The sequence below is a fragment of the Streptomyces sp. NPDC093591 genome (genome assembly GCF_044764885.1).
Classification (GTDB): domain Bacteria; phylum Actinomycetota; class Actinomycetes; order Streptomycetales; family Streptomycetaceae; genus Streptomyces.
This window is the reverse complement of record NZ_JBIWIY010000021.1, coordinates 1-55,639: the sequence shown is the minus strand read 5'-3', so window position 1 is coordinate 55,639 and position 55,639 is coordinate 1. Positions and strand designations below refer to the sequence as shown.

Below are 55,639 nucleotides of genomic sequence, written 5' to 3'. Positions count from 1 at the left end.
CCCCACCAGCTCAACGACCTCGGCGGGGTCGTGGGTGGTGAGGGGGCGGTCGTAGCGGGCGACGATCTCGCTCCTGAGGGTGGTGACGACGCCGTAGACCATGTCCTCGGTGATCTTGAAGCCGATGAAGGAGCGGGATTCGGCGACGACGTCCAGCGGCTGGGACGGGCGGCCCTGACGCACTTCCGCCGGGGCGCCCGCTTCGGGGACCTCGACGAGGAGGCCGGACTCGATCAGCGGTTTGGTCAGCCGGGTGAGGCTGCCGGCCGACAGATCGAGCCGCCGGGCGAGTTCGGTGCGCGACACGGGGCCGCCGAGGAGGACCTCGATCGCCACCGAGCGTTCACCGGGGCTGAGGGGAAGCCAGCTGGCGGCTACTGCGGTCATGGTCGTCAGGCTCCCACATGATTTTTTTCTCCACAAAAGCAACCGCGCCAGTCTAGAGCGGTCGACATGACCCGGTGAAGATGTTTGCACGCCCCTTGACGGCTGGATTCTTCCGCCACAAAAGTAAGTGGCCGAGGACGAGCCGCAGACGAGGGAGTCTCCCGATGACCATCGCCTCCAGCAGCCCTCCGTCGCGTCTGCCTTTGGGCGACGCCGAGGGGGCAGGGATCAAGTCGAGGACGCGGGCCCGCTCCCGCGAGGACCGGGGAGACGGGTGGCTCGCCGCGGTGTTCGTCGCTCCGGCGATGCTGGGCTTCCTGGTCTTCCTGCTCTGGCCGACGCTGCGGGGCGTCTATCTGAGCTTCACGCGCTTCAACCTGCTCACTCCGGCGGAGTGGGTGGGCCTCGACAATTACGTGCGGATGGTCAACGACCCGATCTTCTGGAACTCGCTGACGGTCACCGTCGAGTACGTCTTCATCAACATCGGCGTCCAGACGGTGGCGGCGCTCGCCATCGCCGTCCTGCTCCAGCGGCTCACCCAGTCGGCGCTGCTGCGGGGCATCGTGCTCACCCCGTATCTGATGTCGAACGTCGTCGCCGGCCTGGTCTGGCTGTGGATCCTCGACACCCAGCTCGGCATCGGGAACGAGATCATCAGCGCCCTCGGCGCGGACCGCATACCGTTCCTCGCCGACGAGACCTGGGCGATTCCCACCATCGCCCTGATCAACGTCTGGCGGCACGTCGGCTACACGGCACTGTTGCTCTTCGCCGGTCTTCAGGCGATCCCGAACGACATGTACGAGGCCGCGAAGGTGGACGGCGCGAGCGAGTGGCGCATGTTCTGGCGGATCACGATGCCGTTGCTGCGTCCGGTCCTGGCGGTCGTTCTGATCATGACGGTGATCGGTTCGTTCCAGGTGTTCGACACGGTCGCCGTGACGACCGCGGGCGGTCCGGCGAACGCCACGAACGTGCTCCAGTACTACATCTACGGTTCCGCCTTCGGCCGCTTCCAGTTCGGCTACGCCTCGGCGATGTCCGTCGCCCTGCTGGTCGTGCTCAGCGCGATCACCGTCCTGCAGTACCGGCTCACCCGGGCCGGCCAGACCGACCTCGGCTGACGGAAGGGAGACAACGAGATGGCTGCCGTGACCACGACGACCGTACGGCCGGTCAGGCGCAGGTTCTCCCCGGGCCGGGCCGCCGCCTGGGCCCTGATGGGTCTCATCATCCTCATCACCCTGCTGCCGTTCTACTGGATCCTGCGCACCGCGCTCTCCACCAACGCCGGCCTGAGCGCCGACCCCACCGATCCGCTGCCCGTCGACCTCACCGGCACCGGCTTCCAGCGGGCCCTGGGCCTGCAGTCGGCCGAGGAGGCGGTCGCGCAGGGCGGCGCGGGCGGCGGGCTCGACTTCTGGCGCTACCTGCTCAACTCGGTGATCGTCTCGACCCTGATCACCGGGTGCCAGATCTTCTTCTCCGCGATGGCCGCGTACGCCTTCTCACGCCTGCGCTGGCGCGGCCGCGACAAGGTGTTCGCCCTGTTCCTGGCCGGGCTGATGGTGCCGACCATCTTCACGCTGCTGCCCAACTTCGTGCTCATCAAGCAACTCCACCTGGTGGACACGCTCTTGGGCATCGCGCTGCCCAGCCTCTTCATGACCCCATTCGCGGTGTTCTTCCTGCGGCAGTTCTTCATGAACATCCCCCGGGAGGTCGAGGAGGCCGCCCTCCTCGACGGCGCCGGGAAGGTCAAGGTCTTCTTCCGGGTCGTCCTGCCGATGGCGTCCACGCCGGTCATCACGCTGGGCGTGCTGACGTACATCACCTCCTGGAACGACTACTTCTGGCCGCTGATGGTCTCCTACAGCGACAGCTCGCGTGTGCTGACCGTGGCGCTGGCGGTCTTCCGCGCGCAGACCCCGGCGACCGGCGTCGACTGGTCGGGGCTCATGGCGGCGACGCTGATCGCCGCGCTGCCGATGCTGGTGCTGTTCGCCTGCTTCGCCCGCCGCATCGTCAGCTCCATCGGCTTCACCGGGATCAAGTGAGGGAACACGCATGCGTATTCGTAAGCTGACCGCGCTCGGCGGAGCGCTGGCCCTGTCCCTGGTGGCCGGCTGTGCGAACGGCGGCTCCGCGGGGTCGTCCGCGAACACGGTGACGTACTGGCTGTGGGACGCCAACCAGCTGCCCGCCTACCAGGCCTGTGCCAAGGGGTTCGAGAAGGCGAACCCCGGACTCGAGGTCAAGATCACCCAGTTGGGCTGGAGCGACTACTGGACCAAGCTCACCGCCGGCTTCATCGCGGGCACCCAGCCGGACGTGTTCACCGACCACATCCAGAACTTCGGCCAGTTCGCCGACCTGAAGGTCCTCGAACCGCTCGACGACCTCGGCATCAAGGACTCCGACTACCAGCCGGGACTCGCCGCCAACTGGATCGGCCAGGACGGCCACCGGTACGGCGCCCCCAAGGACTGGGACACGGTGGCGCTCTTCTACAACGAGAAGATGGCCCGGGCCGCCGGGCTCACCGCCGAGCAGCTCAACAACCTGGCCTGGAACCCCAAGGACGGCGGCACCTTCGAGAAGGCCATCGCCCACCTGACGATCGACCGGAACGGCAAGCGCGGTGACGAGCCGGGCTTCGACAAGGACAACGTCAAGGTGTACGGCCTCGCCACCAACGGCGGCGGCTTCGGCGACGGCCAGACGCAGTGGAGCAACTTCGCGGCCTCCGCCGGCTGGAGCTACCTGGACAAGCCGCGCTGGGGCACGAAGTACCAGTACGGCAGCGAGACCTTCCAGTCCGTCATCAAGTGGTACTTCGGTCTCGCGAAGAAGGGCTACATGCCCCCGCTCTCCGACTACAACATCCAGTCCAACCAGGCCAACACCCAGGTCGCCGCGGGCAAGGCCGCCGCCGCGTTCGACGGTGCCTGGATGATCTCCACCTACACGGGCTTCAAGGGCCTGGACATCAAGAGCGCGCTCACACCGGTCGGCCCGACCGGCAAGCGCGCCACCATGATGAACGGTCTCGCCGACTCGATCACCAAGGCCGCCAGGAACAAGGAAGGCGCCCGTAAGTGGGTGGCGTATCTGGCCTCCGACGAGTGCCAGACCGTCGTCGGCAAGTACGGCGTCGTCTTCCCCGCCACCCCGGCCGGGACCAGGGCAGCCGTCGCGGCGTACGACAAGAAGGGCATCGACGTCTCGGCCTTCACCGAACCCGTGGCCGACAAGAAGCGCTTCAGGACCTTCTCGTATCCGATCGCCAGCTACTCCGCGGACATGACGGCGCTCATGGCGCCCGCGATGGAGGACATCTACGGCAATGGAAAGCCCGTGAGCAGCCTCGAGAAGACCAACGACCAGATCAACCTCATCCTCGGCCAGTGAAAGGCACCCACTCCATGACGTTCTCCCTCGGCATCGTCGGCGCCGGCCAGTTCTCCGGCCAGTTCGCCACGCTGTTCCAGGCCCACCCCGGCGTCAGCGACGTGTACGTCACCGATCTGCTGCCCGAGCGGGCCGAGCAGCTCGCCGACGCGCAGGGACTGGCCGGCACCTTCCCCTCGTACGAGGCGATGCTGGAGTCGAAGGCCGTCGACGCGGTCGCGATCTTCACCCAGCGCTGGACCCACGGGCCGCTGGTCCTCCAGGGTCTGAACGCCGGCAAGCACGTCTACTCCGCCGTCCCCATGGCGATCACCGCGGAGGAGATCGCCGCGATCATCGACGCGGTCAAGGCGACCGGGCTGACGTACATGATGGGTGAGACCAGCGAGTACAACCCGGCGACGGTGCACGCCCGCAACCAGATCGCCGAGGGCGCCTTCGGGCGGCTCTTCTACGCCGAGGGCGACTACGTCCACGACATGGACCTGGGGTTCTACGAGGCGTACCAGTACAGCGGCGGCGAGAACTGGAAGGCGACCGCCAGCTATCCCCCGCTGCTGTACCCGACCCACGCGGTCGGCGGTGTGCTGGGGGCCTGGCGGACGCACGCGGTGAGCGTGTCGGCGATCGGGGTCGTGGACGACCGCGGTGACGGTGTCTTCGACAAGTCCGTCAGCCAGTTCGGCAACGACGTCTCCAACGCGACCGCGCTGTTCGAGGTCGCGGGCGGCGGGTCGTTCCGTACGAACGAGTTCCGGCGGGTGGGTTACCCGTCCCACATACGGGAATCCCGATTCCGCTTCTTCGGCACCGAGGCCAGCATGGAGCAGCTCGCCACGGTTGCCCTCTGGCAGGACAAGAAGGGCGTGAAGGACATCAGCGAGCTGCTGGAGCCCAAGCCGACCATGGCTCCTGACGACCCGTCACTCCAGCACATCGCCCCGGATCTGCGGGCCGCCTTCACCTCGGGTTCGGCACCGGTGCACGACCGCTCCCGGCTGCCCCGGGAGTTCGACCACCTGCACAACGGGCATGAGGGCAGCCATCACTTCCTGGTGGACGACTTCGTGACGGCCGTCAACACCCGCGCCCTGCCGTCCGTGAACGCGTGGGTGGCCGCCCGCTACACCCTGCCGGGCATCGTCGCCCACGAGTCGGCGCGGCAGGGAGGGGTCAGGCTGGAGATCCCGGACTTCGGAGACGCCCCCGAGGCGTGACGTTCCTGCGCGAGCCGGGTGCCTGAGCTGGATCAGGTGCCCGGCTTGCGGCCGTACACGAAGACGTCGTCGCCCTTCTTCAGCAGCGACCAGTACTTCTTGGCGACGGTCTTGGTCATGTTGACGCAGCCGTGGGAGCCCGGCGGGTTCCACATGCTGACGCCGACCGAGTGGAAGGCCTGGCCGCCGTCGAAGAACTGGGAGTACGGCATCGGCACGTCGTAGATGCTCGACACGTGGTCGATGTCCCGCCAGTAGATCTTCTTCAGGCCGGTGCGGGTCTCGTAGCCGTTGCGGCCGGTGCGGACCGGTACGGGGCCGTAGACCAGCCTGCTGCCGTCCTGGATCCAGCTCAGCTGGAGCGTGAGGTTGACGCAGGCGATGCGGCCCTTGTTCGTCGGGCACTTGCCGTCCTTGTTGGGGTTGTTCCCGACGGCCTTCTGCTTGTTCATGAGGTCCATCACGCCCCAGGTGACGGGGCCGGCGTAGCCCACGTTCGGGGTGATGCCGTGCTTGTTCTGGAAGGCCTGGATGGCCTTGCAGTCGGCGGCGGACTGCCTGCCGTCGACCGGTCGGCCGAGGAACTTCTCCACCTGCTTCTGGTACGGCCCGGTCTGCGTCGTACAGCTCGCGGCCTGCGCCGGCGCGGCGCCGAGTGCGAGCGTGAGCGGTGCGACCAGTCCTCCGGTGATGCCGAGCGCGACTGCTCGCCGTCTGCGTATGTCCGCCATGACCAGGCCTCTCCCCATCCGGTTCGTGCGTTCTCTGCCAGCTAGACAGGTCCACGGGGTGGTGGGTTGTGGGCCTCGTGCGGCTGTGACCAAACGGTGAAATTGTCCCTGGGCCGCCGCTGTGCGCCCCGTGCTCGCCGGTCTGACCGAGCGGCCGGTCGTGCACCTGGACGGCGCGCCGGTCGGTGGGCGCCCGGCTTCTCGGAATGGCTGGGCGAGCGCGGCGGCGTCTGTGTCGTCCGTCACGGGGCCAAGGCACTCGCCCGATCCATGTGCGGTCGGGCGGCGCCCCACTCCAGCGTGCTCATGGCGCTGTCTGCGCTCTGCATCGGCCGGGACCGGCTGCACCGTCTGCCACCGCCGGCCCAGCGGGCGGCCGGAACCGGGCGTAACGGCATCATGCCCCGGGCGGGCGGCCAACGTCCTGGAGCCGTCCGCCGGGTGATGTTTGCAGGTCGGTGGCCGGGGCCCAGTACGATCCCCGTTCATGGATCCGGCCGCGGTGTCTCCGTCCCCAGCCAGCATCAGCCTGCGTCAGTTGCTGATGGCCCTGGGTGACACCCTGGTGGAGGTGCAGGCCGCACCCGCCGGGCTCGATGTCGAGATACGGGGTGTCGCCCTGCTCGATCCGGAGGATCCTCCGACTGCTCAGCCGGGTGAGCTGGTCCTCGTCATCGGTGCCCGGGGCCGCGCCGCCTTTCCCGCGCTGCGGGCCGCCGCCCGCGACGGGGCCACCGCCGTCGTGGTCAAACTGGACGGTCCCGGTCAGGCCGCGGTGATCGGCGAGACCGCCGCCGAGGCCGGGGTGGCGCTGCTCTCGCTGCGCAGCGAGGCGCGCTGGGAGCAGGTGAACGCGTTGGCCCGCGCCGCCCTCGACGACGCCCCTCCGGGCCTCTTCGGCGAAGGGGCCGAGGAGGGCGACCTGTTCTCGCTCGCCCAGACCACCGCCGTCCTCACCAGCGGCATCGTCAGCATCGAGGACGCCGCCAACCGGGTGCTGGCCTATTCGCGCTCCACCGACTCCGACGAGATCGACGATCTGCGGCGGCGCTCCATCCTCGGCTGGCAGGGGCCGGAGGCGTATCTGGCGAAGCTGCGCGAGTGGGGCGTGTTCCAGCATCTGCGCTCCAGCGACCAGGTGATCGGTATCGACAGCCACCCGGAGCTGGGGATCCGCCGTCGGCTCGCGGTGGCCATCAGGTCCGGGGACCGGCAGCTGGGCACCATCTGGGTGCAGGAGGGCTCGGCGCCCCTGTCCGAGCACTCGGAGCAGGCACTGCTGGGCGCCGCCCGGGTCGCCGCGCACCACCTGGTACGCCGCCGCCGGGAGCTCTCCGAGGACCTGACGCTCACCCGGACCCTGCTGGCCGGGCTTCTGGAGGGGAGCACCGGACCACAGCCGCTCGCCACCCACCTGGGATTCGACGCCACGCTCCCGGCCGCCGTCCTGGGGTTCTCGTACGGGACCGCGGGCGTCGTCGCCGCGCCGGAGACGAGTCATGTCGGCGCCGCACCGGAGCTGGCCCACACCGAGGTCACCAACCTGATCTCGGTGCACATCGCCGCCCGGCACCGCAGCGCGCTGGTCACCCAGCTCGACCCCCGTATCTACGTGCTCCTGCCCCAGCTGCCCCGCAGCGTCGGCACGGACACCCTGCGCGGCTGGTGCCAGGAGATCACCGACGCCGCACGCCGCCACCTGGGGCTGCCGCTGCGCGGCTCGGTCGGCTGCCTGGTGCCCGGGCTCGGCGACGTCCCGGAGTCACGCCGGGAAGCCGACCGCATCCTCGACGCCATGATGGGCGCCGACCTCCCCATCGCGGTCGCCGCACTGCCCGACATCCAGGCGGAGGTCCTGGTCAGCGAGATGCTGACGCTGCTCACCGCCCATCCCGAGATACGCGATCCACGGCTGACCTCCCTGGTCCGGCACGACAGCCGGCACCAGGGCCGACTGGCCGAGTCCCTGCTGGCGTATCTGAACTCCTTCGGTGACGTGCGGGCGGCCGCGGCCCAGCTGCACGTGCACCCCAACACGCTGCGCTACCGCCTGCGCCGGGCCGAGGAACTCACCGGCATGGACCTGAGCCGTCCGGACCAGCGCCTGCTGGCCATGCTCCAGCTGCGGCTGCCGCCGGCCACCTGACAAGGCCGCCGACCATCTGACAGCGCTTGCGCATTGGCCGTTCGCACAGGCCTTGAGGGCGAGTTTGTTCGTCCTTCACAAACACGTCGCCCCCCGGCCCCTCATACGCTTGCGCAAATCCATTTCCACAAGTGATACGGCTCACCTCCCACGAGGAGACGGAGCGAGGCTCCACGCCGTGATCGCTTTCTCCGGGCGCCCACTCCCCGCAAGGCCCTCCCCATCACTCAATGGATGTCGACATGACTACACGTCCCCCTGGCTCGGCCACCCCCACCGCACCGGCCCCACTCGCTCAGCCTCCGCAGCAGGAAGGTCTGCGGGCCGGTCTCAAGAACCGCCACCTGTCGATGATCGCCATCGGCGGGGTGATCGGCGCCGGCCTTTTCGTGGGCTCCGCTTCCGGTATCGCCGCCGCCGGGCCCGGCATCCTGGTGTCGTACGTACTGGTCGGTGCGCTGGTCGTCTTCGTGATGCGGATGCTCGGCGAGATGGCCGCGGCCAATCCGACCTCCGGTTCCTTCTCCGCCTACGCGGACCGGGCACTCGGGCGCTGGGCGGGGTTCTCGATCGGCTGGCTGTACTGGTTCTTCTGGGTCGTGGTGCTCGCCGTGGAGGCGACCGCGGGTGCCGTGATCCTTGAGGGGTGGGTGCCGGCCGTACCGCAGTGGGCCTGGGCGCTGATCGTGATGGTGGTGCTCACGGCCACGAACCTGGCCTCGGTCGGCTCGTTCGGCGAGTTCGAGTTCTGGTTCGCGGGCATCAAGGTGGTCGCCATCGCGGGCTTCATCGTCCTCGGCGGCCTGGCGGTCTTCGGTGTGCTGCCCGGCTCCGACCACGCGGCGACCGGCTTCGGCAATCTGACCGAGCACGGCGGCTTCCTGCCCAACGGTCCGGGTGCGATCCTCACCGGCATCCTGCTGGTCGTCTTCTCCTTCATGGGCAGCGAGATCGTCACCCTCGCCGCCGGTGAGTCCCCGGACGCGCGGCGGGCGGTCGCCAAGGCCACCAGGAGCGTCATCTGGCGGGTCGGCGTGTTCTACGTCGGCTCGATCCTCGTCGTCGTCGCGCTGCTGCCGTGGAACGACCCCTCGATCGCCAAGCACGGTTCATACGTGGCGGCCCTGGACTCGATCGGCATCCCGCACGCCGGGCAGATCATGAACGTCGTCGTGCTGACGGCGGTGCTGTCCTGTCTCAACTCCGGCCTCTACACCGCCTCCCGCATGGCCTTCTCCCTCGGTCAGCGGGGCGACGCTCCGCAGTCCTTCGTCCGCACCAACGCCCGCGGTGTGCCGACGGCCGCAATCCTGGCCTCGGTGGCCTTCGGTTTCGTCGCGGTCGCCTTCAACTACCTGTGGCCGGACACGGTCTTCCAGTTCCTGCTGAACTCCTCGGGCGCGGTCGCGCTCTTCGTGTGGCTGGTCATCTGCTTCTCGCAGCTGCGGATGCGGGGGATCATCCTGCGCGAGAGCCCGGACAAGCTCGTGGTCCGGATGTGGCTGTTCCCCTATCTGACGTGGGCGACGATCGGGATGATCTCGTTCGTGCTCGTCTACATGCTCACCGACGACAGCGAGGGCGGCGGCCGCAGTCAGGTCCTGCTCTCCGTACTCGTCGCCGCCCTGGTGATCGCGTTCTCGCTGGTGCGGGAGCGGAACCGGCGCGACAGCGCCGAGGAAGCGGTCGCGCCCCGGTAGTCACCGCGAACCGCCGTACAGCGTTCCCGGCTCCTCGCCACCTCGACGGGGAGCCGTCCGACGGGCCGCTCATGCGTCTGCCCGCCCCCGTGTCCCCGCGTGGAAGCCCGTGTTGACCGCTGTCAGCCCGCCGTCGACGGTGAGGGTGGTGCCGGTGATCCAGGCCGCGTCGCGGGACGCCAGGAAGGCGACGGCCGCGGCGATGTCCTCGGGTTCGCCGACCCGCCCCAGGGGGTACAGCGGGCGGATCGCGTCGAGCTCCGCGTCCCGCCCCTCCCACGCCGAGGTGCGCACCGTGCCGGGCGTGACCAGGTTGACGCGGACGCCGCGGGCGGCGGCGTGGCCGGCGAGGGTGCGGGTGAGGGAGCCGAGGCCGACCTTGGCGGCACTGTAGGCGTGGTTGCCGAAGTCCTGGAGGCCGTTGACGGAGCCGATGTTCACGATGGCGCCGTGGCCGGTGGCCGCCAGGTGCGGGAGGGCGGCGCGGCAGCAGCGATAGGTACCGGTCAGGGTGACGTCGAGGTCGCGGGCCCACGCGTCGTCCGGACCGTCCTCGAAGAGCGGGGTGTCGGGGGTGCAGGAGGCCGCGCTGTTGACCAGGACGTCGAGGGAGCCGAAGGTGCCGACGGCGTGGGCGACGGCCGCCTCGACGGACGCACGGTCCGCCACGTCGCACACGAGCGCCTGCGCCGCAAGGCCGTCCTCCCGCAGCGTCGCCGCGGTCTCCTCGGCCTCCGGCCCGTCCCTGTCGGTCACCAGCACCCGGGCGCCCTCCTGCGCGAACCGTCGGGCGGTGGCGGCGCCGATGCCGCGAGCAGCGCCGGTGACGAGAACTCCGTGGCCCGCGAAGCGTGTTGTGTCCGTCATGACGCCGAACCGTACTGCCGCAGTGATCGTCCGGGCAGATAGCGTTCCGCCATGTCCGCGTTCATTCAGCAACTCCCCGCGCTCATCGGCGTCGTCATCGGCGCGCTCGGTTCGTATCTGGTGGTCGTGCGGGGCGACCAGGTGAGGTTCCGGCGGGAGCAGGCGGCGCGCTGGGAGGAGCGGCGGCTCGCGGTGTACGCCGACTACGCGCAGTCGGTGAAGAAGACGGTCACGGTGACGTACCGGGTCGCGGCCGAACTCGGCAACGACCCGCACCCGGATCCCCTGCCCCTCGAGGAGGCCAAGCCGCTGCTGGCCGACGCCACCACTCGCCGGGACCCCTCGGGTGAGGCACTGATCATGCTGGGCAGCCCCGAGGTGGTCGACAAGGCACGGACGTGGGTCGTGACGGCCATGGAGATGGAGCGGTTCGTGCGCGAGAGCAGGAGGGATCCCGAGGCCTGGCGGGCACTCCTGGAGCGGCAGCGCGCCGGACGTGAGGGCTACTACACGGCGGTGCGGGAGGACCTCGGCCTGCCGCCCGGCCACTCCGCGCGCTGGCCGCTGCGCACGGGCGAACCGGTGCCGTCTCAGCGGTAACCCGCCGTGTCCGCCGGCTTCCCCGCGTCCTGGACCTCGACGAGATACCGCCACGCGTCGGGGCGACTGCCGTCGAGGTCCGTGAAGCCGTAGACCTGTGCGAGCTGCCCGCTGGAGAGGGACGCGCCGTTCCAGCGGGACACGCCGGGGTCGGCGGCGAGGGCGGCGACGGCGCGGCCGACATAGCGCGGCGTCTCGGAGATGGCGAAGTGCGGGACGCGTTCGAGGGCGTAGCGCCAGTTGTCCTCCCGCACCCCGAAGGCCTCCAGCATCATCTCCGAGCGCAGCCAGCCCGGGGTCAGCGCGACGGCCGTGGCGCCGCGCGGTCCGAGTTCGTGGCCGAGGGAGAAGGCCATGCGCAGGACGGATGACTTGGCGAGGTCGTAGAAGAAGGAGCTCCGGTAGTGGTCGCCGTTGTAGTCGGCCGTGCCGTCGGTCATCTCGACCACCAGTCCGCCGGGGTGGCGCAGGAGCAGGGGCAGGGCGTGGTGGTTGGTGATCGCGTGGGTCTCGACCGCGAGCCGCAGCAGCCTGAGGCCCTTGTCGAGGTCGTGCTCCCAGATCGGGCTGTCCCAGGCGAAGAGCTTCTCGCCGCCCCAGATGTCGTTGACGAGGATGTCGAGGCGGCCCTGTTCGTCCGCGATGCGGTCGACGAGGGTGCGGACCTGTGCCGGGTCGAGGTGGTCGGTGGGTACGGCGACGCCGTGGCCGCCGGCCTCGGTGACCAGGTCGGCGGTGTCCTCGATCGTCTCGGGGCGGTCGTACTCCGAGCGCCGGGCGCGGGTACTGCGCCCCGTCACGTAGACGGTGGCGCCGGCCGCGCCGAGTTCGACGGCGATGCCCCGTCCGGCTCCCCGTGTTGCCCCCGCGACCAGTGCGACCTTGTCCTTGAGCGGCAGTGACATGTCCGGCCTCCCGACCCTGTACGAGCGATGTCGCTATCGAGGGTGCCGGGGAAGCCGGACATCTTCTGTCGTCTTTTACTCGGTCTGCCGAGCGGTCACTCTGCCGGGCGCAGTCGCGCGTCGAGTGCGTCGTAGGTCGGCAGGAACCAGATGTGCCCGCCGTTGTTGGTCTCGTGGACGAAGTCGCGCAGGGCCGTGCTCTCGGCGATGTGGCGGGAGACGTCGCCGACGACGGCGAGGCGCACCCGGTAGTTCACGAACTTCTGCATGACCGCGCCCGCGACGCCCGACTTCAGCCGGAAGAACGCGTCGGCGACCCGCTCGACCGGCACCGCGACCAGCGTGGCGTCCTGCCCGTAGGCGTCGCCGATGAGATCGAGCGCCGCGCTCTCGCCGTCCAGGGGCGGGCCGTCGGGAGCGCAGCGCAGGACGCGTACGTCATGCAGGGTCACGAGCGTGTTGGTGGTCATGGTGCGCGATCGTATGGCCGGCTCTCGTCTCCGACCATTGGGTTTCCGGCCCTGACGGCGGTTTCCGGCCTCAGTGGCCCCGGTCGATCCACTCCTGCAGCTGCGGCGCCTCCGCGCCGATGGTGGTCGCGTCGCCGTGGCCGGTGAGGACCTTGGTCTCGGGCGGGAGGGTGAGGAGGCGGGCGCGGATCGAGTCGATGATCGTCGGGAAGTGGGAGTAGGAGCGGCCGGTGGCGCCGGGGCCGCCCTGGAAGAGGGTGTCGCCGGTGAAGACGACCCCCAGTCCGGGGTCGTACAGGCAGACCGCGCCCGGCGCGTGACCGGGCGTGTGCAGGACCGTGAGGTCGGCGCCCACGGCCTCGATGATCTGCCCGTCCTGGAGGTGGGCGTCGGGGTCGCGGTCCGGATGGGTCTGCTTCCACAGCGGCAGGTCGTCGGGGTGGAGCCAGATCGTGGCGCCGGTGCGGTCGGCCAGGGCGGGCGCGGCGTCGATGTGGTCGTTGTGGGCGTGGGTGCACACGATCGCGGTGAGGCGCCGGTCGCCGACGGCCTCGGCGATGGCGTCGGCGTCATGGGCGGCGTCGATGACGATGACCTCGTGGTCGTCGCCGACGATCCACACGTTGTTGTCGACGTCCCAGGTGCCGCCGTCGAGGCTGAACTGTCCGGAGGTGACGAGGCGTTCGATGCGGGCGGCCATCAGAGCATCACCACCGAGCGCAGGACGTCGCCGTGGTGCATCCGCTCGAACGCCTTCTCCACCTCGTCCAGTTGGATGGTCTCGGTCACGAACGCCTCCAGGTCCAGGCGGCCTTGCAGATGCAGGTCGATCAGCATCGGGAAGTCCCGGGAGGGCAGACAGTCGCCGTACCAGGACGACTTCAGCGCGCCGCCGCGGCCGAAGACGTCCAGCAGCGGCAGCTCCAGCTTCATCTCGGGGGTGGGCACGCCGACGAGGACGACGGTGCCGGCGAGATCGCGGGCGTAGAAGGCCTGCTTGTACGTCTCCGGACGGCCGACCGCCTCGATCACCACGTCCGCGCCGAAGCCGCCGGTCAGCTCGCGAATCGCCGCCACCGGGTCGGTCTCGCGCGAGTTGACCGTGTGGGTGGCGCCCATCGTGCGGGCCTTGTCCAGCTTGCGGTCGTCGATGTCCACGGCGATGATCTTCGCCGCTCCCGCCAGATTCGATCCGGCGATCGCCGCGTCGCCGACGCCACCGCAGCCGATCACCGCGACCGTGTCGCCCCGGCCGACGTTGCCGGTGTTGATCGCGGCACCGATCCCGGCCATCACGCCGCAGCCCAGGAGACCGGCGACCTGCGGGGCCACCGCCGCGTCGACCTTGGTGCACTGCCCGGCCGCGACGAGGGTCTTCTCCGCGAAGGCGCCGATACCGAGCGCCGGGGAGAGCTCCTGTCCGGTCGAGGCCAGGGTCATCTTCTGCTTCGCGTTGTGGGTGTCGAAGCAGTACCAGGGCCGGCCGCGCAGACAGGCCCGGCATGTCCCGCACACCGCACGCCAGTTGAGGATCACGAAGTCACCGGGCGCGACGTCCGTGACACCGGCGCCGACCGACTCCACCACGCCGGCCGCCTCGTGGCCCAGCAGGAAGGGGAAGTCGTCGCTGATGCCGCCCTGTTTGTAGTGCAGGTCGGTGTGACAGACCCCGCAGGCCTGCACCTGTACGACGGCTTCTCCCGGCCCCGGGTCCGGCACGACGATCGTCTCCAGGCGCACGGCCTCGTCCCTGCCCGGTGCGATCACGCCCCGTACTTCCTGCGCCATGGTGCTGAACCCTTCACTAGGCGGCTCTCCGTCCACCTCCGACCCTAGACGTGACTGATCGGTAAAGGCACGCGCGAAGGCCTTCACATCCGCTTCCAACCACCTCCCAGGAATACCCCCGGGGGTACCCTGCTACTGTGGTTCACATACCCCCGGGGGTAAATCTCCGACCGGGGCTCACCGGCTTCACCAGGACACAGGAGAGGAGTGCCGCCGTGTACTTCGTCGACACCATCGACGTGCCGGGACTGGGCAACCGCGGCTATCTGGCGGGCGGCGCGCACAGCGCCGCGGTGGTCGATCCGCCCAGGGACATCGACCGGGTGATCGCGGCCGCCGCGCGTCGGGACGTGCGCATCACCCACGTCGTGGAGACCCACGTCCACAACGACTACGTGACCGGGGGCCTGGAGCTGGCCCGGATCACCGGCGCCGCCTATCTCGTGCCGGCCGCGGCACGGGTCGGCTACGAGCGGGTGCCGGTCGCCGACGGGGACCGTACGCGGATCGACGACGGCCTGGTGCTGCGCGCCCTGGCCACCCCTGGGCACACCCCGCACCACACCTCGTACGTCCTGGAAGAGGCGGGGCGCTCCGTGGCCGTCTTCACCGGCGGCTCCCTGCTCATCGGCACCGTCGGGCGGCCCGACCTGGTCGAGCCGGGGCTGACGGGGAGGCTGGCGCGGGCGCAGTACGACTCCGCGCACCGGCTGGCCGCCGAGCTGCCGGACGAGACGGCGGTCCTGCCGACGCACGGCTTCGGCAGCTTCTGCTCCGCCACGCAGGCCGCGGGCGGGGCGGTGACGACGATCGGGCGCGAGCGTGCCGTGAACGAGGCTCTGGTGAAGGACGTCGACGCGTTCGTCGCCGACCTGCTCGCCGGGCTGGACGACATCCCCGCGTACTACGCGCACATGGGTCCGGCGAACGCGCAGGGCCCGGCTCCGGTGGACCTGACGCCGCCCCGCCCGGCCGACGCCGAGGAGATCGCGGCACGGCTGGCCGCCGGGGAGTGGGTGGTGGATCTGCGCAACCGGGTCGCGTTCGCGAAGGGGCATGTCGCCGGGTCGCTCAACTTCGAGGCCGAGGGGCAGCTCGCGACCTATCTGGCCTGGCTGCTGCCGTGGGGCAAGCCGGTCACCCTGCTCGCCGAGACACCGGCCCAACTGGCCGATGCCCAGCGGGAACTCGTGCGGGTCGGCATCGACCGTCCGGCCGCGGCCGCGACCGGTTCCCCCGCCGACTGGACGCGGCAGGGCGAGCGGCCGCGCTCCTTCCCCCGCGCCACCTTCGCCGCACTGGCCGCGCAGGACGGCGCGGTGGTCCTGGACGTGCGGCGCGACTCCGAACGCGAGGCCGAGTACATCAAGGGCTCGCTGCACATTCCGCTGCACCAACTGCGCGGCCGGCTGACGGAGATACCGGAGGGCACGGTGTGGGTGCACTGCGCCGGCGGCATGCGGGCCGCCATCGCCGCCTCGCTGCTCGACGCGGCGGGACGCGACGTGGTTGCCGTCGACGACGGGTTCGCGGCGGCGCGCGACGCCGGGCTCCCCATGGCGCGCATCACCCCGGCCGAAGCCGAGGAGCGGGTGGGTTCGGACGCCGTCCTGCTGGACGTCCGCGAGCCCGACGAGTGGGCCGCGGGGCACGCCCCGGGCGCTGTCCTCGCGCCGCTGTCCTCGCTCACGGCCGGGGAGTTGCTGCCGAAGGCCGCGCAGGGCCGCCCGATCGTCGCGATCTGCCGCTCCGGCAAGCGCTCCCGCGAGGCCGCGGCCCTGCTCACCGCGCGCGGCGGCACGGACGTGGTGGACGTCATCGGCGGTATGCGGGCCTGGGCCGAGGCGGGGCTTCCCGTGGTGGCGGAGTCGGGGGCGGGTACCCCCGGCCCACCCCGGTGAGCGCCCTCGTCCTCGGCCTGCTCGCCGGCGGTGTCACCGGGCTGGCGCTCGGGGCGCTCGGAGGTGGCGGCAGCGTGCTGGCCGTGCCCGCGTTGATGTACCTGCTCGGCTTCACGCCCGCCGCGGCCGCCACCGCGAGCCTGGTCGTCGTCGCCGTCACCTCCGCCACCGCGCTCACCGCGCACGCCCGCGAGGGCACCGTGCGGTGGCGCGCCGGGGCGCTGTTCGCCGGGGCGGGCCTGCTGCCGGCGGCGGTCGGCGGTGCGCTGTCCGGGCGGCTGCCTCCCGGGCTGCTCACCGCGGCGTTCGCGGTGATCGCCGCGCTCGCCGCCCTGCGCATGCTCCGGCCGTCGGCCTCCGTACGGCATCACGACGTGCCGGTGCGCCGAGGTCGGGTCGTCCGGGCCGGAGCGGGTCTCGGTGCGGTGACCGGGGTGCTGGGGGTGGGCGGGGGCTTCCTCGCCGTACCGGCGCTGGTGAACGTGGTGGGGCTGCGCATGCGGGCCGCCGTGGGCACCAGTCTGCTGGTCATCACCGTCAACTCGCTGGTCGCGCTGGCGGCCCGGGCCGGCTCTGCCGTGAGCCTCGACTGGACCACCGTCGGGCCGTTCGCCGCGGCCGCGATACTCGGCGCGTGGGACGGCAAGCGTCTCGCCGCGAAGGTCTCGGGCGGCACACTTCAGCGGATCTTCGCGTACGTGCTACTGGCGGTGGCCGTGTTCATGCTGGCCGACGCCGTCGTGTGACAGCCGGGCGTACGACAACGGACCTGTCGGCCCCGGCCCGGATCTTCCCCTGGCGACCGGGCCCGCGCCCCTACGCCAGCGACAGGAACAGCTTCTCCAGCCGTGCCTTCAGCTGCTCCGTCGTCTCGCCGTTGCTCCGGCCTTTCTCGGCGTCGGTGAGGCACTGCTGCAGCCCGGTCGCGATGATCGCGAAGCCGGCCCGGTCGAGGGCGCGGGAGGCGGCGGCCAGCTGGGTGACGACGTCCTCGCAGTCGCGGCCCTCCTCGATCATCTTGATCACTCCGGAGATCTGCCCCTGCGCCCGGCGCAGCCGGTTCAGCACCGACTTGAGGTCATCGCCCTCGAACTGCAATTCCACGATCACTCCCCTACACCCCGCCACATACCCTTGGGGGTATTTTACCTCCTCCTCGGAAAGGATCTCATTTCCCATGACCACACCCCACGGCCCCCTCGCCCTCGACGTCGACGAGGCCCGCACCCGACTGCCCGGCCTGACCGTCCTCGACGTCCGCACGCCGGGCGAGTACGCCACAGGTCATCTGCCCGACGCCCTGAACGTCCCCCTGGACCGGCTCAAGAGCGCCCTGCCGGCCCTGGGCCGCATCCCCGGCGAGCAGCTCCTGGTGGTGTGCGCCTCCGGGGCCCGCTCGGAGAACGCCTGCCGCGTGCTCGCCGAGCACGGCATCCGGGCCATGACCCTGACAGGCGGAACCCAGGGCTGGGCGCGACGCGGGCACGAGCTGCACCGGCCGACGGAGACCTCGCGCGCCACCTGGTCCATGGAGCGCCAGGTCCGTTTCACCGCGGGCGCGATCGTCCTGACCGGGCTCGGGCTCGGACTCCTGCACCCCGCCTGGCAGTTGCTGTCCGCCGGCGTCGCGGGCGGCCTCGTCTTCTCGGCGCTCACCGACACCTGCGGCATGGCCGTGCTGCTGTCGAAGCTCCCGCACAACCGCCCGCGCCCGGCGGACCTCACGGCGACGCTGGCCACCCTGGCTCGGCGCGGGGAGGCGTAGGTCACCTGAGGAAGTCCGGGACGGCCCGGGCGAGGACGTCCTCGTCCAGGCCGTCCGCGTCCCCCAGGGGCAGCAGCCGGTGCGGTACGTGCACCAGGGTCTCGGCGACATGCCGGGCCGACAGGCCGGGCGGTCCGGGCTCGACGAGCACCACGTCCGCGTGGTCGGCGGCCAGTACGGCGGTGCGCAGGCCGACGTGGTCGAAGGGGCGGAGGGTGGCCGCGTAGAGCACGGCCAGGTCGAGACCGGCCGTGGCGCGCAGCACGGGGTCGAGCGTGGCGCCGACCGCGAGGACGACGCCGTCGAACCCCTCCCGGACGAGCTCGAAGCCCTCAGCCGGGCAGCGCGCCTCGCTGTTGGACTCCCCGGTGAGATGCACGTACGCCCGCTCGCCGCGCCGCACCGCGCGCCCGATCGCATGACGTACCTCGTCCGGATGGCCGGGGACGTGGACGCTCCAGCGCGGGTCGGTGGCGAACCGCGCCAGTTCCTCCACGGCGCGGTAGCCGACCAGGACGGTGCCGCGCCCGGCCGGCCCGGCGGGGCGGGCGGCGGGCAGGGATTCGGCGACGGCCTGCAGCATGTCGGGGTGCACGGCATGTCCTCCTGGGGACGGGTTCCTGTGACGCGTCATGAATTCGTCAAGAAACAATGCGACGGCCACTCATATTGCTTGGAATTCCCCGAAGTCGCCCTCTCCAACTGGTCCCGCTTGAACCTTTAACAAGCTCACAGAAATGTGGCCGTCTCTTTGCCCGGTCCAGGCTTTCCGCTGGGTGTCGGCACCAGCCGTGCTGCGTAACTTGGCAGTGGTCTTTCCCGTACCCGAAGCGGAAGGGGACATCCCGCCATGGCAGAGAACGAAACGTCCTCCACGGTCCGTCCGTTCGTCCATCTGATCGCGGGGCCGACCGGGGTCGGCAAGAGCGCGGCGGCCACCGAGCTGGCCCGGGCGACCGGCGCCCCGATCGTCGTCGCCGACCGCTTGCAGTGCTTCACCGACCTCGCCACCACGAGCGCCCGCGCCGGGGCCGAGGTGCCGGGCGTGCGCCGCCACTGGCTCGGGGACCGGACGTTCGCCGACGGCGACCTGTCCGCGACCGAGGCCACGGACGCGCTCGTCGCGCTCGTGGAGCAGCTCGCCGACCGGCATCGGCTGGTGATCGTCGAGGGTGGCTCGATCTCGCTGCTGCGGGAGCTGTGCGCCCGCCGGCCCCGGCTCGCCTGGCGACTGACGGTCCGTCTCCTCCCGCCTCCCGCGTACGACGTGTACCTCGCCGATCTGACCCGTCGGGCCCGCGAGATGCTCACGCCGGGCGTCTGCGGCCCGGGTCTGCTCCAGGAGCTGGCCGCGCTCTGGCGCGATCCGCGGCAACGGCGGCTGGCCGCGTCCGTCAACGGATTCGAGGCGGTGCTCGAATGCTGCGCCAAATACTCACTTGATGCAGGGACCATCGACAAACAGGAAATCCCCGAACACATCCTGCGTCGGATCGCCGATCTCATCGCCGAGCGGCATGCGGAGCACGGCATTCTCCAACATCGCGTGTTCACCGAAATTTTCGAGAACGCGACGACGGGCCCCGCATTCGACCTCGGCATGCCGGAGCGTGCGGCATGACGGGCGCGTCCGGGGTGAAGTCAGGGGGGAAGTCGGAAGTGAAGGAAGCCTCCACCGATTTCGGCCATATCGTCGGCTCCAGTCCGCTCGGCGTGCTCCCGGCCCGCTCCGCCGCCGACGTACAGGAGCTCGTCCGCTTCGCCGGGCCGCACGGGCTGCCGGTCTCCGCGCGCGGCGCGGGACAGGCCGTGTACGGGCAGGGGCAGGCGCACGGCGGGTACGTCGTCGACATGGCCGCCCTCGACGCCGTGCGCTGTGCACCGGGCGAGCGGACGCTGACCGCCGGGGCCGGCGCGCTGTGGCGCGACGTCGTACGGGCCGCGCTCGCCGCGGGGCTCACCCCACCGGTGCTGCCCGACCACCTCGGCGGCAGCGTCGGCGGGCTGCTGAGCACCGGCGGTTTCGGCGGCTCCAGCCATCGGTACGGGCCGGTGGCCGACTGGGTACGGGAGCTGGAGGTCGTCACCGGCACCGGTGAACGGCTGGTCTGCGCCCCCGACCGGCGGCCGGACCTCTTCCGCGCGGTCCTGGCGGGGCTCGGTCAGTGCGCCCTGATCCTCAGCGCCACCCTCGCCCTGGTGCCCGCGCCGACCCATGTGCGCCGCTACCGCCTTTATCACGACACCCCGGCCACTTACCTCACCGATCAGCGGCGCCTGGCCCGCGACAGCCGCTTCAGCCATGTCGTGGGCCAGGCGCGCCCCGCGCTCGGCGGGAACTGGCGCTACATGATCGAGGCGGTCGTGCCGCACGACGGCGGGCCGCCCGCCGACGACGAGCTGTTGATCGGCGACCTGGACCACGACCGCGACACCGAGGAGATCGCGGACCTGTCGTACGCCGAGTACGTGCACCGCCTGGACCGCGACGAGCGGCTGCTGCGCGCCACGGGTGAGTGGGACCGCCCGCACCCCTGGCTCACCCTGCTGCTGCCGGAGGAGGCGGCGGGCTCCTTCGTCCCGGCCGTGCTGGCCGAGGGCGCCCAGCAGGGCCTGCGGTTCTGCGGCACGGTCCAGCTGCGCCCGCTGACGGGCCGCACACTGCACGCCCCGCTGCTGCGCAGGCCCGCGGGCGAACTCCTCTGTCTGTTCGCCCTGATGCGCACGGCACCGCCCGCAGCCCCGGGCGTCGTACGGCGTCTGGTCGCCGCCAACCGGGCGCTGTACGAGCGGGCCAGGGCCGTCGGCGGCGTCCTCCACCCGGTCGGCGCGCTGCCGATGTCGCCCGGGGACTGGCGCGCCCACTTCGGCCCCGTCTGGCCCGATCTCGTCCGCGCCAAGGACCTGTACGACCCGTACCGCGTCCTGACCAGTGGGTACGGCCTGTGGACATGACCGCCACGACCCCCGTGACCGCCGTGACCGTCTTCTGCGGCGCCTCCCCCGGCCGCGGCCCCGGACATGTGCGCACCGCCGCCGAACTCGGCCGCGCGCTGGCCGGTGCGGGCCTGCGGCTGGTCTACGGCGGTGCGCGCACCGGCCTCATGGGCGCCCTCGCGGACGGGGCGCTGAGCGCCGGCGGGGCGGTGACCGGAGTGGTGCCGCGCCTGATGCTGCCCTACGAGATCACCCACACGGGACTCACCGATCTCGTCGTGGTCGGGGACATCCATGAGCGCAAGGCGCGGATGGCCGCGCAGGGCGATGCCTTCGTGGCCCTGCCGGGCGGGCTGGGCACGGCGGAGGAGTTGCTGGAGGTGCTGTCCTGGGCGCAGCTGCGGATCCACCGCAAGCCGTGTCTGCTCCTCGACCCGTCCGGTTTCTACCGCCCCCTGCTGTCCTTCCTGGAGCACGCGCGGGACGAGGGCTTCCTGCATCCCGGGGATCTGGAGCGCATCGTCGTGTGCGCGTCGGTCGAGGAGGTGGTGGCCCGGCTGACGCGGGCGTGCGAGGTGCCCGAGCGGGCGGCGGACCCGGTGCGGGTGCCGCGGGGGCGGGTCGCCTTCCTGTTCTCGGCCGCCGGCTCGCAGGAGCCGGGCATGGGGCGGGCGCTCCACGGCTCCTGCCCGGTGTTCGCCGACGCCCTCGACGAGGTGTGCGGGCTGCTGGACCCGTACGTGGACGTGCCGTTGCGGGAGGTGATGTTCGCCGAGGCGGGTACATCCGGCGCCGCCCTGCTGGACCGGGTCGCGTACGGGTATCCGGCGATCTTCGCGCTGCAGATCGCGCAGTACCGGCTGCTGGAGAGTCAGGGGGTGCGCCCGGACGTGCTGTTCGGGTACTCGGCCGGGCACATGGCCGCCGCGCACGTGGCGGGCGTGCTGTCCCTGCCGGACGCGTGCCGTGCGGTCGGCACGCTGGCCCGGCTGGCGGGCGCACTGCCGAAGACGGGGTGCATGGCGGCCGTGGAGGCGTCCCCCGAAGAGCTCTGCCCGGGTCCGGGAGCGGTGATCGCGGCGGTCAACGGGCCACGGTCGGTGGTCGTCTCGGGAGACCGCGCGGCGGTGCGGCGGATCTGCGAGGAGTGGGCGGCCCGCGGACGCCGAACGCATCCGCTCCGCCTGGACGTGGCACCCCACTCCCCCCACTTCGACGCCCTGCTGGACGACTACCGCCGCGCCTTGGAGCCGCTCGACCTGCGGGCCCCGCGCCTGCCCCTGCTCTCCGACACCACCGCCGAACCCGTCGGGGCCGAGGCGGCCGAGCCGGACTTCTGGGTGCGGGCGATGCGCGCGCCGGTCCGTTTCGCGGACGCGGTCGGCCGGCTGCACCGCGACGGTGTGACCGTCTGCGTCGAGCTCGGGCCCGGTGACGTCCTGACCGGCATGCTCGACGGCTGCCTGCCCGACGGCGCCCGGCGGCCCCTGGCGCTGGCCGTGGCACGGAACTGGCAGGCTCCGCGGGAGGGGGCCGACGTAGCCTGAATGCTCCGTACGACTCCTGAGGAGCGCCGTGAGCATCGCAGCGACCGAAACCGCCCCGCCCACCTGGCGGCTGCTCCTGGGCTACGTGCGCCCGCACCGGTGGGCCCTGCTGGCGGGCGCCGTGCTCTCGCTGGTCACGGGCGCCACCGGGCTGCTGCTGCCGCTGGTGGCGCGGGAGTTGATCGACGACCTGTCCCACGACCGGGCCATCACCGGCGCGCTGCTGATCATGTCCGGGCTGGTGGTCGCGAACGCCGCGGTGGGCGCGCTGGGTTCGTATGTGCTGCGGCGCACCGCCGAGTCGGTGGTGCTCGGCGCGCGGCGCGCCCTGTCGTCGTATCTGCTGCGGCTGCGCATCGCCGCCGTGGACCGCAGCGAGCCGGGCGATCTGATGGCCCGCATCACCTCGGACACGACGCTGCTGCGGGAGGTCACGACCGACTCGCTGGTCGGCCTCGGCACCGGCGGGCTGACGCTGGTGGCGACGGTGGTGATGATGGGTTTGGTGGACCCGGTGCTGCTGGCCGTCACGCTCGCCGTGATCCTGGCCGCCGGCACGATCCTCGGCGTGATCGTGCCCCGCATCAACCGGGCCAGCCGGCAGGCCCAGGACGCGGTCGGCGTGATGGGGGCCTCGCTGGAGCGGATCCTCGGCGCGCTGCGCACCGTGAAGGCGTCGGGGGCCGAGCACCGGGAGGAGCGGACGCTGCACGAGGCCGCCGAGGAGTCGTGGCGGCAGAGCGTACGGGCCGCCAAGTGGTCGGCCGCGGCGGGCAACACGGCCGGACTCGCCATGCAGATCGCGTTCATCACGGTGCTCGCGGTGGGCGGGGCACGGGTGGCGACCGGGGCGATCGACATCGGCACGCTGGTCGCCTTCCTGCTGTACGTCTTCTATCTGATGTCGCCGATCCAGCAGGTGGTCGGCGCGATCACGCAGTACCAGACGGGCTCGGCGGCGCTCGCCCGGATCCAGGAGGCGCTGCGGCTGCCCGCCGAACCGGCCGCCGCGCCCGCGCCGTTGCCCGTCGCCGGGGCGGAGCCGGCCGCGGTCGCGTTCGACGACGTGCGCTTCCGGTACGCCGAGGATCTGCCGTACGTCCACCACGGGGTGACGTTCGCCGTGCCGGCCCAGGGCATGACGGCGTTCGTGGGCCCGTCCGGCGCGGGCAAGACGACCGTGTTCTCCCTCATCGAGCGGTTCTACGACCCCGAGGACGGGAGCATCACGCTCGACGGGCGGGACCTCGCCGAGTGGGAGCTGAGCCAACTGCGTTCCGCGATCGGCTATGTGGAGCAGGACGCCCCGGTCCTGTCCGGTTCGCTGCGGGACAACCTGCTGCTGGGCAACCCGGACGCGGACGACGACGCCCTCACGCGCGTACTGAAGACGACGCGCCTGGACGGCCTGGTCTCCCGGCTGCCCGCCGGCCTGGACACGCTCGTCGGTCACCGGGGCACCAAGCTCTCCGGCGGCGAACGCCAGCGCGTCGCCATCGCCCGCGCCCTGCTGCGCCGCCCCCGCCTGCTGCTCCTGGACGAGGCCACCTCGCAACTCGACGCGGTGAACGAGGCGGCGCTGCGCGACACGGTCGCCGATGTCGCCCGTACGACCACGGTTTTGGTCGTCGCGCACCGGCTGTCGACGGTGACGATGGCCGACCGGATCGTGGTGATGGACGCGGGCCGGGTGCGCGCGGTGGGTACCCACCGCGAACTGGTCGCGGCCGATCCGCTGTACGCGGAGCTCGCGGCGACGCAGTTCCTGGCGACGGCCGAGTGACCCGGCACCGGGGGTGCGGCGAGCGGGCTCAGCCCTGCAGTCGGCGCAGCCGTTCCGCGTCACAGGTGCGGGGGCAGGTGGCGCACGCCTCGTCGGGGCGGATCGTGTAGTACATGCAGCAGCCGGCGCGGGTGCGTGTCGGGTGGTGTCGTCCGTCGTCGGTCGTCAGGTGGCGGAAGTCGGCGCCGCCGGGGTACGGGGCCACCGCGGCCGGCAACAGCCGGGTGGCCGCCGCCACGGCTTCGTCCTCGCGGCCGAGCGTCCGGCCGAGATACCAGACACCGGAGACCAGGTCGTCGGCGACCAGGCCCCACAGGGCGCGTGAGCCGCGGCGCGCGACGGGGCCGATGGCATCCAGGAGCGGACCCATGTGATCGGCGACGGCGGCACGCAACTCGGCACGCAGCGCCTCTTCATGAGGGACCGTCAGCACACCCGGGAGGACGGCCGCCGGGTCGTCGGCCAGACAGGCGAGGTCACTTCCGGGCGTGAGGGTGAACTCGGCCGAGTCCAGGTCCAGGCGCAGGTCCTCGGGACGGATCCGCGGCACGCGGCGTTCGAGGTACCAGGCACCGCTCATGAGCAGCGAGACCGACCACGCGTAGTCGTGCAGGGCGCGCGAGGCGGCGACATGGCGGCGCGGAACGACCCCGTAGCGATCGTGAATCCGGGCCGCCTCCGCCGCCACGAAGGCGTCGAGCACGGCCTCGTCCTTCACCAGCTCCGCCGCCGACACTCCCCCTCGGATGCCCGCCGCGCCGGGGTCGGCGACCCGCACGGACAGCACGTCGCAGAGGTCGGTCAGGCGCGCGTAGACATCACCGAGCGTGTGCGCGACGGCGCCGACCGACGGGGGCGTCGGGGTCACGGACATCGGTGCTCCCTGTGCGAGGTATCGGCGAAGCGGAGTAGGTAAGGCTTACCTTACACTTGCGATCAAGCGAAAACCGCCAGGTAGGCCAGCCGCGACCAATGACCGGTGATCAACTATCGTGCGCATCACAGTGAACTCACAGCAGTTGAAACATAAAGCAAGCCTAACCTAAGCTCACGGCTTGTGACTGCGACCCAACGGGGCGCGCCCATCGGTGTGCCCTTCCGTGCCTTCCGGCACATACCCCTCCTCCTCGCCGGACTCGGCGCCCTGACTCTCTGCACCGCCCTGAGCCTCGCCCTCGGCGCCCGTTCCGTGCCCCTGTCCACGGTTGCCGACGCGCTGTTCGGAAACGCTCACGGACGCGAAGCCCTGGTGGTGACCGGGCTGCGCCTGCCCCGGACCGTCATCGGACTCGCGGTCGGTGCCGCGCTCGGCGTCGCCGGGGCCGTCGCCCAGGGCATCACCCGCAATCCCCTCGCCTCGCCGACGACGCTCGGCATCAACGCGGGCGCCGGTTTCGCGGTCGTCGTGGCCATCTACGCGCTGAAGCTCGACAGCCCCGCCGAGTACGTGTGGTTCGCGTTCGCCGGTGCGGCCGGGGCCGCCCTGTTCGCGCAGGCGCTGGCCCGGCGCGCCGGGGACATCGACGCCGTACGGCTCGCCCTCGGCGGCACCGTCCTCCAACTCGTGCTGCTGTCCTGGACGTCGGCGGTCATGCTGATGAACCAGCGCACACTGGACGAGGCCCGCTTCTGGCTGGCCGGTTCGCTCTCCGGCCGCACCCTCGACGTGCTGTGGCCGGTCCTGCCGACCCTGCTGCTCGGCCTGGTGGTCGCGCTCGCGGTCTCCCCCGCCCTCAACGCCCTTGCCCTGGGCGACGATTCGGCCCAGGCGCTCGGCGTTCCGGTGGCCCGGATCCGGCTGGCCGGCGGCATCGCGGTCGTCCTGCTCGCCGGATCGGCGGTGGCGGTGGCCGGTCCGATCGCCTTCATCGGGCTGGCCGCACCCCATCTCGTACGGCCGCTGCTCGGCGGCGACCACCGCCTGCTGGTGCCCGGCTGTCTGATCGCCGGTCCCCTGCTGCTGCTCGCGGCGGACGTGCTGGGCCGGATGGTGATGCGCCCTTCCGAGCTGGAGGTCGGCATCGTGACGGCGTTCCTGGGCGCGCCCCTGCTCGCCCTGCTGGCACGGAGGGTGACCCGATGAGCAGCGTCGCACTGCCTCTCCGTACGAAGTCCTCGGCCCGTGCGCGTGTCCGTCGCCGCGTCCTGATGTTCGCCGCCGCCGGTCTTGCCGCTCTCTTCGTCCTGCTCACCCTCTCCCTGACGACGGGTGAGATACCCATGCCCGCCGGCACCGCGCTGCGGGCGCTGGTCGGGCTCGGTGATCCGGGCGATGTGCTGGTGGTGCAGCAGTTCCGGGCGCCGCGGTCGGTGGCGGCGATCGTCGGCGGTGCCGGGCTGGGCGCGGCGGGTTTCGTGCTGCAGCGGCTGTTCCGCAATCCGCTGGCCTCTCCGGACGTCATGGGTGTGACGGGCGGGGCGGCGCTGGGCGCGGTCGCGTTGATCGCCGCCGGGGCCTCGCAGGCACTGATCCCGGTCGGGGCGCTGGGTGGCGGGCTGCTCTCGGCGCTGCTGCTGGGCGTGTTCGCCTGGCGCTCGGGGCTCGCGGTCACCCGGCTGGTTCTCACCGGTCTCGCCGTGCAGGCGGGCCTCGCCGCCGCCGTGAACCTGATGATCGTGCGCTTTCCGGCCGAGCTCGCCGGGTCGGCGCTGCAGTGGACGACCGGTTCGGTGTACGGGCGGACGTGGGCGGAGGTGTGGGGCGCGGGCGGCGCGATGCTGCTGGCGCTCGCCGCCGCGCTGGTGATGCACCGGCAGCTGGCGGTGCTCGACCTCGGGGACGACTCGGCGGGCGCCCTGGGCCTGCGCACCTCCGCCGTACGACTCCAACTGCTGCTCGTCGCGGTCGCGTTGGCGTCGCTGGCGGCCGCTCTCGCCGGGCCGGTGACGTTCGTCGCGCTCGCCGTGCCGCACATCGTGCGGTTCGTCACCGGGCCGCCGACCGCCGCGTCCCTCGCCCTCGCCGGGCTCACCGGGGCGGTGCTGCTGCTCGCCTCCGACCTGGTCGTGCAGCACCTGCTGCCGATCGAGGGGCTGCCGGTCGGCGCGGCCACCGCCACGCTCGGCGCGCCCTGGCTGCTGGTGCTGATGCTGCGCCAGAGCTCGCCCGTCCAGAGGAGTCACCGATGACCGGCGCCCGCAAAGAGCCCGCCCCGCTGCCCGCCACCGGTCTTCAGGAGCCGCACATGCCCGCCCCCGCCAACCAGCTCTCCACGCAGGGCCTCGATCTGCGCTACGGCGACCGGATCGTGGTCGGCGGTCTCGACCTGACGCTGCCGGGCGGCGCCGTCACGGCGATCGTCGGCCCCAACGCCTGTGGTAAGTCCACCCTGTTGAGGGGGCTCAGCCGACTCCTCGCCCCGGCGGCCGGCACCGTGGCGCTCGACGGTGCCGACATCCACCGTATGTCCGCCCGCTCCCTGGCCCGCCGCATGGGCCTGCTGCCGCAGCAGCCGGTGACTCCCGAGGCGATCACCGTGGAGGCGCTCGTACGGCTCGGCCGCTATCCCCATCAGCGGCTGCTGAGCCCCTGGTCGGCCGCCGACCAGAAGGCCGTCGACGAGGCCCTGGAGCGCACCGGCACCACGGCGCTGCGCGACCACCCCGTGGACCAGCTCTCCGGCGGTCAGCGTCAACGCGCCTGGATCGCGCTGGCGTTGGCGCAGGACACCGAGCTGCTTCTGCTCGACGAACCGACCACCTTCCTCGACCTGCGGCACCAGCTCGACGTCCTCGACCTGGTCGCCGCCCTGCACGCCGAGGCGGGCCGCACCGTGGTGATGGTGCTGCACGACCTCGGTCAGGCCGCCCGCTACGCGGACCACATGGTGGTCCTCAAGGACGGCCGCCTCGCCGCCGCCGGCGCACCGGCGGACGTCCTCGACGCGGAGCTGGTCAAGTCCGTGTTCGACGTGGACTGCCGGGTGATTCCCGACCCCGAGACCGGCACTCCGCTGGTCGTTCCCAAGAGCAGCGCGGTGCGGCACTGCGCCGCCACCGCCTGATCACTCCCCCTCTCACAGAAAAGACCCCTTTCATGCGATCTCCCCTGCGCGGAATCGGCCGGCTGATCGCCGTGCTGCTCTCCGTCGTGCTCGGCACGGCCGTTCTGGCCGCCTGCGGCAGCGAGAACTCCTCCAACGAGAGCGACACGGCCAAGGCCGCCAGTGACAGCTCCGCCTTCCCGCGCACCCTCAAGACCGTGATGGGCGACGTGAAGATCCCGTCCCAGCCCGAGCGGGTCGTCGTGCTCGACACCGGTGAGCTGGACGACGTCACCCTGCTCGGCATCGACCCGGTCGGCGCGGTCGCCCCGCACTTCAAGAGCTCGGGAGGCTTCCCGACGTACCTGGACGGCGAGCTCAAGAACACGGTCGACGTCGGCCCGCTCCTGGAGCCGAACCTGGAGAAGATCGCCTCGCTGAAGCCCGACCTGATCCTGTCCTCCAAGGTCCGGCACGAGAAGGTCTACGACAAGCTCAGCGCCATCGCCCCGACCGTCTTCACCGAGACCACCGGCGGTGTCTGGAAGGAGAACCTGAAGGTCCACGCCGAGGCGCTGGGTCTGGAGAAGGAGGCCGCGGCCAAGCTGAAGGAGTACGAGACGCAGGCCAAGGCGCTGGGTGAGGCCATCAAGAAGAAGGACGGCGGCACCATGCCGACCGTGTCCGTGGTCCGCTTCATCGCCGGTCCGACCCGCCTGTACCAGTCCAACTCCTACAGCGGCGTCGTGCTGAACGACATCGGCTTCCAGCGGCCCAAGTCGCAGATCTCCAGCGACCCCGAGGTCACGATGAAGGACGTCAGCCCGGAGGAGATCGACCAGGCCGACGCCGACCTGATCTTCGTCACGGCCGCCGACGCCGAGGACAAGACCCAGAAGAAGCAGGTCGTCTCCAACCCGGTGTGGAAGGACCTCCCGGCCGTGAAGGACGGCAAGGTCTTCGAGGTGCCGGACGAGACGTGGATGTCCGGCATCGGCGTCCAGGCCGCCGAGGAGATGCTCAAGGACGTGGCGAAGGCCACCGGCGTGGAGCTCCCGGCGAAGTAACTGCCGCTGAACCTTTCGGGGCGGGCCGCGCCCGACCAGCCCGGCCCGCCCCGCAACCCCCCACCCGCTAGCGGAAGTTGTACCTCTGCCATGCGCCTGTACCTGCTCGCGCTCAATCCGACCGACTCCGTCACCGAGGGCTTCCTGCCCGCCGCGGCCCGGCTCGGCCTGGACGTCACCGTCCTCACCGACCAGCCGGACGCCCACCGCCGCGTCTACCCGGACGTCGAGATCCTTCAGTGCGACGTCCGTGACTTCCGGGCCGTGATCACCCGGATCTCGACGCATCACCGCCCCGACGCGGTCTTCACCAACAGCGACCACCTCCAGACCCAGGCCGCCCTGGCCGCCGCCTACTTCGGCCTGCCCGGCAAGGACTGGCGGGCCACCCTGCGCTGCAAGGACAAGGCCGAGATGCGCCGCCGGCTCGCCGCGGCCGGCGTGGACACCGTGTGGTCGGCCGAGCTGACCGAACCGGTCGCGCCCGGCGACGCGCCGTACCCGTGTGTGGTCAAGCCGCGTGAGGGCGTGGCCAGCGAGGACGTCGTCCTCGTCGACGGTCCCGAAGAACTGGTGACGCGCACCAAGGAGATCCTGGAGCGCCGCCCGGGTGCCGTCCTGGTCGTCGAGGAGTACCTCCCCGGCGACCTGTTCACTCTGGAGACCCTCGGCGACGGGCGCGTCCGCCACGTCCTGGGCGGCTTCCACACCGAGCTGTCGCCGCCGCCGTACTTCATCGAGGAACGCCTCACCTTCGTCCCCGCCCATCCCGAGCCGGTCGTCGCGCAGGTCCTGGCGCAACTGGACGCGCTGGGCGTCGGGTTCGGTGCCTGCCACACCGAGTTCGTGGTGCACGACGGGCGGGCGCGGATCATCGAGGTCAACTACCGGGCCATCGGTGACCAGTGCGATCTGCTGCTCGCCCGGCTGCTGGAGATCCCGCTCTTCGAGCACATCCTGCGCACCCACCTGGGCGAGCCCCTCCCGGCCGGCCTGGGCGCCCGCCGCGACGGCGCCGCCCGTCTGGAGTACCCGTGCGCCGACCGCGCCGGCACCCTGGTCGGCGCCCCCGCGGCCACCGATCTCGACGTCGACGGCGTGCATCTGACGTACCGTCCGCTGCGCGCGGTGGGCGAGAAGCACGAGCTGTACGGCACCAACCGCGACTACCTCGGCGTCCTGCGGGCCACCGGCACCGACCAGCCGAGCGTGGACCGGGTGGTCGCCGACTTCCTGGCCGAGCGGCGCTGGGAGATCCAGCCGTGAGCGCACCGCCCCTGACGGACACCTGCGAGGCGGAGCTGCTCACGCGGGTGCTCAGCGCCCTGCTGCGCGAGGACGTGGTCGGGCTGCGCACGAAGGGCACGCTGACGCGGCGCCCGGACGGCCCCTGGATACGGCTGGCCGCCGGAAACGACGACGGAAGCCACGACGCCCTGTTGCTGCCCGTCGCCGAGGACGGCTACCAGTGCGAGTACGCCGCCCGGCTGCCGCTCCTTGTGCGCGAGTCGGACGGCGCCGAGCTGACGTCGTACGACACCGTGCTGAGCGCGCTGCGTGGGCTGGCTGAGCCGGAGGACCGGGGCGGATTCGACGCCTTCGCCGAGGAGTGCCGGCAGACGCTGGCCACGATGCGGCTGCACGCCGCGACCCGGACGGAGGTCATGGAGAAGCTCGGGGACCGGACCGGGCTCGACGGCTCTCTGGCGTACGAGACCCTCGCCGCCCGCCTCGACCATCCCGTCTATCCGACCGCGCGCGGCCGCTCCGGGCTCACGGAGGAGCAACTGCGCGCGTACGCCCCGGAGTTCCATCCGCGTTTCGCGCTGCGGTGGCTCGCCGTGCCCCGGGAGTCGGTCACCTCGACCGGTACGCTTCCGCAGCTCTGGCCCACGCCCGAGACGCTCGGTCTGCCCGAGGTGCGCGACACCCATGTGGCCCTGCCCGTCCATCCGTTGACCGTCGACGCCCTGTCGGCCGCCGGTCTCCCGGACGGCGCGGTGCTCGCCGACCGCACCCACCTGGACGTCGTACCGACCCTGTCGATGCGCACCGTCGCCACGGGCGCCGACCCCGCCCTGCACCTCAAACTCCCCCTGGCGACCGCGACGTTGGGCCTGCGCAACAAGCGCACCGTCAAGCCCGGCACGCTGGTCGACGGGGCCGCGGGGCAGCGGCTGCTGGAAGCGGTGATCGCCCGGGAGCCCCGCTTCCGGGCGACGATCCTGCACGCCGACGAGACGACGCACGCGCACGCCGGTCACGAGCTGCTGGCGGTCCTGTGCCGTCGCTACCCGGCCGGGCTCGACGACTCGGTGGTCGTACCGCTGGCGGCCCTGCTCGCCGAGGCGCCCGACGGGCGGCCGGTCGTCGGCCACCTCGCCGACCGCTTCTACGGCGGCGATCCGCTCGCCCTGCTGGACGCCCTCCTGACGCTGCTGTTCGACTGGCAGACCACGCTGTTCGGGTACGGCATCGCGCTGGAGTCGCACCAGCAGAACATCTCGGTGGTGCTGCGGCCGGGGAGTCTGCGGCTGCTGTTCAAGGACAACGACGGGCCGCGCATCAACACCGAGCGGCTGGCCGCCGTGCTCCCCGGGCCGTGGGGCTTCGACGACGCGCGGATCTTCGCTGCGGACGACGGGCCGGTGGCCGACGTGTTCGCCACCATCACGGTCCATCTGTGCGCGGGGTCCTACGCGTTCGGGCTCACCGAGCACCGCCGGGCCCTGCTGGGGCTCGTCCGTGACCGGCTGACGGAGGCGGTCGACCGGCTCGGCGGCGACGCCGGGGCCATCCTGCGGGCCCGTGTGCTGGACGCGCCGCGGCTGCCGGTGAAGGCGATGGTGACGGCCGGGACCCTGCTGTCCAAGGAGCGTTCGGGGGCCGCCGACATCAACAAGCACTACACGACCGGCCCCAACTACCTTCTGCCCGGCGCCGGTTGCGGCGGTGGTCCGGCATGACCGTGCAGGCACTGCGCGTGCCCCGCACCGGGTTCGGACGCGGGCATGTGCACGCGGTGGCCGGCTGCTACTTCGTGGCGTCGTTCGCGGCGCTCGGCCTGCCGCCGTATCTCACCGAGATCCTGCCGGAGCTGGGGGACCACGGTGCCCGTTGGGCGGGGGTGCTCTACATCGTGCCGACCGTGTTCGGTGCGCTCGGCGCCCCGCTGTGGGGGCGGCTCGCGGACCGGTTCGGCCGCAGGCGGCTGCTGCTGCGCGCCCAGTTGGGGCTCGCCGTGTCCTTCCTGCTCGCGGGCTGGGCGGACTCGCTGGCCACCTTCACGGTGGCGCTGGTCCTCCAGGGCATCCTGGGCGGCACGTTCGCCGCGTCCAACGGCTATCTGGGCGCCGCCCTGGAGGGCCCGGCGCTGTCCAAGGCGCTCACCCTGATGCAGGGCAGCGCCCGGGCCGCGCTGGTGGTCGCGCCGATCGTGGTCGGCTCGCTGTCCGGCTGGCTCTCCCCGCACCGGCAGTACGCCCTGCTCGCCGTACTGCCGCTCACGGCGGCCCTGTTGCTCGCGGCGCTGCCCGAACCCGAGCGCGTCGAGCGGCGTCGGGCCGAGCCCGAGACGGCCGACGACACGCCTTCGGTGGTCTCGCTCCGGGCGCTGTACGCGCTGGAGTTCGCGTTCGTGTTCTCCACCGTCATCTCCTTCCCCTATCTGATCGCGCTGGTCGACGACCGACTGCCGGGGACCTCGCCGGTGCTGTCCGGTGTGCTGTTCGCCCTGCCCCACCTGGTCTATCTGGTGGCGGCGCTGGCGGTGCACGCCGCGTTCCACGACCGGCCGCGGGCCGGGATCTCGCTCGGCTTCGCCTGTATCGCGCTCGGGCTCGCCGGACACGGCGTCGCCGGGTCCCTGACCACGCTGATCGCCGTACGTCTGCTGCTGGGCGCGGGGCTCACCCTCGGCCTGGTGTGCCTGTCGGTGCTGGCCGCCGACTGCGCCAGGGGCCGTGCGCCGGGCGGGATGTTCGGGTCGCTGGAGTTCTTCTCCAAGGCCGGCGCGGTCGCCGCCGGTGTGGCCGCGGCCGTGGGCAGCGCCCGCTTCGGACCGACCGCCCCCGTGCTGACCGGCGGCGCCGCTGCCGCCCTCACCGTCGTCGCCACCCTCCTCCCCACACTGAACCACCGCACCCGCCGGAGCCGCTGATGCCCTCCCTCACCGCCTCGCTCCCCACCACCGAACTCGTCACCACCGAACTCTCCACGGCCGAACTCCCCGTCACCGAACTCCCCACCGCCGACGAAGCGGTGGCCCACACCCTGCTCAACTGCCTGCTGCGCGAGGTGTCCGGCCCCGAACACCAGACGGTCGTCACCGACGGCAACCTGCTGCTGCGCCTGCCCCGCCGCGGGGTCCTCCTGCGCGTTTCCCTGCGCCGGTCCTCACTCCTCGGGGCACACCGCTTCACCGGCCCGGTGTGCGAACAGCTCGACGGCGACTGGACGGAGGTGGACTGGCGGCGTCTGGCCGAGTACACGCACGACGAGCTGTCGCTGCGGACAGGGGTGCGCAACGAGGAGTTCCTGGAGCAGATCGCCTCCAGCCACGAGGCCGTGGCGAGCGCGCTGGCCGACCGGCGAGCGGCAGCGCCCCCGGCCGACCGGCTCGCCCCTCTCCCCGCCTACCTCGCCTCCGAGCAGTCCCTCGTGTTCGGACACCGCTTCCACCCCACGCCGAAGGCCCGCACCGGCGACCCGCGCGCCTGGTCGGCGTACGCCCCGGAGGTCGGGGCGGCCTTCCCGCTGCGGCACCTCGCCGTGCGCGCCGGCCTCATCGCCGAGGAGTACGTCGAGGCGTCGGACGTCGCCGCGCTGGACCGGCAGCGCACGGACGTCCCCGACGGCTACCGTCTGCTGCCCGCCCATCCCTGGCAGTACGAGACGCTCCGCGAACACCCGTTGCTGCGCGCGGCCCTCGACCGCGGCGACCTCCTCGACCTCGGCCCGGGCGGACAGCCCTTCGCCGCGACCGCATCGGTCCGCACCCTGTACGACGGCGAGACGTTCCTGAAGTTCAGCCTGAACGTGCGGATCACCAACTGCCTGCGCAAGAACAGTACGTACGAGCTGTCGGGCGCCGTCGCCCTCACCCGCGTCCTGGCCCCGGCACTCGCCGACCTGGCCGAGCGATTCCCGGGCAGCGCGGTGCTCCGCGAGCCCGCCTACCGTACGCTCGCCCTCCCCGGCCCGGACGGCACACCGGACCGCGCGCTGTTCGAGGGCTTCGGCGTCATCGTCCGCGAGGGCCTGCCGCAGCGCCTCGTGCCGGGCACCACTCCCCTGCTGGCGGCCGCGGTGGCCGACGAGTACCCGACCGGCGCCGCCCACATCTCCCGCCTCCTTCGGGGCGCGGACTCCCGCACCGCCCTCGAGTGGTGGTCGGCGTACCTGAACCTGCTCGTCCCGCCGGTCATGTCCGCCTACTTCGACCACGGCCTGGTCCTGGAGCCGCACCTGCAGAACGTCCTGATCTGCGTCGACGGCGACGGCATGCCCGCCCAGGTCCTCTTCCGCGACCTGGAGGGCACCAAGCTCGTCCCCGACCACCACGAGAACACCCTCGCCGCGCTGCCGCCCGAGGTCGCGGCTCCGATGACGTACGACGCGCAGCGCGGCTGGGACCGGGTCGTCTACTGCCTGCTGGTCAACCACATCGCCGAGTTGCTCGCCGCGCTCGCCGACCTGCACCCCGAGGCGGAGGCCGCGCTGTGGGCGCGGGTACGCGAAACGCTCCGTACGTACGCCGACCGGGACGGCTGCCCGCCAAGGCTCGCCGCCCTGCTCGCCGGGGTACCGCTGCCCGCCAAGGCCAACCTGCTCACCCGCTGGGAGCGCAAGGCCGACCGCGAGGCCGGATACGTCCGGCTGCCGTCCCCCCTCGCCGAGGCCATCCTGCGCGACCGGAACGGGAGTGGCGCCCGATGACCGAGCCCACGCCCGCGGTCCGCGACCGCGTCCTGTCCCTGCCGTCCGATGAACTGCCCGCCTATGTCTACGACTTGGCGGCCCTGCGCGCGCACGCCGCCGCCGTACGGGACGCCCTGCCCGAGCGGGTGGAGATGTACTACGCGGCCAAGGCCAACCCGGAGCCGGAGATCCTCGCCGCGCTCGGTCCGTACGTCGACGGCTACGAGGTCTCCTCGGGCGGCGAACTCGCCCATGTCGCGGGCGCGGTGCCGGGCCGCCCGCTCGCCTTCGGCGGCCCCGGCAAGACTCCGGACGAGGTGAGGGCGGCGCTGGAGACGGGAGTCGAGCGATTCCATGTCGAGAGCGCGTACGAGCTGCGCATGCTGGCCGAGTCGGCCCGGACGTATGCGCCGGGCCGGCGGGTCGCGGCGCTGCCCCGGGTCAACCTTCCGGTGGCGGACGGGTCGTTGGCGGGCAGCTCACTGGCCATGGGCGGGCGCCCGACACCGTTCGGGATGGACCCCGCCCAGGCCGGCGAGGCCGTACGCGCCCTCACCGACGGGACGTATCCGCACCTCGAACTGCGCGGCATCCACGCCCACTTGGCCAGCGGCCTGGAGGCGGCCGAGCAGGTGGCGGTGGCCGAGTCGATCGTGGCCTGGGCGAGAGGCCTCGGCGTGCCGCTCGCCGAGGTGAACGTGGGCGGCGGCATGCACGTCGACTACGCCGCCCCTGAGCGCCGGTTCGACTGGGCCGCGTACGGCAAGGGGCTCGCCCGGCTGAGCGAGGCGCACCCTGAGCTGACCCTGCGTATCGAGCCGGGCCGGGCGCTGACGGCGTACTGCGGCTGGTACGCCACCGAGGTGCTGGATGTGAAGCACAGCCACGGCGAGGAGTTCGGCGTCGTGCGGGGCGGCACACATCATCTGCGGACCCCCGCGACGAAGGGCCACGACCAGCCCTGTTCCGTGCTGCCGGTGGACGCCTGGCCGCACCCCTGGCCGCGTCCGGTCGCCGACGGCGAGGAGGTGACCCTCGCCGGCCAGCTGTGCACGCCGAAGGACCTGCTGGCCCGCCAGGTGCCCGCGCCCGGGCTCAGGGCCGGGGACCGGGTGGCGTTCTCGCTGGCGGGGGCCTACGCCTGGAACATCTCCCACCACGACTTCCTGATGCACCCGAGGCCGGGCTTCCACTTCCTGGACGGCACCGGGTAGTCGGCGCGTCACTCTCGGCGCTCGAGAAGGGCCGCCCGGCGCGTGCCGGGCGGCCCTTGCCGTGGGTCGGTGACCTAAGGGAGCTGCTTCAGGCCGTTGAGGTGGTTGAGGTGGCCCAGGTGCTGGGTGACCCGCGGGACCCGGTGCTTGTGCTCCTCGGGGATGCCGGTCGTGGCGAGCGAGTCGAGCGTGGCGACCGGGTTCAGCGAGCCGGCCTTGGGGGCGGTCGCCTTGGGGGCGTTCACGTCGGCCGCGTTCGCCATCGGCACGGTGAGTCCGGTGATTCCGGCGGCCAGACCAACGGCGGCGACGATACGTCGTGTTGAGATCATGTCTTCTGCAACGCGACGGGCCGCCGCCGGACACGGCCGCCCGGCGCCGCTCACCCGTCAGGCGCACCGCCACGGCTGCGCTTGCCGAGTCCGGCGGGGCGGAGGAGTCTCGGAGGAGAGGCCCTCGCGGTCCGCATTCTCGTCCTGCCACGGGCCTCGGAGGAGGTCACCATGGGCACCGCCACCAGCCCGTCGTTCGACACCGAAACCCTGCGCCGGGGCATCGAGGGACAGACCCCGGAGACGCTTCTGTCGCTGTACGCGGACGACGCGGAGCTGCGCGTCGTGAACCGCAACGCCCAGCCCAGCCACCCCAAGGTGCTGCACGGCCGCGGCGAGATCGCCGACATGCTCAACGACGTCTACAGCCGCGACATGACGCACAAGCTGGAGGGATGCGTGATCCAGGGTGACCGCGCGGCCTACAGCGAGTCCTGTGAGTACGCGGACGGGGTGCGCGTCCTGTCCGAGTCGATGATCACGCTGCGCGACGGCAAGATCTCCCGGCAGATCCTGATCGAGGCCTGGGACGAGTAGGAAGGGAGCGTGCGAGGCCCAGGCCGGCTCGTGACCGGCCTGGACCTTCTTCGCCGCGCTCCCCGGCCCCTACGGAGTGCGGAGCGTGGTGACGAGTTCGCGGGGCAGTCCGTGGGTGTCGTGGAGGTAGTGGTAGTCCTCCTCGCTCAACGGGCCGTGGAACTCCGGTCGGCCCAGCACCCGACGCCCGCGCTCCAGGAGCCTGCCGAACCGCCGTTCCTCGTCGAGCAGCACCTCACGCACCGGTCCGGTGCCGAGGGGTTGGCGGAAGTGGTCCAGTGTGTGCCGCGGGAGTTCGCCGGGCAGGTCGGACAGCGTGCGTGAGGGGTCGTCGCGCCAGAGGGTGGTGAGGACGCGACGGATCAGGCGGCGCAGGACGTAGCCGCGACCGGTGTGGGAGGGCCGTACGCCGTCGCCGATGACGACGATGCCGGAGCGCAGGTGGTCGCAGACCAGGCGGGTCGACGTCTCGTCCAGGTTCCACAGCGGCGGCAGGAGCCGCCTCCAGGGTTCGAACAGGTCGCTGTCGTAGACGCAGTTGTGGCCCTGCAGGACCGTCACGAGTCGCTCCAGTCCCATCCCCGTGTCGATACTGGGCCGTTGGAGGGGCTGGAGGCCGCCGTCGTCGTGGCGGCGGTAGCGCATGCTGACATGGTTCCAGACCTCGACCCATCGCGGGTCGGTGGTGGGGGTGCCCTGGGGCGGGATGCCGGGGCCACCGGTCCATACGAAGATCTCCGAGTCGGGACCGCACAGGCCGACGGGATCGTGGGACCACCAGTTCTCGTCCCGGGTCGGCTCCACGGGCAGGCCCAACTCCCGCCAGGTGTCCAGCGATTCGGTGTCGGGGCCGACCTCGTGGTCGCCGCCGAAGACGGTGACGTACATGCGCCCGGGCGGGATGCCGAAGCCGTCGCGCAGCAGTTCGTAACCCCAACGCAGGCTCTGCGCATGGCCGTAGTCGCCCAGCGACCAGGAGCCGAGCATCTCGAAGACCGTCAGGTGGGTGCGGTCGCCGACCTCGTCGAGGTCGGTGGTGCGCAGACAGCGCTGGACGCTGGTCAGGCGCCGGCCCTGTGGATGGGGGCGTCCTTCGAGGTAGGGCGTGAGCGGGTGCATGCCCGAGGTGGTGAACAGCACGGGGTCGCCAGGCGGCGGCAGGAGGGTGCCGCCGGTGACGGGCTCGTGTCCGCGCTCGCGGAAGTAGTCGGTGAAGGTGCGGACGATCCGGTCGGTGTTCATGGCGGTTCCTTCGGTCGTGGGGACCGGAAAGAGCCGCGGAAGGGGTGCGACCAGGGAAGCAGGAAGCGCACACCGGCGGTCCGTTTCCGGCCGCCGGGAGGGGTGGGATCAGGCGTCGGCAGCCGTCGAGCGGGGCGCTCGCGCGACTGTCGTGTCGGTGTGCCTGATGACCTTCATGGCAGCGACGGTAACAGGGGGTGCCGGAGCCGTCTCGGGGTTTTCTCCCGCGCTGGTCGGCCGGTGGATCGGCGCTCGGGACGCACTCGCGTGGCGGCGCTTGAGCTGAGCGGGTCCGGGTTACCCGGGGGACCATGACTCGACTTCTCAAATCCAGGCACAAGGATCACCGGGCACGACACAGTCCGTCTCCCCCACCGGCCCCCGACCGGGCAGAACAGGGCGCGGCCGGCGCCGAGACCTCCCAGGAGCGCTTCGGGCCCGATCCCGAGGTGGAGCGGGAGGCGCCCGACACCCCGACCGAGCTGCCCGGCCGGTCGTGGAAGGCGGCGATGAAGGGCACCCTACGGGAGTTCAAGGACGACGAGCTGACGGACCGCGCGGCGGCCCTGACCTACTACAGCGTGCTGTCGCTCTTCCCGGCCCTGCTGGTGCTGGTGTCCGTGCTCGGGCTGGCCGGCCGGTCCGCCACCGACGCGGTACTGGAGAACATCAACCAGCTCGCACCCGGCTCGGCGCGGGACATCCTCACCCGGGCGGTCGAGCAGTTGCAGGGCAACGGCGGTCTCGGCTCCCTCATGGCGATCGTCGGCCTGGTCCTGGCGGTGTGGTCGGCCTCCGGTTATGTCGCGGCCTTCATCCGCACCGCGAACGCGGTCTACGACATGCCCGAGGGACGTCCGGTGTGGAAGATCCTCCCGATCCGGCTCGCGCTGACCGTCTCCCTCATGGTGCTGGCCGTGATCAGCGCCCTGATCGTCGTCTTCACCGGCGCCCTGGCCCGCCAGGTCGGCTCCACGCTGGGCATCGGCGACACGGCCCTGACGGTCTGGTCCATCGCCAAGTGGCCCCTCCTGGCCGTTCTGGTGACCACCATGATCGCCATCCTGTACTGGGCGGCTCCCAACGCCAGGGTGCGCGGCTTCCGGTGGATCACTCCGGGCAGCTTCCTCGCCCTGCTGATCTGGATGATCGCCTCCGCGGGCTTCGCGTTCTACGTCGCCAACTTCGCCTCGTACAACAAGACCTACGGCACCATGGCGGGCGTGATCGTCTTCCTGGTCTGGCTGTGGGTCGGCAACCTGGCCATCCTGCTCGGCCTGGAGTTCGACGCGGAGGCCGTACGGCAGCGCGCGATCGCCGGCGGTCACCCGCCCGAGGAGGAGCCCTACACACCGCCACGCGACACCCGTACGTGGGACGAACAGGACCGGCGACGCCTGCGCGGTCCATGACCGCGAACCGCGGTACGTCGGGCCGACGCCCGGGTACCCGGCGCCACAGTCCCATCCGCGAACGCAACGCAGGGAGAAGGTGACCCTCATGACCGCCACGCACCCGCGGTACCGCTCCCGCTCCGACGCCTCGGTCGGCGAACTGGTCCAGGAGGCCACCCAGGAGCTGAGCGACCTGGTCCGGGCCGAGATGCGGCTGGCACAGACGGAGATGACGCAGAAGGGCAAGCGCCTCGGCATGGGCGGCGGCATGTTCGGCGGCGCCGGACTGGTCGGCTTCCTCGCCCTGCAGGCGATGGTCGCCACCGCGATCGCGGCCCTGGCCGTGCCGCTGCCGGTGTGGGCCGCCGGGCTGATCATCACCGGGGGCCTGCTCGTCGTCGCCGCGCTGATGGCGGCCGTCGGCAGGGCGAAGTTCCGCGAGGCCACCCCGCCCACCCCCGAGCGGACCGTCGGCAGCATCAGGGCCGACGTGGCGGAGATCAAGGAAAGGGCACAGCGATGACCAGCGATGCGACGTCCGGTTCCGGCGGCAAGGGCCCCGACGAACTGCGCGAGCAGATCGAGCAGACCCGCGAGGAACTGGGCCGGACCGTGGAGGAACTCGCCACCCGGGCCGACATGAAGTCCCGGGCCCAGGACAAGGCCCACGAGGCCAGGGAGCAGGTCGGCCATGCGACCGCCGAGGTCGCCCGGCGCGTCCGGGAGAAGGTGCCGCCTCCGGTACAGGACACGGCCGACCGGGCCGCGCACCGCGTCCGGGACACCGCGACCCGGGCCGGCCACATGGTGCAGGACAGGACACCGGAGCCGATACGGCAGCGGGCCGACCGCGGCCTGCGCACCGCCCGGCAGCATCGCGGCGCGCTGCTGGCCGGGACGGCGGCTGTGGGCGGTGCCGTCCTGCTGGCACGCCGTCGCCATGCGGGAGCCCAGCGATGAAGACCTCCAAGATCGCGTACAAGCCCGTGGGCCTCGCGCTCGGCGCCGTCAGCGGCATGCTGGCCGGCGCGGCCTTCAAGCAGACCTGGAAGATGCTCGGCCACGAGCAGGACGCCCCGGACGCCACCGACGAGGAGCGCACCTGGCAGGAGATCCTCACGGCCGCGACCCTCCAGGGCGCCATCTTCGCGGGCGTCAAGGCCGCCGTGGACCGCGCGGGCGCCACCGCCACCCGCCGCCTGACGGGCACCTGGCCGGGCTGAGACCCGCGCACCGCTTCCCTCGAGGGACCGCCGCCCGCAAGGGGTGTGACACTCCCGGTCAGCGCATCCAGGCGCTGTACGACATCACGTCGCCGGCCTTGACGCCGTACTCCGGTTCGGTCTGCGTGAAGGTGGTCTCCAGCCCGAGTACGGCACCGGTGGCCGGGTCCATGATCAGCATCTCGCGGGTGTCGGACCGGTCGTACACGTACGCCTGTCCGCGCCGCCCGAGCCGGTCCGTCACCTGCCCCGCGGGCCGCAGGCCCTCGGCGTCCGCGAGCAGCCGGGCCAGCGCGGCGGACTCGCGGGCGCCTAGGGTCCAGTGGTCCAGCAGGATCTTCGTGGCGTCGAGGAGCTCGGAGGTGTTCAGCGGCGCGCTGTGGTCCGACAGGTAGGCGCGTTCCGCTTCCTCGAGGTAGTCGTGCAGCCGTGCGGCGTCGTGCGGCGGCCGGGACTCGGGCGGGGCGTCGCTCCAACTGGGCGGATACGTCCGCCTGCTGAGGACGTGGCCGTCCTCGACGAGTTCCCCGTCGCCGCCCAGCACCGGCCGGCCCGGGTGCCGCGGGTCGGTCGCCACGACGAGTTCCGTGTGGCTGTCGTCGGCCTTCCAGCGCACGATGCGCTCCTCGGGAAGCGTGATCGGCGGCTCGTCCTCGCTCATGCCCATGCTCCACGACTGCACGTGCGTGCCCTTGCGGAGCTTCGGCGAACCGTCGGCCGCGGCCGCCCGTGCCCGCTCTGCCAGGGTTTTGAGGGATACGGGAGTGGAGTCGGCCTGCACCAGCAGCGGGCGGGGTGCGGCGATGGCCGGGGCGGTCGTCTGGCCGGTGAACAGCAGAGCCGACACGAGGGCGGCGACGACGGCCGCGGCCGCCAGGCCCCAGACCAACCGCGGGCGACGGGAGGCGATCCGCTCCCGCATCAGCCGGTCGAGCCGCCGCTCGGCGTGATGGTCGAGGGGGCCGTCGCCGAAGTGGGGACCGTCGACGGGTACCGGGTTGGCGCGGCGCAGCAGTTCGAGTTCGTCAGCCATGGCTTCGTTCCTTGGACGCGGTCGGCGGGCACATACGGTCGATCTCTGCTCTCAGTCGGCGCCGGGCCCGGTGCAGTCGCATCGACGCGGCCCTCGTGCCGCAGCCGAGGGCGACGGCGACCTCGTCGATGCCGAGTTCCTCCCATGCCGTCAGTCGCAGCACCTCCTGGTCGGCCGGGGAGAGCCGGGCGAGCGCGTCGTGCACCCAGGCGCCGGGGGCCTCCGCGTCCGGGCCCGCCTCGATGTGCCGCCCGTGTGCCGCGTCGTCGTTGCCCAGCCGGTCGACCAGCCGCCGTCTGCGCCCCTGGCCGCGTACCGCGTTGGCCAGGCAGTTGCGTGCCACGCCGTACAGCCAGGGCAGCGGGGACGGCGGGAGGTCGGCCCGGCGGCGCCAGGCGACGGTGAACACCTCCGCCACCACTTCCTCGACGTCGCTCGTACGCCCGTCCAGTCGCCGCGCGACATAGCGGCTGACCGCCCAGTAGTGCTCGCGATAGGCAGCGGCGAAGTTGTCGTCGTTGCTCATGTTCCGTTCGTGTCCGGCACCCTGGGGATCGTCACAGCCGTTTCCGTGATTCTCGTCGCGTCCCTGAAGTGTGACGGCCGGGCGGGGCGCGGACACAGGCGGGGCATGAGGCACCTCAAGTGGCTGACGACCACCGATCACAAAACAATCGGAACGCTCTATCTGGTCACGTCGTTCGCGTTCTTCTGCGTCGGTGGCGTGATGGCGCTCTTCATGCGCGCCGAGCTCGCCCGGCCTGGTCTGCAGATCATGTCGAACGAGCAGTTCAACCAGGCGTTCACGATGCACGGCACGATCATGCTGCTGATGTTCGCGACGCCGCTGTTCGCCGGCTTCGCGAACTGGATCATGCCGCTGCAGATCGGCGCGCCGGACGTGGCCTTCCCCCGGCTGAACATGTTCGCCTACTGGCTGTACCTGTTCGGCTCGCTCATCGCGGTGGGCGGCTTCCTCACCCCGCAGGGCGCGGCCGACTTCGGCTGGTTCGCCTACGCCCCGCTGTCGGACGCGGTCCGCAGCCCGGGCATCGGCGCCGACATGTGGATCATGGGTCTGGCCTTCTCCGGCTTCGGCACCATCCTCGGCTCGGTCAACTTCATCACCACGATCATCTGCATGCGCGCGCCCGGCATGACCATGTTCCGCATGCCGATCTTCGTGTGGAACGTGCTGCTGACCGCGGTGCTGGTCCTGCTGGCCTTCCCGGTCCTGGCGGCCGCGCTGTTCGCGCTGGAGGCGGACCGCAAGTTCGGCGCCCACGTCTTCGACGCTGCCAACGGCGGGGCGCTGCTGTGGCAACACCTCTTCTGGTTCTTCGGCCATCCAGAGGTGTACATCATCGCGCTGCCGTTCTTCGGCATCATCTCCGAGGTCATCCCGGTCTTCTCCCGCAAGCCGATGTTCGGCTACATGGGTCTGATCGCGGCGACCATCGCGATCGCGGGTCTGTCCGTGACGGTGTGGGCACACCACATGTACGTCACCGGCGGTGTGCTGTTGCCGTTCTTCTCCTTCATGACGTTCCTCATCGCCGTCCCCACCGGCGTGAAGTTCTTCAACTGGATCGGCACCATGTGGAACGGTTCCCTGAGCTTTGAAACACCCATGCTCTGGGCCCTGGGATTCCTGGTCACCTTCGTATTCGGCGGTCTGACCGGCGTCATGCTCGCCTCACCCCCACTGGACTTCCCGACGTCCGACACCTATTTCGTCGTGGCGCACTTCCACTACGTCATCTTCGGCACGGTGGTGTTCGCGATGTTCTCCGGCTTCCACTTCTGGTGGCCGAAGTTCACCGGCAGGATGCTCGACGAGCGCCTCGGCAAGATGACCTTCTGGACGCTGTTCATCGGCTTCCACGGCACCTTCCTGGTGCAGCACTGGCTGGGCGTGAACGGCATGCAGCGCCGGATTCCCGACTATCTGGCGGTGGAAGGACTCACGACGCTCAACACCCTGTCGACGGTCTTCTCGTTCGTGCTCGGCGCGTCGCTCCTGCCGTTCTTCTACAACGTCTGGAAGACCGCGAAGTACGGCGAGAAGGTCGGGACGGACGACCCGTGGGGATACGGCCGCTCATTGGAATGGGCGACTTCCTGCCCTCCCCCGCGCCACAACTTCCTGACGTTGCCCCGCATTCGGTCCGAGTCCCCGGCGTTCGACCTGCGGCACGCTCCCGCACCGGAGAAGGAGTTGACGGCACTGTGAGCATCACGGACGAATTCCTGAACGACATCGAGGGGCATCTGCTGCTCGCCGCGACCCGCGAGGAAGGCCGTACGGCCGCCGCACGATTCAGCGCCCCGCTGCAGTGGCTGACAGATCGTCAGCGAAGCGAGGTGGAGCGGCGGTTCGAGGCGGAATACCTCGTACTCGCCCGCGCCTCCTGGCAGCACACGGCGGTGCGTGCCGGAAGGCTGCGGGCCGAGTACGAGGCGAGATACCGCGACCTGCGGCGCCGTCTGCTGGCCGGCTGGCTGCTGACCTGCGCCCTGGCTCTCGGTGTCCTCGTCGTGTGCCTCGCCTAGGCCGGCGCTACGACACCGTCCACTTCTGGTTGCTCTGGCCGTTGCAGGACCAGAGCACCAGCTTCGTGCCGTTGGCCGTGGCAGCGCCGTACGCGTCCAGGCAGAGACCGGCGTTGACGTTGGTGAGGGTGCCGTCGCTGTTGAGGTTCCACTTCTGGTTGTTCTGGCCGTTGCAGTCCCAGATGACGACCCGGGTGCCGTTGGTGGTGCCGCGGTCGTAGGCGTCGAGGCACTTGTTGCCGTACACCACCAGTTCCTTGCGGGTGCTGTTGTACTGCCAGACCTGGTTCTGGCCGCCGGTGCAGTCCCACAGCTGGGCGTCGGTGCCGTTGGCGATGGTGTTGTCGTTGATGTCGACGCAACGGCCGGACTGGGTGCCGGTCACGAGGCTCCCGTTCTTGCCCGGCAGCGGCCTTACGACGATGCCGTCGAGGGTCGGCGCGCCGGAGAAGGAGATCGTGTTGGTGCTGCCCTTGACGAGGGAGACGTTGACGGAGAAGCCGCGAGACGGCGAAGTCAACGGATGGGACGGACGTGAAGTCCCCGTCGCCCACGCGCTCTTCGCTCTGCGAGCGGGACGCCGCCATACTGGCCGACGTGCGCGTAGCCATCATGACGGCGGGCTCCCGGGGCGATGTGGCCCCCTACACCGGACTCGGACACGCCCTGTCCCGGGCCGGACACGAGGTCACCCTGGTCACGCACGGCTGCTTCGAGCGGCTGGTCGCCGGGTCGGGCGTGCGCTTCCATCCGATGCCGCTGGATCCACGGGCGGAGTTGGAGTCGGCGCGCGGCCGCAGGCTGCATCGCAGTGCGACCGGCGTCGGCAAACTGGTGCGCGTGGTGGGGATGGCGCGGACCCTGGCCGGCCGGATGACGGACGACATGCTGGCCGCCGCCCGGGCCAGTGACCTCCTGCTCCTGGCGGGTTCCACCGCACCGCTGGGGCAGGCCATCGCCGAGGGCCTGTCACTGCCCTGCATCGACCTCCCTCTGCAACCGCTCGCCCCCACCCGGGAGTTCGGTCCGCCGATGCTCGGGGGCCACTCCTGGGGTGCCCTCGGGAACCGGGTCGCCGGGCACGGCGTGAACCTGGCCATCGAGCGGGTCTTCTCGGCGGCCGTACCGGACGTACGGGCACGTCTGGGGCTCTCGCCCGGCAGGGCGCGCGGTACCCGAGCGGGCCGCGTGCTCCACGGTTTCAGCCCCCTGGTGGTGCCCCGGCCGCGCGACTGGGGTCCGGACCTGGAGGTGGCGGGTTACTGGTGGCCGTACGACGGTGAGGACCGACTCCCGCCCGAGCTGCGGGACTTCCTGGACGCGGGTCCGCCGCCGGTCTTCGTGGGCCTGGGCAGCGCGACCGTCCCGGATCCGGAACGGCTGAGTGCCGAGGTCGTGGGCGCCCTGCGGGGGGCCGGGCTGCGCGGGGTGATCCAGCGGGGCTGGGGTGGCCTCGAGGCCGCCGGGGACGACGTACTGACCATCGGCGAGGTGCCGCACTCCGCGCTGTTCCCGCGGATGGCCGCCGTGGTCCACCACTGCGGCGCGGGCACGACCGGCGCCGGGCTGCGCGCCGGGGTGCCGGCCGTTCCGGTACCGGTTCAGTTCGACGAGGGCTTCTGGGCCGCTCGCCTGGTCGCGCTCGGCGTGGCGCCCCGCGCCGTGCCGCTGCGGAACTTGACGGCCGAGACGCTGGCAGTCGCCCTGCGGCAGCTGACCGGTGATCCGTCCTACGGCCGTCGCGCCCGGGCCCTGGCCGACCGACTGGGCGCCGAGGACGGCGTGGCCCCGGTCCTCGATGCGGTGAACCGCCTCCAGGGCTGAGCGCGTTCGAGCGGGCGGGCCAGCCACGCCGGAGCACACCCCGACGGTGCCGGCACCCTGCGTCAGGGCCCCGCATGCCGCGGGTCGGCCGGCTGGAGGATGCCGAGGAGGAGGCGGACGAGTTCGTCGACGACCTCGTCGAGGGTCGCGTCCACCCAGCCCGCGCTCCAGTCGTGCAGCAGCCCGTTGACGCTGCCGATGAACGCGGTCGCGGCGAGCCGGTAGTCGCGGGGCACCGCCTCGCCGCGGGTGACGGCGGACGCCGCCTCGGCGCAGACGAGGTCGACCCAGCCGGCGCGACGGGCGAGGCGCTGCTCCTCCAGGCGAGGGCTGACGCCGATGATCTCGACGAAGGTGATGCGGATGCGGCGCGGGTCGGAGGTGACGTTCGCGGCGTACGCGCGGAAGATCTCGGTGGCGCGCTCGGCGAGCGGAAGGTTCTCCGCTCCGGCCACCGCGGCCAGGACGGCCTCCTCCGCCCACGCGTTGACCTGGAGGTGCAGGGCCGCCAGGACGTCCTCCAGCGTGCGGAACTCCTCGTAGAACTGACGCGTCGACAGGCCCGCGGCCTCGCTCAGCGCCGCGACCGTCGTGCCCCGGTAGCCGGGGCTGTCGCCGAACAGCTGGAGCGCGGCGTCGAGGAAGCGGCGCCGCCGCTCGGCCTGTCGCTCCTCGGCCGACTTGCCGCCGTAGCGACCGGTGGGCGCCTTGAGCCTGCCCGCCACGCTGTCCTCCCACCGCCTCGCCGACCCGACGGCCAATTTTGTCGTGTACGCAGTCTTGTGGAGAAGGGCACCCCCTCCTTACTTTTCAGTAAGTTGATTCTGAAAGCACCTGTGTTCAGATTCTCCGTGCTCCGGCTTCACCCCCGTTCTCGGTATGCCCCACTCCTGACGCCCACCTCAGAGGAAGAGAGCAGTCATGCCTGCCATCAGACCCAGGCACCTGTGCTCCGTAGCCGCCGCCCTCGCCCTGACCGTGACCGCCCCCGCGACCACCGCCACGGCCGACTCGTCCGCCGCCGCCCTGCGTGAGGTGCTGTTCGTCGGCAACAACTGGGACGGCACCGCCGATGTCATCAAGTCCTCCGGTGACTTCGCGAAGATCGGCCGTATCGACGTCATCCCCGACAAGGACGCGCGGATGGCGGAGATCAACGCCGATCCGATCAAGTGGATCTACTTCATGGCGATCCGCAACAGCGTCGGCGAGGGCCACGACCAGTTCGTCGACGACATGTACTCCACGCCGGACGGCACGTCGATGGTCGTCTCCCGGCCGAGCTTCGCCGACGTGGTCTCCATCGACCTGGCCACCGGTGACATCAACTGGCGCTTTGCCGTGTCCGGTTACCGCGCCGACCACATGGCCGTCTCCCCCGACGGCAAGCGGGTCGCGGTGTCGGCCTCGACCTCCAACACCGTGCATGTGCTGGACATCGTCTCCGGTAAGGAGCTGGGCAAGTTCGCCACCGGCGACAAGCCGCACGAGAACATCTTCACCCGGGACGGCAAGTACATCTACAACATGGCGATCGGCGACGTGAACACGCAGACCGACGCCCCGTGGCTGGACTGGACGAAGGGCGACCGGCGCATCACCGTCGTCGACGCGACCACGTACCAGCAGGTCAAGGTCATCGACATGCGTCCGGCCCTGGACGCGATCGGCCTGACGGACCACTCCGACGCGGTCCGGCCGGCGGTGCTCTCACCGGACGAGTCGAAACTGTACTTCCAGGTGTCGTTCTTCAACGGCTTCTTCGAGTACGACCTGGCCACCGAGAAGATCACCCGCACCAAGACCCTGCCGAAGAACCCGGCGACCAGCGACGACCGCACCACCTTCGTCAACGACTCGCGCCACCACGGCCTTTCGATGAGCCCCGACGGCAGCAAACTGTGCGTCGCGGGCACGATGGACGACTACGCGACCGTCGTCAACCGCACCACCCTTCAGGAGGGCCCGCTCGTCACCGCCTCCAAGCCCTACTGGGCCACGGTCAGCGGTGACGGCAAGTCCTGCGTGGTCTCCGAGAGCGGCACCGACCAGGTCACGGCCATCGACTTCGCCACCGGCAGGAAGCAGGTGTCCGTCCCGGTCGGCGACCACCCGCAGCGGGTCCGGCTGGCCCATGTACCGGCCGACTGGACCAGCCCGCCGGCCGGCTGATCAGCCCAGGGCCAAAGCCTTGGTCAGCCCAGGGCCTTGAGCACCGCACCCACCCCGTCCTCGGTCGCCATGTGCCGCGCGGCGACCGAGGCGGCCCGGGTGTACGTCTGCTGCCGTACGGCCCGACCGAGCGCGTCGGCGAGCCGTTCGGCGGTGAGGGAGGCGAAGGGGATCGGGTCCGTGGCCGCCCCGATCGCGGCCAGCCGCCCGGCCCAGAACGGCTGGTCCGCCGTCACCGGCACGGCGACAGCGGGGACCCCGGCGCGCAGAGCCGCCGCCGCGGTGCCCGCCCCGGCGTGATGGACGGCCGCGGCCACCCTGGGGAACAGCAGCTCGTGCGGTACGTCGCCGATCGTCAGGACGTCGTCGCCGTCGGCCGCGAGTCCGGCGCTGCCCTCCTGGAGGATCCCGCGCAGCCCGACACGGCGTAGCGCCTCGACGGCGATCTCGCTCAGCCGCTCACCGTGGCCGCCCGCCATGCTGCCGAAGCCGATGAAGACCGGGCGCGGCCCGGCCGCGAGGAAGTCCTCCAGATCCGCGGGCAGTCGGCGCTCCGGGCCGACGTACGGCCACCAGGTACCGACGACGTCGAGTCCCGCGCGCCAGTCGGACGGACGCGGCACCAGCGCCGTGCTGAAGCCGTGCAGGAGGCGCCAGTTCGCCCGCTCCTGCCGTCGGCGCATCCCGCGGGCGCGGAGCGCGGGCAGGTCGAGGCGGCGGCGCAAATCGGTGACGGCCTCCGCGTAGACGCGGTCGGCCATGCGCAGCGCGAAGCGTCCGGCGGTGCGGTTGCCGAGGCGGCCCAGGGAGCGGGTTCCCATGACGGTGGGTGGGAAGTCGCCGGTCGGGGCCGTGGGTTGGAGGTAGGCGCCGATCGTCGGGATGCCCGTGGCCTCGGCCAGGTGCCAGCCGAGCGGTGCGGTGGTGGCCGACAGCAGGAGCAGGTCCGTGCCCCGGTCCACCGCGTCGGCGAATCCCCGGCCGAGCTCGGTGACGAACGCGGCCGCGGTGCGCATCAGTTCGCGTCGGTTATCCACTGCGCCCGGGGATGGCGGGCGGGTGGGCAGACTCCTGAATTCCAGGCCCGCCTCCCCTGCCTGCGGCGCGAAGGCGTCGGTCGTGGCAAGGGTGACGTCGTGCCCGGCCTCGCGCAGGCCTGCCCCCAGCCCGGTGTACGGCGCGACGTCGCCGCGTGATCCGGCGGCGGCGATCAGGATCCTCATCTGTCCTCCTCACGGTCCGCCCGGCGGGCCGCGTTCGCGTGGACGGCCTTGCAGAGGTAGGCGGCAAGGCCCGGCCGCTGCTGCGACGGCGGTACGACGAGCGCGAAGGCGCGCGGGTCGGCGGCGAAGTCGTCCGCGATGCGCCGGTGCATGTCGGGCGGGCAGGTGGTGAACCAGCGGGCTATGTGCAGCCGGTGCTCCTCGGCGAGGTCCATGGCGCGCTCGCCGTCGACGGGCTCCCCGTCGTCGAAGGCCGCGAGGAGTTCCGCGCGCCAGGCGGCGGCCTCGCCCATGAGCTGCCGCCAGTCCTCCTTGGTGTGTGCGGCGGCGCGCGCCATCGACTCGCGCTGCCCCGCCGAGTCCTGCCACTTGAGCTGTGCCTCGGTGGCGTAGCTCAGGTCGAAGCCGATCTCGCCGAAGACTTCGAAGCGTTCGGCGGGGGTCAGCTCCACGCCCGTCCGCTGGACCTCGATGGCCTGCTCGGCGACCTCGGCCAGCCGCTGGAGCCGGCCGATCTCCTCGCTCAACTGCCCCAGCCGGGCCCGGAGATGCTCCAGGGCGTTCGCCTGCGGGTCGGCGAGGATCTCGGCGATCTCGTCGAGGGAGAAGCCCAGTTCGCGGTAGAAGAGGATCTGCTGGAGTCGGGCCAGGTCGGCCTCGCCGTACAGCCGGTAACCGGCGCCGCTGCGGCCACTGGGCGAGAGCAGTCCCGCCCGGTCGTAGTGGTGCAGCGTGCGCACGGTCACCCCGGCGAAGGCCGAGACCTGTCCCACGGAGTAGCTCATTCACCTGCCCTTTCGTCGGGCTACAGAGTGCGGCCTGACGTAAGGGGAGGGTCAAGCGGCGTTGGCTGTACGGCTCCTATCCGACGGTCCGCGCGGCCCACGCGGAGAGCTCGGCCCGGGCGGCGTTCAGCAGGGCTGTCGAGGGACTGCTCGCCCCGTTCGTCACCAGCGCGTAGTGCAGGGCGCCGGAGTCCGAGTCGGTGAGGAGCAGGCGGCGGCTGCCCGTGCCGCCCGGTTCCGCGGCCACGCCGATCGGGGTCGTCGAGGTGTACGACGGCGGCGCGTACGCCGTGCCCAGGTCGGAGACCACGGTGGTGGACCCGGTCGGGAAGCCGGCCGGGAGGTGCAGTTCGGTCGGTGCCGTGCCGCTGTTGGAGCGCCACACCAGCAGCCCGTACTGTCCCGACCCCACCAGCTGTGCCACGTTCGGCAGCGAGCTGGGCACCGGGTTCCAGGTCAGGGTCGTGTCGCCGTCCCGCGAGCGGTCCTCGTAGGTGAAGGCGACCGTCGTACCTGACGTGGCGCTCGGGTAGAGGCGGTCCAGCAGCCGGGCGTCCTGCCGCAGCACCGGCTTGCCCGAGTCGTCGAGGCGTACGGCGGACAGGTCCTCGTCGTTCCAGGCGTCACCGGCGGTGAGGACCTTGTCGGGGTTGTCGTTCATCAGCTCGTGGTGGCGTCCGTTGTAGATGTCCCACTGCCACTGCGAACCGGAGAGCACCGGGCCCGAGCCGGCCGGGTTCGACCACCAACTCGCCCCCGGGACGCGGGAGTCGAGGGCCTGGTACATCGCCTTGAGGACGGTCGGCGCCTTGTCGGAGACCGACCCGGCCAGCGGGTGGCCGAACTCGCTGACGATCGCGGGCGTCTTCGCGGCCGAGGCGCGGTCGCGGACGGTGCCGAAATCACCGGCGTACTGGCCGTCGGCCGCCTTGCCCCACATGAAGACCCCCGAGATGGCCTTCTGGTCGTAGAAGTGGGTGTTGAAGACGTACCGCGGCCCGAGCGTGCCCGCGTCCAGCAGCCCGCCCTCCTGCTTCTGGAAGTCGATGTTGGCGTTCCAGAAGAGGTTCGGCTCGGCGAACAGCGGCTTGTCCTGCCAGCCGGCCGCGTCCATGCGGGACCGGAACTTCTCGTAGAACGGCCACAGGACGTCGCGTTCCCAGGTGCGGCTGGTCTGGCCGGAGTCGTAGGTGCCCGCGTGCGGCTCGTTGTACGGGTCGAAGCCGACGACACCCGCGAACTCGGCGGCGGAGACGTTCTGTTTGACGTACGTCATCGTCTTCTGGGCGGTGGCCAGGAAGGCGTCCTGGAGGCCGTACTCGTTGTGCCAGAAGTCGTAAGACGCCTGCTTCACGGCCTCGTTCTGGGTGATGTTCTGGCCCCAGAACAGGCAGATCCCGCAGTTCTCGTCCGGGTAGTTCCCCAGGTCGACGGCCCACTTGGGGGCGCCGTCGCCCGTGTACCAGCTGTCCGGATCGAACAGGTGGCGGGAGTAGAGGTCCTGGTGGAAGTCGGGGTAGACGCGGATGCCCGCGTCGAGGAAGGCGCGCATCTGGGCGGTGGCGGCGGCCAGGTACGTGGTGTCGACCTGGCCGCGTACGGGTTCGGCGTAGGCCCAGGACAGCAGGAAGCGGATCGAGTTGCCGCCGCCGAGGGCGCGAAGCGCGGTGGCGGACTTCTTGGCGTCGGCGACCGAGGCGAAGGGCAGGCCCTTGTTCTCGGCCAGCTTGGTCTCGCCGGAGACGTTGTAGCCGCGCAGTACCACCTCGCGGCCGTTTCCGTCGGTGAAGCGGCCGTTCTGGACGGTGAGGGGCGTTTCGTCGAACCAGAGGGAGTCGGGGAGGGTGGCGGCGGTGGCGGGAGTGGGGCCCGCCACCGTCAGGGATCCGAAGAGGACGACCAGGACAACGAGCAGACGCGTCCGGATATTGGGCATGTCCACTACAGTCCGGTGATTTCAGGACACAGTCAACACCCCTGACTCTGGAGTAAGTTCCGTCTCGGCCATCACGCCGGTCTCGTCCCTATCCGGACAGATCGAGTACCTCACGAACCACCCGCCATCCGCACGAAGGCCGTCCCGCGCCCTCCCACCGACCTTTCAGCTGCCGACCCTGCGCGTCAGGTTCAACAGGTACTCCTTCCGGTTCAGCGGGTTGAGGTCGGTGCGCCGGCGCTCCGGGACCGTGTCCCGAGCCGCTGGGGCGTAGTGGTCGAAGACGCTCTCCAGCTCGCCCTCGCCGCGCGTCAGCCCCGGCAACTGCTGCTCCAGCTCGTGCACATGGGCGGCGGGCACCGATCCCTCCAGCACGCAGAAGGCGTCGCGGGTCTGCGTGGTCTGCGGCACCGCGCGCAGCCTGGTCAGCACCGGCAGCAGGGCGGCCAGGGTGTCGGTCGGGGCCTGGATGCGGAAGCGGTGCATCGGCTCGTGCACCTGGGTGCCCGCCCGGCGCAGGGCCTCCGTCAGGACCAGCGGGGTCAGGCCGCGGAAGTCGTAGCCGGTGCTGGACATGCTCTTGTCGAAACCCTGGTGGGCGTGGCTCTGCCGGGGCGAGTAGCCGCAGTGGGTCATGGTGACCGTGCAGTCGGGGACCTGCCAGCCGTGCAGGCCTTGGCCGAGGGTCTCGCGGGCGGTGTCCTCGACGGCCTTGAAGAAGGCGTACGGCATGGAGCCGAGCTCCACCTCCAGCCGGAAGGCCACGCCGGATCCGACGGGCGCGGGGTCGACACGCAGGCCGATCGTCGCGAGGAACGGGTTGCCGTCCTTCTTGTTGAACTCGACCGCCGCGCCCGAGCCGACCGGCCGCTCGACGCACAGCGGTGTCGTCTCGCGGAAGGTGACGTCGAGGCCGAACTCGTCGGCGAGCGTGGCCTGGATGACCTCCTTCTGCACCTCGCCGTAGAGGGAGACGAAGATCTCCTGGCGCACCTCGTCGTGGCGCAGGTCGATCAGCGGGTCCTGTTCGGCGAGCCGGGTGAGTGCGCGGTGCAGGGCACGCCGGTCCGTTCCGTGGCCCGGGACGACGACGGTTTCGAGGGTGGGCGGGGCGAAGAAGTGCCCGTGCGACTTGCGGGGTTCGCCGAGGGCGTCGCCGGTCCTGATGTCGGTCAGACCCCAGAGCTTGGCGATCCGTCCCGCTGCCACCAGGTCGCTCCGGACGTCCGTGCCCTGGTCGAAGACGCTGATCGCGGTGATCCGGCCCTCGGTGCGGGTGTCGCCGAGGTCGCCGGTGTCGCTCGATTCGCGGGTCGCGCCGAAGCGGATGCGGTCACGGGTGCGCAGGGTGCCTGAGAACATCCGCGCGTACGCGACCTTCTCCCCCGCCGGGCCCCGCTCCACCTTGAAGACGGTCCCCGAGACCGGTCCGTCGGGGTCACCGCCGGCGGCGGGCAGCAGTTCCCTGATGCCGTCGATCAGCGCGTCGACGCCGGCGCCGGTGACGGCGGAGCCGAAGTACACCGGATGGACGAGGGCCTGCCGGGTCCGGTCGACGAGGGCGGCGTAAAGACGGTCGTGGGAGACCGCGTCCTCGACGTACGCGGTGAGCAGGTCGTCGTCGAGGTCGGCGAGGACGTCGAGCGCGGACGGCCCGAGTCCGGGCAGGAAGTGCGCGTCCCGCGTTCCGAGTGCGGTGGCCGTCCCCATGGGTACGACGGCGGCCGTCAGCCGTTCCGAGACGGCCCGCAGGACGGCGTCGTAGCGCGCACCCCGCCGGTCGATCTTGTTGACGAAGACGAGGGTGGGAATGCGCAGCCGTTGCAGTGTGCGCATCAGGACGCGGGTCTGCGGCTGGACGCCTTCGACGGCCGAGACGACCAGCACGGCGCCGTCGAGGACGCCGAGCACCCGCTCCACCTCGGCGATGAAGTCCGGGTGGCCGGGGGTGTCGATGAGGTTGACCGTCACGTCGTCCAGCGCGAAGGAGACGACGGCGGACTTGATGGTGATGCCGCGCTGCCGCTCCAGCGCGAGGGAATCGGTCTGCGTGTTCCCCGCGTCGACGCTGCCGATCTCGTCGATCACACCTGCCGTGTGCAGCAGGCGTTCGGTCAGGCTGGTCTTACCGGCGTCGACATGGGCGAGGATCCCGAGGTTGAGCAACTGCACGAAGCGTCATGTCCTTCGATGAGGGGGTCGTTCCTTCCTGGGGGGACATGAACGCAGTGCGCATGGCTGCTCCTCTGTGCGTGACGACGGACCTGCGCAGTTCAGCAGGACCGGCCCCGGTCAGGCAAGGGATTAACGCTCACCGAACCGCTGTCGCGGCGCACTCCCGCTACGGGCCCGGCAGCGGCGCCCTGTGGCGTGCAATCAAGGCTGCCGGCAGCGACGAGCTCTGCGTCGTCATCGACCTCATGCACGGCTGCGGCCACCGAAACGGGGAGGCTTACGCCGCCAATCGGGAGCGGATGGTCGCGGACGACGTCTACCGCATCACTGAACAGATCGAGGGAGAGACCCGCCAGCGAGCCCCGCTCAAGCATCGCAAGCCCGGGGAGTTCCGCGAGACCCCCATGCCCTGGACCGTCCGTGAATCGCTCCTGCGATACGAAAGGAAACATGGCACAGACATCAACGGATACTTCCTCCGAACCCAGCGGTCCGCGTACTGGGCGCACACGGCCCTCGATTACCACTGGGGCGTGGCGAAGAAGAGGGCAGGCATTGCGAGGAGGCTGACCGCCTACTCCTTGCGGCACTTCTTCGCATCCAACTGCCTGGCCAAGGGGATACCCATCACAGACGTCGCCGAGTGGATGGGCACAGGGACATCAACATGACGTTCAAGATCTACCGCCACCTCATGCCGGCCTCGATCGGTCGAGCGGCCCGCCTCCTCAACGAAAGCCTGTAACACGCGGAAGGGGGGGGGGGGGGCGCCCCCCCCCCCCCCCCCGCCGGGGGTTTTTGGGGCCCGGCCGGGGGCCGCGAGATGGGAAAAAAAAACCCAACCCAAACAACCCAACGCGACGCGGGGC

52 protein-coding genes and 1 pseudogene (1 of these 53 cut by a window edge) are annotated in these 55,639 nt (G+C 71.3%); 33 read left to right on the top strand and 20 right to left on the bottom strand.

Annotated features, from left to right (window positions below):
* Positions 1–387 carry the beginning of an ROK family protein gene (locus ACIREI_RS37265; protein ID WP_403342791.1) on the bottom strand. 774 nt of this gene lie to the left of the window's left edge, so only the first 387 of its 1,161 coding nucleotides appear in the window; the start codon lies at positions 385–387; its stop codon lies beyond the left edge, outside the window.
* A 164-nt stretch (positions 388–551) separates the two neighbouring features.
* Between ACIREI_RS37265 and ACIREI_RS37260 the strand changes: the two genes are divergently transcribed.
* The 4 genes from ACIREI_RS37260 to ACIREI_RS37245 are packed head-to-tail and all read left to right on the top strand — an operon-like array spanning position 552 to position 5,018.
* A complete protein-coding gene (locus ACIREI_RS37260; protein ID WP_403342788.1) occupies positions 552–1,514 on the top strand; it encodes a carbohydrate ABC transporter permease in 963 nt (320 codons plus the stop codon).
* 18 nt (positions 1,515–1,532) lie between these two features.
* The gene (locus tag ACIREI_RS37255; RefSeq protein WP_403342786.1) at positions 1,533–2,447 is read left to right on the top strand and encodes a carbohydrate ABC transporter permease; all 915 of its coding nucleotides are present in this window, start codon (positions 1,533–1,535) and stop codon (positions 2,445–2,447) included.
* A gap of 10 nt (positions 2,448–2,457) precedes the next feature.
* Positions 2,458–3,801, top strand: coding sequence for an ABC transporter substrate-binding protein (locus tag ACIREI_RS37250; RefSeq protein ID WP_403342783.1), 1,344 nt, complete (start codon positions 2,458–2,460; stop codon positions 3,799–3,801).
* A gap of 14 nt (positions 3,802–3,815) precedes the next feature.
* Positions 3,816–5,018: a Gfo/Idh/MocA family protein gene (locus ACIREI_RS37245; protein WP_403342780.1), complete on the top strand. Its 1,203-nt coding sequence runs from the start codon at positions 3,816–3,818 to the stop codon at positions 5,016–5,018.
* 32 nt (positions 5,019–5,050) lie between these two features.
* Here ACIREI_RS37245 and ACIREI_RS37240 read toward each other — a convergent pair whose 3' ends face one another.
* Positions 5,051–5,749: a L,D-transpeptidase family protein gene (locus tag ACIREI_RS37240; protein ID WP_403342777.1), complete on the bottom strand. Its 699-nt coding sequence runs from the start codon at positions 5,747–5,749 to the stop codon at positions 5,051–5,053.
* Between the two features lie 487 nt (positions 5,750–6,236).
* Here ACIREI_RS37240 and ACIREI_RS37235 point away from each other — a divergent pair, with 487 nt between their 5' ends.
* Both ACIREI_RS37235 and ACIREI_RS37230 read left to right on the top strand, forming a co-directional pair.
* Positions 6,237–7,895, top strand: coding sequence for a PucR family transcriptional regulator (locus tag ACIREI_RS37235; RefSeq protein WP_403342774.1), 1,659 nt, complete (start codon positions 6,237–6,239; stop codon positions 7,893–7,895).
* A 242-nt stretch (positions 7,896–8,137) separates the two neighbouring features.
* On the top strand, positions 8,138–9,595 hold the full coding sequence (locus ACIREI_RS37230; RefSeq protein WP_403342772.1) for an amino acid permease: 1,458 nt from the start codon (positions 8,138–8,140) through the stop codon (positions 9,593–9,595).
* Between the two features lie 69 nt (positions 9,596–9,664).
* Here ACIREI_RS37230 and ACIREI_RS37225 read toward each other — a convergent pair whose 3' ends face one another.
* Positions 9,665–10,462, bottom strand: a complete 798-nt coding sequence (locus tag ACIREI_RS37225; protein WP_403342769.1) for an SDR family NAD(P)-dependent oxidoreductase — start codon at positions 10,460–10,462, stop codon at positions 9,665–9,667.
* Between the two features lie 51 nt (positions 10,463–10,513).
* Here ACIREI_RS37225 and ACIREI_RS37220 point away from each other — a divergent pair, with 51 nt between their 5' ends.
* Positions 10,514–11,062 carry a hypothetical protein gene (locus ACIREI_RS37220; RefSeq protein WP_403342766.1) on the top strand — a complete coding sequence of 183 codons (549 nt, stop codon included), beginning with the start codon at positions 10,514–10,516 and terminating at the stop codon, positions 11,060–11,062.
* Here ACIREI_RS37220 and ACIREI_RS37215 read toward each other — a convergent pair.
* The 4 genes from ACIREI_RS37215 to ACIREI_RS37200 form a co-directional block, all read right to left on the bottom strand.
* Entirely contained in the window at positions 11,053–11,967 is a 915-nt protein-coding gene (locus ACIREI_RS37215; RefSeq protein WP_403342763.1) for an SDR family oxidoreductase, read from the bottom strand. The two genes, ACIREI_RS37220 and ACIREI_RS37215, sit on opposite strands and share 10 nt — an antisense overlap.
* 95 nt (positions 11,968–12,062) lie before the next feature.
* Positions 12,063–12,437, bottom strand: coding sequence for a DUF4180 domain-containing protein (locus tag ACIREI_RS37210; RefSeq protein WP_403342760.1), 375 nt, complete (start codon positions 12,435–12,437; stop codon positions 12,063–12,065).
* Positions 12,438–12,507: 70 nt separating this feature from the next.
* Positions 12,508–13,137, bottom strand: a complete 630-nt coding sequence (locus tag ACIREI_RS37205; RefSeq protein WP_403342757.1) for an MBL fold metallo-hydrolase — start codon at positions 13,135–13,137, stop codon at positions 12,508–12,510.
* Complete coding sequence (locus ACIREI_RS37200) at positions 13,137–14,225, bottom strand: S-(hydroxymethyl)mycothiol dehydrogenase (RefSeq protein WP_403342755.1); 1,089 nt, start codon at positions 14,223–14,225, stop codon at positions 13,137–13,139. Before ACIREI_RS37200 ends, ACIREI_RS37205 begins: the two co-directional genes overlap by 1 nt.
* 215 nt (positions 14,226–14,440) lie before the next feature.
* Here ACIREI_RS37200 and ACIREI_RS37195 point away from each other — a divergent pair, with 215 nt between their 5' ends.
* Together ACIREI_RS37195 and ACIREI_RS37190 are read left to right on the top strand one after the other, a co-directional pair.
* Positions 14,441–16,126 (top strand): rhodanese-like domain-containing protein, encoded by a 1,686-nt coding sequence (locus ACIREI_RS37195; protein ID WP_403342752.1) that lies wholly within the window; start codon positions 14,441–14,443, stop codon positions 16,124–16,126.
* The gene (locus ACIREI_RS37190) at positions 16,123–16,872 is read left to right on the top strand and encodes a sulfite exporter TauE/SafE family protein (protein WP_403342749.1); all 750 of its coding nucleotides are present in this window, start codon (positions 16,123–16,125) and stop codon (positions 16,870–16,872) included. The genes ACIREI_RS37195 and ACIREI_RS37190 overlap by 4 nt, the downstream gene beginning before the upstream one ends.
* Before the next feature lie 70 nt (positions 16,873–16,942).
* Here ACIREI_RS37190 and ACIREI_RS37185 read toward each other — a convergent pair whose 3' ends face one another.
* Positions 16,943–17,230 (bottom strand): metal-sensitive transcriptional regulator, encoded by a 288-nt coding sequence (locus tag ACIREI_RS37185; RefSeq protein ID WP_403342746.1) that lies wholly within the window; start codon positions 17,228–17,230, stop codon positions 16,943–16,945.
* Positions 17,231–17,303: 73 nt separating this feature from the next.
* On the opposite strand from ACIREI_RS37185, the gene ACIREI_RS37180 reads away from it, so the two are divergent.
* On the top strand, positions 17,304–17,891 hold the full coding sequence (locus ACIREI_RS37180) for a rhodanese-like domain-containing protein (RefSeq protein ID WP_403342743.1): 588 nt from the start codon (positions 17,304–17,306) through the stop codon (positions 17,889–17,891).
* Between the two features lies 1 nt (position 17,892).
* On the opposite strand, the gene ACIREI_RS37175 is transcribed toward ACIREI_RS37180, so the two are convergent.
* The gene (locus ACIREI_RS37175; protein ID WP_403342740.1) at positions 17,893–18,486 is read right to left on the bottom strand and encodes a transketolase; all 594 of its coding nucleotides are present in this window, start codon (positions 18,484–18,486) and stop codon (positions 17,893–17,895) included.
* A gap of 255 nt (positions 18,487–18,741) precedes the next feature.
* Here ACIREI_RS37175 and ACIREI_RS37170 point away from each other — a divergent pair, with 255 nt between their 5' ends.
* The 4 genes from ACIREI_RS37170 to ACIREI_RS37155 are packed head-to-tail and all read left to right on the top strand — an operon-like array spanning position 18,742 to position 24,158.
* A complete protein-coding gene (locus ACIREI_RS37170; RefSeq protein ID WP_403342738.1) occupies positions 18,742–19,512 on the top strand; it encodes an isopentenyl transferase family protein in 771 nt (256 codons plus the stop codon).
* 38 nt (positions 19,513–19,550) lie between these two features.
* Entirely contained in the window at positions 19,551–20,846 is a 1,296-nt protein-coding gene (locus tag ACIREI_RS37165; RefSeq protein ID WP_403342735.1) for an FAD-binding protein, read from the top strand.
* The gene (locus ACIREI_RS37160) at positions 20,843–22,375 is read left to right on the top strand and encodes a TIGR00730 family Rossman fold protein (protein WP_403342732.1); all 1,533 of its coding nucleotides are present in this window, start codon (positions 20,843–20,845) and stop codon (positions 22,373–22,375) included. Before ACIREI_RS37165 ends, ACIREI_RS37160 begins: the two co-directional genes overlap by 4 nt.
* A gap of 28 nt (positions 22,376–22,403) precedes the next feature.
* Positions 22,404–24,158 (top strand): ABC transporter ATP-binding protein, encoded by a 1,755-nt coding sequence (locus ACIREI_RS37155; RefSeq protein ID WP_403342729.1) that lies wholly within the window; start codon positions 22,404–22,406, stop codon positions 24,156–24,158.
* Positions 24,159–24,186: 28 nt separating this feature from the next.
* Here the strand turns inward: ACIREI_RS37155 and ACIREI_RS37150 are convergent, their stop codons facing one another.
* Positions 24,187–25,032 (bottom strand): (2Fe-2S)-binding protein, encoded by an 846-nt coding sequence (locus ACIREI_RS37150; RefSeq protein ID WP_403342727.1) that lies wholly within the window; start codon positions 25,030–25,032, stop codon positions 24,187–24,189.
* A gap of 216 nt (positions 25,033–25,248) precedes the next feature.
* Between ACIREI_RS37150 and ACIREI_RS37145 the strand changes: the two genes are divergently transcribed.
* The 9 genes from ACIREI_RS37145 (at position 25,249) to ACIREI_RS37105 (ending at position 36,341) form a co-directional block, all read left to right on the top strand.
* Positions 25,249–26,241, top strand: coding sequence for a FecCD family ABC transporter permease (locus ACIREI_RS37145; protein ID WP_403343155.1), 993 nt, complete (start codon positions 25,249–25,251; stop codon positions 26,239–26,241).
* A complete protein-coding gene (locus tag ACIREI_RS37140; protein ID WP_403342724.1) occupies positions 26,238–27,287 on the top strand; it encodes a FecCD family ABC transporter permease in 1,050 nt (349 codons plus the stop codon). Before ACIREI_RS37145 ends, ACIREI_RS37140 begins: the two co-directional genes overlap by 4 nt.
* Before the next feature lie 56 nt (positions 27,288–27,343).
* Positions 27,344–28,162: an ABC transporter ATP-binding protein gene (locus ACIREI_RS37135; RefSeq protein ID WP_403343152.1), complete on the top strand. Its 819-nt coding sequence runs from the start codon at positions 27,344–27,346 to the stop codon at positions 28,160–28,162.
* Positions 28,163–28,194: 32 nt separating this feature from the next.
* A complete protein-coding gene (locus tag ACIREI_RS37130; protein WP_403342721.1) occupies positions 28,195–29,208 on the top strand; it encodes an ABC transporter substrate-binding protein in 1,014 nt (337 codons plus the stop codon).
* 90 nt (positions 29,209–29,298) lie between these two features.
* A complete protein-coding gene (locus tag ACIREI_RS37125; protein ID WP_403342719.1) occupies positions 29,299–30,474 on the top strand; it encodes an acetyl-CoA carboxylase biotin carboxylase subunit family protein in 1,176 nt (391 codons plus the stop codon).
* Positions 30,471–32,174, top strand: a complete 1,704-nt coding sequence (locus tag ACIREI_RS37120) for an IucA/IucC family protein (RefSeq protein ID WP_403342716.1) — start codon at positions 30,471–30,473, stop codon at positions 32,172–32,174. The genes ACIREI_RS37125 and ACIREI_RS37120 overlap by 4 nt, the downstream gene beginning before the upstream one ends.
* The gene (locus tag ACIREI_RS37115) at positions 32,171–33,367 is read left to right on the top strand and encodes an MFS transporter (protein ID WP_403342714.1); all 1,197 of its coding nucleotides are present in this window, start codon (positions 32,171–32,173) and stop codon (positions 33,365–33,367) included. The genes ACIREI_RS37120 and ACIREI_RS37115 overlap by 4 nt, the downstream gene beginning before the upstream one ends.
* On the top strand, positions 33,367–35,145 hold the full coding sequence (locus tag ACIREI_RS37110) for an IucA/IucC family protein (protein WP_403342711.1): 1,779 nt from the start codon (positions 33,367–33,369) through the stop codon (positions 35,143–35,145). The genes ACIREI_RS37115 and ACIREI_RS37110 overlap by 1 nt, the downstream gene beginning before the upstream one ends.
* Positions 35,142–36,341 (top strand): type III PLP-dependent enzyme, encoded by a 1,200-nt coding sequence (locus tag ACIREI_RS37105; protein WP_403342708.1) that lies wholly within the window; start codon positions 35,142–35,144, stop codon positions 36,339–36,341. Before ACIREI_RS37110 ends, ACIREI_RS37105 begins: the two co-directional genes overlap by 4 nt.
* Positions 36,342–36,415: 74 nt before the next feature.
* Here the strand turns inward: ACIREI_RS37105 and ACIREI_RS37100 are convergent, their stop codons facing one another.
* Positions 36,416–36,673 (bottom strand): hypothetical protein, encoded by a 258-nt coding sequence (locus ACIREI_RS37100; RefSeq protein WP_403342706.1) that lies wholly within the window; start codon positions 36,671–36,673, stop codon positions 36,416–36,418.
* 171 nt (positions 36,674–36,844) lie between these two features.
* Here ACIREI_RS37100 and ACIREI_RS37095 point away from each other — a divergent pair, with 171 nt between their 5' ends.
* Positions 36,845–37,210, top strand: coding sequence for a nuclear transport factor 2 family protein (locus tag ACIREI_RS37095; protein ID WP_403342703.1), 366 nt, complete (start codon positions 36,845–36,847; stop codon positions 37,208–37,210).
* Between the two features lie 69 nt (positions 37,211–37,279).
* Here ACIREI_RS37095 and ACIREI_RS37090 read toward each other — a convergent pair whose 3' ends face one another.
* The gene (locus tag ACIREI_RS37090; RefSeq protein WP_403342701.1) at positions 37,280–38,452 is read right to left on the bottom strand and encodes an alanine--tRNA ligase-related protein; all 1,173 of its coding nucleotides are present in this window, start codon (positions 38,450–38,452) and stop codon (positions 37,280–37,282) included.
* A 311-nt stretch (positions 38,453–38,763) separates the two neighbouring features.
* Here ACIREI_RS37090 and ACIREI_RS37085 point away from each other — a divergent pair, with 311 nt between their 5' ends.
* The 4 genes from ACIREI_RS37085 (at position 38,764) to ACIREI_RS37070 (ending at position 41,069) form a co-directional block, all read left to right on the top strand.
* The gene (locus ACIREI_RS37085) at positions 38,764–39,864 is read left to right on the top strand and encodes a YihY/virulence factor BrkB family protein (RefSeq protein ID WP_403342700.1); all 1,101 of its coding nucleotides are present in this window, start codon (positions 38,764–38,766) and stop codon (positions 39,862–39,864) included.
* An 88-nt stretch (positions 39,865–39,952) separates the two neighbouring features.
* Complete coding sequence (locus tag ACIREI_RS37080; RefSeq protein WP_403342697.1) at positions 39,953–40,369, top strand: phage holin family protein; 417 nt, start codon at positions 39,953–39,955, stop codon at positions 40,367–40,369.
* A complete protein-coding gene (locus ACIREI_RS37075; RefSeq protein ID WP_403342695.1) occupies positions 40,366–40,806 on the top strand; it encodes a DUF3618 domain-containing protein in 441 nt (146 codons plus the stop codon). Before ACIREI_RS37080 ends, ACIREI_RS37075 begins: the two co-directional genes overlap by 4 nt.
* Entirely contained in the window at positions 40,803–41,069 is a 267-nt protein-coding gene (locus ACIREI_RS37070) for a DUF4235 domain-containing protein (RefSeq protein ID WP_403342692.1), read from the top strand. Before ACIREI_RS37075 ends, ACIREI_RS37070 begins: the two co-directional genes overlap by 4 nt.
* A gap of 58 nt (positions 41,070–41,127) precedes the next feature.
* On the opposite strand, the gene ACIREI_RS37065 is transcribed toward ACIREI_RS37070, so the two are convergent.
* Together ACIREI_RS37065 and ACIREI_RS37060 are read right to left on the bottom strand one after the other, a co-directional pair.
* On the bottom strand, positions 41,128–42,102 hold the full coding sequence (locus ACIREI_RS37065) for a CU044_5270 family protein (protein ID WP_403342689.1): 975 nt from the start codon (positions 42,100–42,102) through the stop codon (positions 41,128–41,130).
* On the bottom strand, positions 42,095–42,628 hold the full coding sequence (locus tag ACIREI_RS37060) for an RNA polymerase sigma factor (RefSeq protein WP_403342686.1): 534 nt from the start codon (positions 42,626–42,628) through the stop codon (positions 42,095–42,097). Before ACIREI_RS37060 ends, ACIREI_RS37065 begins: the two co-directional genes overlap by 8 nt.
* Before the next feature lie 105 nt (positions 42,629–42,733).
* Between ACIREI_RS37060 and ctaD the strand changes: the two genes are divergently transcribed.
* Positions 42,734–44,335 (top strand): cytochrome c oxidase subunit I, encoded by a 1,602-nt coding sequence (gene ctaD, locus ACIREI_RS37055; protein ID WP_403342684.1) that lies wholly within the window; start codon positions 42,734–42,736, stop codon positions 44,333–44,335.
* Positions 44,332–44,655: a hypothetical protein gene (locus ACIREI_RS37050; RefSeq protein WP_403342681.1), complete on the top strand. Its 324-nt coding sequence runs from the start codon at positions 44,332–44,334 to the stop codon at positions 44,653–44,655. The genes ctaD and ACIREI_RS37050 overlap by 4 nt, the downstream gene beginning before the upstream one ends.
* Positions 44,656–44,662: 7 nt before the next feature.
* Here ACIREI_RS37050 and ACIREI_RS37045 read toward each other — a convergent pair.
* Positions 44,663–45,184 (bottom strand): annotated as a pseudogene (locus tag ACIREI_RS37045) (RICIN domain-containing protein); the annotation flags it as partial.
* Between the two features lie 83 nt (positions 45,185–45,267).
* Between ACIREI_RS37045 and ACIREI_RS37040 the strand changes: the two are divergent.
* The gene (locus tag ACIREI_RS37040) at positions 45,268–46,479 is read left to right on the top strand and encodes a glycosyltransferase (protein WP_403343149.1); all 1,212 of its coding nucleotides are present in this window, start codon (positions 45,268–45,270) and stop codon (positions 46,477–46,479) included.
* Positions 46,480–46,541: 62 nt separating this feature from the next.
* Here ACIREI_RS37040 and ACIREI_RS37035 read toward each other — a convergent pair whose 3' ends face one another.
* Positions 46,542–47,204, bottom strand: a complete 663-nt coding sequence (locus ACIREI_RS37035; protein ID WP_403342679.1) for a TetR/AcrR family transcriptional regulator — start codon at positions 47,202–47,204, stop codon at positions 46,542–46,544.
* A 196-nt stretch (positions 47,205–47,400) separates the two neighbouring features.
* Here ACIREI_RS37035 and ACIREI_RS37030 point away from each other — a divergent pair, with 196 nt between their 5' ends.
* The gene (locus ACIREI_RS37030) at positions 47,401–48,651 is read left to right on the top strand and encodes a YncE family protein (RefSeq protein ID WP_403342677.1); all 1,251 of its coding nucleotides are present in this window, start codon (positions 47,401–47,403) and stop codon (positions 48,649–48,651) included.
* A gap of 23 nt (positions 48,652–48,674) precedes the next feature.
* Here the strand turns inward: ACIREI_RS37030 and ACIREI_RS37025 are convergent, their stop codons facing one another.
* From ACIREI_RS37025 to ACIREI_RS37010, 4 genes are all read right to left on the bottom strand, one after another.
* Complete coding sequence (locus ACIREI_RS37025) at positions 48,675–49,874, bottom strand: glycosyltransferase (protein WP_403342674.1); 1,200 nt, start codon at positions 49,872–49,874, stop codon at positions 48,675–48,677.
* Positions 49,871–50,659, bottom strand: coding sequence for a MerR family transcriptional regulator (locus ACIREI_RS37020; RefSeq protein WP_403342671.1), 789 nt, complete (start codon positions 50,657–50,659; stop codon positions 49,871–49,873). The genes ACIREI_RS37025 and ACIREI_RS37020 overlap by 4 nt, the downstream gene beginning before the upstream one ends.
* A 76-nt stretch (positions 50,660–50,735) precedes the next feature.
* Entirely contained in the window at positions 50,736–52,595 is a 1,860-nt protein-coding gene (locus ACIREI_RS37015; protein WP_403342668.1) for a cellulase family glycosylhydrolase, read from the bottom strand.
* Between the two features lie 165 nt (positions 52,596–52,760).
* Positions 52,761–54,767 carry a GTP-binding protein gene (locus ACIREI_RS37010; RefSeq protein ID WP_403342666.1) on the bottom strand — a complete coding sequence of 669 codons (2,007 nt, stop codon included), beginning with the start codon at positions 54,765–54,767 and terminating at the stop codon, positions 52,761–52,763.
* 80 nt (positions 54,768–54,847) lie between these two features.
* On the opposite strand from ACIREI_RS37010, the gene ACIREI_RS37005 reads away from it, so the two are divergent.
* The gene (locus ACIREI_RS37005; protein WP_403342664.1) at positions 54,848–55,441 is read left to right on the top strand and encodes a tyrosine-type recombinase/integrase; all 594 of its coding nucleotides are present in this window, start codon (positions 54,848–54,850) and stop codon (positions 55,439–55,441) included.
* Positions 55,442–55,639: the final 198 nt, after the last annotated feature.

Bases quoted from the DNA above. Each gene is read 5' to 3' on its own strand.
- ACIREI_RS37260 (WP_403342788.1), top strand. From the start codon at position 552: ATGACCATCGCCTCCAGCAGCCCTCCGTCGCGTCTGCCTTTGGGCGAC.
- ACIREI_RS37255 (WP_403342786.1), top strand. From the start codon at position 1,533: ATGGCTGCCGTGACCACGACGACCGTACGGCCGGTCAGGCGCAGGTTC.
- ACIREI_RS37250 (WP_403342783.1), top strand. From the start codon at position 2,458: ATGCGTATTCGTAAGCTGACCGCGCTCGGCGGAGCGCTGGCCCTGTCC.
- ACIREI_RS37245 (WP_403342780.1), top strand. From the start codon at position 3,816: ATGACGTTCTCCCTCGGCATCGTCGGCGCCGGCCAGTTCTCCGGCCAG.
- ACIREI_RS37240 (WP_403342777.1), bottom strand. From the start codon at position 5,749: ATGGCGGACATACGCAGACGGCGAGCAGTCGCGCTCGGCATCACCGGA.
- ACIREI_RS37235 (WP_403342774.1), top strand. From the start codon at position 6,237: ATGGATCCGGCCGCGGTGTCTCCGTCCCCAGCCAGCATCAGCCTGCGT.
- ACIREI_RS37230 (WP_403342772.1), top strand. From the start codon at position 8,138: ATGACTACACGTCCCCCTGGCTCGGCCACCCCCACCGCACCGGCCCCA.
- ACIREI_RS37225 (WP_403342769.1), bottom strand. From the start codon at position 10,462: ATGACGGACACAACACGCTTCGCGGGCCACGGAGTTCTCGTCACCGGC.
- ACIREI_RS37220 (WP_403342766.1), top strand. From the start codon at position 10,514: ATGTCCGCGTTCATTCAGCAACTCCCCGCGCTCATCGGCGTCGTCATC.
- ACIREI_RS37215 (WP_403342763.1), bottom strand. From the start codon at position 11,967: ATGTCACTGCCGCTCAAGGACAAGGTCGCACTGGTCGCGGGGGCAACA.
- ACIREI_RS37210 (WP_403342760.1), bottom strand. From the start codon at position 12,437: ATGACCACCAACACGCTCGTGACCCTGCATGACGTACGCGTCCTGCGC.
- ACIREI_RS37205 (WP_403342757.1), bottom strand. From the start codon at position 13,137: ATGGCCGCCCGCATCGAACGCCTCGTCACCTCCGGACAGTTCAGCCTC.
- ACIREI_RS37200 (WP_403342755.1), bottom strand. From the start codon at position 14,225: ATGGCGCAGGAAGTACGGGGCGTGATCGCACCGGGCAGGGACGAGGCC.
- ACIREI_RS37180 (WP_403342743.1), top strand. From the start codon at position 17,304: ATGACCACACCCCACGGCCCCCTCGCCCTCGACGTCGACGAGGCCCGC.
- ACIREI_RS37170 (WP_403342738.1), top strand. From the start codon at position 18,742: ATGGCAGAGAACGAAACGTCCTCCACGGTCCGTCCGTTCGTCCATCTG.
- ACIREI_RS37160 (WP_403342732.1), top strand. From the start codon at position 20,843: ATGACCGCCACGACCCCCGTGACCGCCGTGACCGTCTTCTGCGGCGCC.
- ACIREI_RS37150 (WP_403342727.1), bottom strand. From the start codon at position 25,032: ATGTCCGTGACCCCGACGCCCCCGTCGGTCGGCGCCGTCGCGCACACG.
- ACIREI_RS37140 (WP_403342724.1), top strand. From the start codon at position 26,238: ATGAGCAGCGTCGCACTGCCTCTCCGTACGAAGTCCTCGGCCCGTGCG.
- ACIREI_RS37135 (WP_403343152.1), top strand. From the start codon at position 27,344: ATGCCCGCCCCCGCCAACCAGCTCTCCACGCAGGGCCTCGATCTGCGC.
- ACIREI_RS37130 (WP_403342721.1), top strand. From the start codon at position 28,195: ATGCGATCTCCCCTGCGCGGAATCGGCCGGCTGATCGCCGTGCTGCTC.
- ACIREI_RS37125 (WP_403342719.1), top strand. From the start codon at position 29,299: ATGCGCCTGTACCTGCTCGCGCTCAATCCGACCGACTCCGTCACCGAG.
- ACIREI_RS37115 (WP_403342714.1), top strand. From the start codon at position 32,171: ATGACCGTGCAGGCACTGCGCGTGCCCCGCACCGGGTTCGGACGCGGG.
- ACIREI_RS37110 (WP_403342711.1), top strand. From the start codon at position 33,367: ATGCCCTCCCTCACCGCCTCGCTCCCCACCACCGAACTCGTCACCACC.
- ACIREI_RS37105 (WP_403342708.1), top strand. From the start codon at position 35,142: ATGACCGAGCCCACGCCCGCGGTCCGCGACCGCGTCCTGTCCCTGCCG.
- ACIREI_RS37100 (WP_403342706.1), bottom strand. From the start codon at position 36,673: ATGATCTCAACACGACGTATCGTCGCCGCCGTTGGTCTGGCCGCCGGA.
- ACIREI_RS37095 (WP_403342703.1), top strand. From the start codon at position 36,845: ATGGGCACCGCCACCAGCCCGTCGTTCGACACCGAAACCCTGCGCCGG.
- ACIREI_RS37090 (WP_403342701.1), bottom strand. From the start codon at position 38,452: ATGAACACCGACCGGATCGTCCGCACCTTCACCGACTACTTCCGCGAG.
- ACIREI_RS37085 (WP_403342700.1), top strand. From the start codon at position 38,764: ATGACTCGACTTCTCAAATCCAGGCACAAGGATCACCGGGCACGACAC.
- ACIREI_RS37080 (WP_403342697.1), top strand. From the start codon at position 39,953: ATGACCGCCACGCACCCGCGGTACCGCTCCCGCTCCGACGCCTCGGTC.
- ACIREI_RS37075 (WP_403342695.1), top strand. From the start codon at position 40,366: ATGACCAGCGATGCGACGTCCGGTTCCGGCGGCAAGGGCCCCGACGAA.
- ACIREI_RS37070 (WP_403342692.1), top strand. From the start codon at position 40,803: ATGAAGACCTCCAAGATCGCGTACAAGCCCGTGGGCCTCGCGCTCGGC.
- ACIREI_RS37065 (WP_403342689.1), bottom strand. From the start codon at position 42,102: ATGGCTGACGAACTCGAACTGCTGCGCCGCGCCAACCCGGTACCCGTC.
- ACIREI_RS37060 (WP_403342686.1), bottom strand. From the start codon at position 42,628: ATGAGCAACGACGACAACTTCGCCGCTGCCTATCGCGAGCACTACTGG.
- ctaD (WP_403342684.1), top strand. From the start codon at position 42,734: ATGAGGCACCTCAAGTGGCTGACGACCACCGATCACAAAACAATCGGA.
- ACIREI_RS37040 (WP_403343149.1), top strand. From the start codon at position 45,268: ATGACGGCGGGCTCCCGGGGCGATGTGGCCCCCTACACCGGACTCGGA.
- ACIREI_RS37030 (WP_403342677.1), top strand. From the start codon at position 47,401: ATGCCTGCCATCAGACCCAGGCACCTGTGCTCCGTAGCCGCCGCCCTC.
- ACIREI_RS37025 (WP_403342674.1), bottom strand. From the start codon at position 49,874: ATGAGGATCCTGATCGCCGCCGCCGGATCACGCGGCGACGTCGCGCCG.
- ACIREI_RS37020 (WP_403342671.1), bottom strand. From the start codon at position 50,659: ATGAGCTACTCCGTGGGACAGGTCTCGGCCTTCGCCGGGGTGACCGTG.
- ACIREI_RS37015 (WP_403342668.1), bottom strand. From the start codon at position 52,595: ATGCCCAATATCCGGACGCGTCTGCTCGTTGTCCTGGTCGTCCTCTTC.